The sequence below is a fragment of the Flavobacterium croceum DSM 17960 genome (assembly GCF_002917885.1).
Lineage (GTDB): Bacteria > Bacteroidota > Bacteroidia > Flavobacteriales > Flavobacteriaceae > Flavobacterium > Flavobacterium croceum.
Map to the genome: position 1 here is coordinate 1 of NZ_PQNY01000012.1, position 57,671 is coordinate 57,671.

At 32.6% G+C, this 57,671-nt stretch carries 59 protein-coding genes, 2 tRNA genes and 1 pseudogene; 34 read left to right on the forward strand and 28 right to left on the reverse strand.

What is annotated here, in order from left to right; genetic code table 11:
• A partial coding sequence (locus Q361_RS09630) for an IS3 family transposase (RefSeq protein ID WP_146047003.1) occupies window positions 1–528 on the forward strand: 528 nt, incomplete at its 5' end.
• 64 nt (window positions 529–592) lie between these two features.
• Here Q361_RS09630 and Q361_RS09635 read toward each other — a convergent pair.
• From Q361_RS09635 to Q361_RS09655, 5 genes are all read right to left on the reverse strand, one after another.
• On the reverse strand, window positions 593–1,354 hold the full coding sequence (locus Q361_RS09635; RefSeq protein WP_103726523.1) for a succinate dehydrogenase/fumarate reductase iron-sulfur subunit: 762 nt from the start codon (window positions 1,352–1,354) through the stop codon (window positions 593–595).
• Between the two features lie 47 nt (window positions 1,355–1,401).
• Entirely contained in the window at window positions 1,402–1,776 is a 375-nt protein-coding gene (locus tag Q361_RS09640) for a four helix bundle protein (protein ID WP_103726524.1), read from the reverse strand.
• A gap of 26 nt (window positions 1,777–1,802) precedes the next feature.
• Window positions 1,803–3,812, reverse strand: coding sequence for a fumarate reductase/succinate dehydrogenase flavoprotein subunit (locus Q361_RS09645; RefSeq protein ID WP_103726606.1), 2,010 nt, complete (start codon window positions 3,810–3,812; stop codon window positions 1,803–1,805).
• A gap of 16 nt (window positions 3,813–3,828) precedes the next feature.
• On the reverse strand, window positions 3,829–4,707 hold the full coding sequence (locus Q361_RS09650) for a succinate dehydrogenase cytochrome b subunit (RefSeq protein WP_103726525.1): 879 nt from the start codon (window positions 4,705–4,707) through the stop codon (window positions 3,829–3,831).
• A 201-nt stretch (window positions 4,708–4,908) separates the two neighbouring features.
• Window positions 4,909–5,778: a hypothetical protein gene (locus Q361_RS09655; RefSeq protein ID WP_103726526.1), complete on the reverse strand. Its 870-nt coding sequence runs from the start codon at window positions 5,776–5,778 to the stop codon at window positions 4,909–4,911.
• Window positions 5,779–5,933: 155 nt separating this feature from the next.
• On the opposite strand from Q361_RS09655, the gene Q361_RS09660 reads away from it, so the two are divergent.
• Both Q361_RS09660 and Q361_RS09665 read left to right on the forward strand, forming a co-directional pair.
• The gene (locus tag Q361_RS09660; protein WP_103726527.1) at window positions 5,934–6,521 is read left to right on the forward strand and encodes a Crp/Fnr family transcriptional regulator; all 588 of its coding nucleotides are present in this window, start codon (window positions 5,934–5,936) and stop codon (window positions 6,519–6,521) included.
• A 151-nt stretch (window positions 6,522–6,672) separates the two neighbouring features.
• Window positions 6,673–7,965, forward strand: a complete 1,293-nt coding sequence (locus tag Q361_RS09665; RefSeq protein WP_103726528.1) for an aminopeptidase P family protein — start codon at window positions 6,673–6,675, stop codon at window positions 7,963–7,965.
• An 80-nt stretch (window positions 7,966–8,045) separates the two neighbouring features.
• Here the strand turns inward: Q361_RS09665 and Q361_RS09670 are convergent, their stop codons facing one another.
• From Q361_RS09670 to Q361_RS09685, 4 genes are read right to left on the reverse strand one after another with little or no spacing between them, the layout of a single operon-like run.
• Entirely contained in the window at window positions 8,046–8,438 is a 393-nt protein-coding gene (locus tag Q361_RS09670) for a DUF1398 domain-containing protein (protein WP_103726529.1), read from the reverse strand.
• A 16-nt stretch (window positions 8,439–8,454) separates the two neighbouring features.
• Entirely contained in the window at window positions 8,455–9,501 is a 1,047-nt protein-coding gene (gene thiL / locus Q361_RS09675) for a thiamine-phosphate kinase (RefSeq protein WP_103726530.1), read from the reverse strand.
• A 25-nt stretch (window positions 9,502–9,526) separates the two neighbouring features.
• Window positions 9,527–11,131 carry a S41 family peptidase gene (locus Q361_RS09680; protein ID WP_103726531.1) on the reverse strand — a complete coding sequence of 535 codons (1,605 nt, stop codon included), beginning with the start codon at window positions 11,129–11,131 and terminating at the stop codon, window positions 9,527–9,529.
• Window positions 11,132–11,137: 6 nt separating this feature from the next.
• A complete protein-coding gene (locus Q361_RS09685) occupies window positions 11,138–11,566 on the reverse strand; it encodes a deoxycytidylate deaminase (RefSeq protein WP_103726532.1) in 429 nt (142 codons plus the stop codon).
• 322 nt (window positions 11,567–11,888) lie between these two features.
• On the opposite strand from Q361_RS09685, the gene tyrS reads away from it, so the two are divergent.
• Window positions 11,889–13,184: a tyrosine--tRNA ligase gene (gene tyrS / locus Q361_RS09690; protein WP_103726533.1), complete on the forward strand. Its 1,296-nt coding sequence runs from the start codon at window positions 11,889–11,891 to the stop codon at window positions 13,182–13,184.
• A 29-nt stretch (window positions 13,185–13,213) separates the two neighbouring features.
• On the opposite strand, the gene Q361_RS09695 is transcribed toward tyrS, so the two are convergent.
• From Q361_RS09695 to Q361_RS09715, 5 genes are all read right to left on the reverse strand, one after another.
• On the reverse strand, window positions 13,214–14,215 hold the full coding sequence (locus tag Q361_RS09695; RefSeq protein WP_103726534.1) for a LuxE/PaaK family acyltransferase: 1,002 nt from the start codon (window positions 14,213–14,215) through the stop codon (window positions 13,214–13,216).
• 88 nt (window positions 14,216–14,303) lie between these two features.
• Window positions 14,304–15,209 (reverse strand): T9SS type A sorting domain-containing protein, encoded by a 906-nt coding sequence (locus Q361_RS09700; RefSeq protein ID WP_103726535.1) that lies wholly within the window; start codon window positions 15,207–15,209, stop codon window positions 14,304–14,306.
• Window positions 15,210–15,304: 95 nt separating this feature from the next.
• Window positions 15,305–15,640, reverse strand: coding sequence for a T9SS type A sorting domain-containing protein (locus tag Q361_RS09705; RefSeq protein ID WP_103726536.1), 336 nt, complete (start codon window positions 15,638–15,640; stop codon window positions 15,305–15,307).
• A gap of 190 nt (window positions 15,641–15,830) precedes the next feature.
• Window positions 15,831–17,039 (reverse strand): hypothetical protein, encoded by a 1,209-nt coding sequence (locus Q361_RS09710; protein WP_103726537.1) that lies wholly within the window; start codon window positions 17,037–17,039, stop codon window positions 15,831–15,833.
• A gap of 245 nt (window positions 17,040–17,284) precedes the next feature.
• Window positions 17,285–20,071 carry a TonB-dependent receptor gene (locus tag Q361_RS09715; protein ID WP_103726538.1) on the reverse strand — a complete coding sequence of 929 codons (2,787 nt, stop codon included), beginning with the start codon at window positions 20,069–20,071 and terminating at the stop codon, window positions 17,285–17,287.
• A 192-nt stretch (window positions 20,072–20,263) separates the two neighbouring features.
• Here Q361_RS09715 and Q361_RS09720 point away from each other — a divergent pair, with 192 nt between their 5' ends.
• Window positions 20,264–20,947, forward strand: coding sequence for a response regulator transcription factor (locus Q361_RS09720; RefSeq protein ID WP_103726539.1), 684 nt, complete (start codon window positions 20,264–20,266; stop codon window positions 20,945–20,947).
• Between the two features lie 14 nt (window positions 20,948–20,961).
• Window positions 20,962–21,999 (forward strand): sensor histidine kinase, encoded by a 1,038-nt coding sequence (locus Q361_RS09725; RefSeq protein ID WP_103726540.1) that lies wholly within the window; start codon window positions 20,962–20,964, stop codon window positions 21,997–21,999.
• On the opposite strand, the gene Q361_RS09730 is transcribed toward Q361_RS09725, so the two are convergent.
• A complete protein-coding gene (locus Q361_RS09730; protein ID WP_103726541.1) occupies window positions 21,980–23,038 on the reverse strand; it encodes a glycosyltransferase in 1,059 nt (352 codons plus the stop codon). The genes Q361_RS09725 and Q361_RS09730 overlap by 20 nt on opposite strands.
• Before the next feature lie 63 nt (window positions 23,039–23,101).
• Here Q361_RS09730 and trmB point away from each other — a divergent pair, with 63 nt between their 5' ends.
• From trmB to Q361_RS09825, 18 genes are all read left to right on the forward strand, one after another.
• Window positions 23,102–23,776 (forward strand): tRNA (guanosine(46)-N7)-methyltransferase TrmB, encoded by a 675-nt coding sequence (trmB, locus tag Q361_RS09735; RefSeq protein ID WP_103726542.1) that lies wholly within the window; start codon window positions 23,102–23,104, stop codon window positions 23,774–23,776.
• A gap of 11 nt (window positions 23,777–23,787) precedes the next feature.
• Entirely contained in the window at window positions 23,788–24,402 is a 615-nt protein-coding gene (locus Q361_RS09740; protein WP_169929291.1) for a LysE family transporter, read from the forward strand.
• Window positions 24,403–24,405: 3 nt separating this feature from the next.
• Window positions 24,406–24,735, forward strand: a complete 330-nt coding sequence (locus tag Q361_RS09745; RefSeq protein ID WP_103726607.1) for an MGMT family protein — start codon at window positions 24,406–24,408, stop codon at window positions 24,733–24,735.
• 246 nt (window positions 24,736–24,981) lie between these two features.
• On the forward strand, window positions 24,982–25,566 hold the full coding sequence (locus tag Q361_RS09750) for a YceI family protein (RefSeq protein ID WP_103726544.1): 585 nt from the start codon (window positions 24,982–24,984) through the stop codon (window positions 25,564–25,566).
• A gap of 31 nt (window positions 25,567–25,597) precedes the next feature.
• A complete protein-coding gene (locus Q361_RS09755; RefSeq protein ID WP_103726608.1) occupies window positions 25,598–27,013 on the forward strand; it encodes a hypothetical protein in 1,416 nt (471 codons plus the stop codon).
• Window positions 27,014–27,081: 68 nt separating this feature from the next.
• Complete coding sequence (locus Q361_RS09760; RefSeq protein ID WP_103726545.1) at window positions 27,082–27,639, forward strand: YceI family protein; 558 nt, start codon at window positions 27,082–27,084, stop codon at window positions 27,637–27,639.
• Between the two features lie 194 nt (window positions 27,640–27,833).
• Window positions 27,834–28,970 carry an Mrp/NBP35 family ATP-binding protein gene (locus Q361_RS09765; RefSeq protein WP_103726546.1) on the forward strand — a complete coding sequence of 379 codons (1,137 nt, stop codon included), beginning with the start codon at window positions 27,834–27,836 and terminating at the stop codon, window positions 28,968–28,970.
• A 77-nt stretch (window positions 28,971–29,047) separates the two neighbouring features.
• Window positions 29,048–29,284, forward strand: coding sequence for a NifU family protein (locus tag Q361_RS09770; protein WP_103726609.1), 237 nt, complete (start codon window positions 29,048–29,050; stop codon window positions 29,282–29,284).
• A 202-nt stretch (window positions 29,285–29,486) separates the two neighbouring features.
• Complete coding sequence (locus Q361_RS09775) at window positions 29,487–30,539, forward strand: NAD(P)/FAD-dependent oxidoreductase (protein WP_103726547.1); 1,053 nt, start codon at window positions 29,487–29,489, stop codon at window positions 30,537–30,539.
• 18 nt (window positions 30,540–30,557) lie between these two features.
• A complete protein-coding gene (locus Q361_RS09780; protein WP_103726548.1) occupies window positions 30,558–30,770 on the forward strand; it encodes a hypothetical protein in 213 nt (70 codons plus the stop codon).
• Window positions 30,748–31,206 (forward strand): DUF6036 family nucleotidyltransferase, encoded by a 459-nt coding sequence (locus Q361_RS09785; protein WP_103726549.1) that lies wholly within the window; start codon window positions 30,748–30,750, stop codon window positions 31,204–31,206. Before Q361_RS09780 ends, Q361_RS09785 begins: the two co-directional genes overlap by 23 nt.
• Window positions 31,206–31,538 carry a 2Fe-2S iron-sulfur cluster-binding family protein gene (locus Q361_RS09790; RefSeq protein ID WP_103726550.1) on the forward strand — a complete coding sequence of 111 codons (333 nt, stop codon included), beginning with the start codon at window positions 31,206–31,208 and terminating at the stop codon, window positions 31,536–31,538. The genes Q361_RS09785 and Q361_RS09790 overlap by 1 nt, the downstream gene beginning before the upstream one ends.
• 94 nt (window positions 31,539–31,632) lie before the next feature.
• Window positions 31,633–31,995 carry an S-adenosylmethionine decarboxylase family protein gene (locus Q361_RS09795; RefSeq protein WP_103726610.1) on the forward strand — a complete coding sequence of 121 codons (363 nt, stop codon included), beginning with the start codon at window positions 31,633–31,635 and terminating at the stop codon, window positions 31,993–31,995.
• Window positions 31,996–32,000: 5 nt separating this feature from the next.
• Entirely contained in the window at window positions 32,001–33,203 is a 1,203-nt protein-coding gene (locus Q361_RS09800) for a DUF4178 domain-containing protein (protein ID WP_103726551.1), read from the forward strand.
• Between the two features lie 292 nt (window positions 33,204–33,495).
• Window positions 33,496–33,705, forward strand: coding sequence for a DUF350 domain-containing protein (locus Q361_RS09810; RefSeq protein ID WP_103726611.1), 210 nt, complete (start codon window positions 33,496–33,498; stop codon window positions 33,703–33,705).
• Window positions 33,698–35,215 (forward strand): polyamine aminopropyltransferase, encoded by a 1,518-nt coding sequence (locus Q361_RS09815; protein WP_103726553.1) that lies wholly within the window; start codon window positions 33,698–33,700, stop codon window positions 35,213–35,215. Before Q361_RS09810 ends, Q361_RS09815 begins: the two co-directional genes overlap by 8 nt.
• Complete coding sequence (locus Q361_RS09820) at window positions 35,193–36,806, forward strand: NAD(P)/FAD-dependent oxidoreductase (RefSeq protein ID WP_103726554.1); 1,614 nt, start codon at window positions 35,193–35,195, stop codon at window positions 36,804–36,806. The genes Q361_RS09815 and Q361_RS09820 overlap by 23 nt, the downstream gene beginning before the upstream one ends.
• A complete protein-coding gene (locus Q361_RS09825; protein WP_103726555.1) occupies window positions 36,803–37,816 on the forward strand; it encodes a hypothetical protein in 1,014 nt (337 codons plus the stop codon). The genes Q361_RS09820 and Q361_RS09825 overlap by 4 nt, the downstream gene beginning before the upstream one ends.
• Here Q361_RS09825 and Q361_RS09830 read toward each other — a convergent pair whose 3' ends face one another.
• From Q361_RS09830 to Q361_RS09850, 5 genes are all read right to left on the reverse strand, one after another.
• Window positions 37,817–38,716 (reverse strand): metallophosphoesterase, encoded by a 900-nt coding sequence (locus Q361_RS09830; protein ID WP_103726556.1) that lies wholly within the window; start codon window positions 38,714–38,716, stop codon window positions 37,817–37,819.
• A 194-nt stretch (window positions 38,717–38,910) separates the two neighbouring features.
• Entirely contained in the window at window positions 38,911–40,089 is a 1,179-nt protein-coding gene (locus Q361_RS09835) for an acyl-CoA dehydrogenase family protein (protein WP_103726557.1), read from the reverse strand.
• A gap of 198 nt (window positions 40,090–40,287) precedes the next feature.
• A complete protein-coding gene (locus tag Q361_RS09840; RefSeq protein ID WP_245874625.1) occupies window positions 40,288–40,950 on the reverse strand; it encodes a tRNA1(Val) (adenine(37)-N6)-methyltransferase in 663 nt (220 codons plus the stop codon).
• A gap of 119 nt (window positions 40,951–41,069) precedes the next feature.
• Complete coding sequence (rimM, locus tag Q361_RS09845; RefSeq protein WP_103726559.1) at window positions 41,070–41,594, reverse strand: ribosome maturation factor RimM; 525 nt, start codon at window positions 41,592–41,594, stop codon at window positions 41,070–41,072.
• 14 nt (window positions 41,595–41,608) lie between these two features.
• Window positions 41,609–42,172, reverse strand: coding sequence for a 30S ribosomal protein S16 (locus Q361_RS09850; protein ID WP_103726560.1), 564 nt, complete (start codon window positions 42,170–42,172; stop codon window positions 41,609–41,611).
• Between the two features lie 199 nt (window positions 42,173–42,371).
• On the opposite strand from Q361_RS09850, the gene Q361_RS09855 reads away from it, so the two are divergent.
• The 5 genes and pseudogenes from Q361_RS09855 (at window position 42,372) to Q361_RS09875 (ending at window position 49,475) form a co-directional block, all read left to right on the forward strand.
• On the forward strand, window positions 42,372–43,121 hold the full coding sequence (locus Q361_RS09855) for a DUF6252 family protein (protein ID WP_103726561.1): 750 nt from the start codon (window positions 42,372–42,374) through the stop codon (window positions 43,119–43,121).
• Between the two features lie 221 nt (window positions 43,122–43,342).
• Entirely contained in the window at window positions 43,343–47,833 is a 4,491-nt protein-coding gene (gene dnaE / locus Q361_RS09860) for a DNA polymerase III subunit alpha (protein WP_103726562.1), read from the forward strand.
• A gap of 121 nt (window positions 47,834–47,954) precedes the next feature.
• Window positions 47,955–48,275 (forward strand): annotated as a pseudogene (trxA, locus tag Q361_RS09865) (thioredoxin); the annotation flags it as partial.
• A 112-nt stretch (window positions 48,276–48,387) separates the two neighbouring features.
• Window positions 48,388–49,314, forward strand: coding sequence for a DUF58 domain-containing protein (locus Q361_RS09870; protein WP_103726564.1), 927 nt, complete (start codon window positions 48,388–48,390; stop codon window positions 49,312–49,314).
• Window positions 49,315–49,401: 87 nt separating this feature from the next.
• Window positions 49,402–49,475, forward strand: a tRNA-Asp gene (locus Q361_RS09875).
• A 208-nt stretch (window positions 49,476–49,683) separates the two neighbouring features.
• Here the strand turns inward: Q361_RS09875 and Q361_RS09880 are convergent.
• The 3 genes from Q361_RS09880 to Q361_RS09890 form a co-directional block, all read right to left on the reverse strand.
• The gene (locus Q361_RS09880; RefSeq protein WP_103726565.1) at window positions 49,684–50,028 is read right to left on the reverse strand and encodes a DUF4296 domain-containing protein; all 345 of its coding nucleotides are present in this window, start codon (window positions 50,026–50,028) and stop codon (window positions 49,684–49,686) included.
• 123 nt (window positions 50,029–50,151) lie between these two features.
• Entirely contained in the window at window positions 50,152–51,489 is a 1,338-nt protein-coding gene (locus Q361_RS09885; protein ID WP_103726566.1) for a dihydroorotase, read from the reverse strand.
• Window position 51,490: 1 nt separating this feature from the next.
• Window positions 51,491–52,216, reverse strand: coding sequence for a polyprenol monophosphomannose synthase (locus Q361_RS09890; RefSeq protein ID WP_103726567.1), 726 nt, complete (start codon window positions 52,214–52,216; stop codon window positions 51,491–51,493).
• A gap of 95 nt (window positions 52,217–52,311) precedes the next feature.
• On the opposite strand from Q361_RS09890, the gene Q361_RS09895 reads away from it, so the two are divergent.
• The 3 genes from Q361_RS09895 (at window position 52,312) to Q361_RS09905 (ending at window position 54,035) form a co-directional block, all read left to right on the forward strand.
• Window positions 52,312–52,977 (forward strand): DUF4271 domain-containing protein, encoded by a 666-nt coding sequence (locus Q361_RS09895; RefSeq protein WP_103726568.1) that lies wholly within the window; start codon window positions 52,312–52,314, stop codon window positions 52,975–52,977.
• 18 nt (window positions 52,978–52,995) lie between these two features.
• Complete coding sequence (locus Q361_RS09900; protein ID WP_103726612.1) at window positions 52,996–53,745, forward strand: uroporphyrinogen-III synthase; 750 nt, start codon at window positions 52,996–52,998, stop codon at window positions 53,743–53,745.
• A 74-nt stretch (window positions 53,746–53,819) separates the two neighbouring features.
• Complete coding sequence (locus Q361_RS09905) at window positions 53,820–54,035, forward strand: hypothetical protein (RefSeq protein WP_146047004.1); 216 nt, start codon at window positions 53,820–53,822, stop codon at window positions 54,033–54,035.
• A gap of 42 nt (window positions 54,036–54,077) precedes the next feature.
• Here Q361_RS09905 and Q361_RS09910 read toward each other — a convergent pair whose 3' ends face one another.
• Genes Q361_RS09910 through Q361_RS09920 form a run of 3 tightly spaced genes read right to left on the reverse strand, consistent with a single transcriptional unit; the run spans window position 54,078 to window position 55,511 of the window.
• On the reverse strand, window positions 54,078–54,695 hold the full coding sequence (locus Q361_RS09910; RefSeq protein ID WP_103726570.1) for an FAD-dependent oxidoreductase: 618 nt from the start codon (window positions 54,693–54,695) through the stop codon (window positions 54,078–54,080).
• A complete protein-coding gene (locus Q361_RS09915; RefSeq protein WP_103726571.1) occupies window positions 54,695–54,895 on the reverse strand; it encodes a hypothetical protein in 201 nt (66 codons plus the stop codon). Before Q361_RS09915 ends, Q361_RS09910 begins: the two co-directional genes overlap by 1 nt.
• A 37-nt stretch (window positions 54,896–54,932) precedes the next feature.
• Window positions 54,933–55,511 carry a MarC family protein gene (locus Q361_RS09920; protein ID WP_103726572.1) on the reverse strand — a complete coding sequence of 193 codons (579 nt, stop codon included), beginning with the start codon at window positions 55,509–55,511 and terminating at the stop codon, window positions 54,933–54,935.
• An 83-nt stretch (window positions 55,512–55,594) separates the two neighbouring features.
• Here Q361_RS09920 and Q361_RS09925 point away from each other — a divergent pair, with 83 nt between their 5' ends.
• Window positions 55,595–56,185 carry a DUF3109 family protein gene (locus Q361_RS09925; RefSeq protein WP_103726573.1) on the forward strand — a complete coding sequence of 197 codons (591 nt, stop codon included), beginning with the start codon at window positions 55,595–55,597 and terminating at the stop codon, window positions 56,183–56,185.
• An 18-nt stretch (window positions 56,186–56,203) separates the two neighbouring features.
• Here the strand turns inward: Q361_RS09925 and Q361_RS09930 are convergent.
• Window positions 56,204–56,277, reverse strand: a tRNA-Ala gene (locus Q361_RS09930).
• Window positions 56,278–56,362: 85 nt separating this feature from the next.
• On the opposite strand from Q361_RS09930, the gene Q361_RS09935 reads away from it, so the two are divergent.
• Window positions 56,363–57,055, forward strand: a complete 693-nt coding sequence (locus Q361_RS09935; RefSeq protein WP_103726574.1) for a porin family protein — start codon at window positions 56,363–56,365, stop codon at window positions 57,053–57,055.
• Here Q361_RS09935 and Q361_RS09940 read toward each other — a convergent pair.
• A complete protein-coding gene (locus Q361_RS09940; protein WP_103726575.1) occupies window positions 57,050–57,664 on the reverse strand; it encodes a hypothetical protein in 615 nt (204 codons plus the stop codon). The genes Q361_RS09935 and Q361_RS09940 overlap by 6 nt on opposite strands.
• Between the last annotated feature and the right edge of the window lie 7 nt (window positions 57,665–57,671).

Sequence of the window (57,671 nt, forward strand, 5' to 3'; positions counted from 1 at the left end):
TGGGTGTCAGACATTACTTATATCGGCAAAAGAGAAAAACCGTGTTATTTAAGTTTAATAACAGATGCTTATTCTAAAAAGATTGTTGGTTATAATGTATCGGATAATTTAAGTACTGAAAGTAGTTTAATTGCCTTGCGATTGGCTATAAAACAAAGGAAAAATAAAGATTTTGTATTAATACATCATTCTGATAGAGGGTTACAATATTGTGCTAATGAATATCAGAAACTATTAAGCAAAAATAGGATTAAACCAAGCATGACACAAAACTCTGATCCGTATGAAAACGCTGTAGCAGAAAGAATTAATGGTATTTTAAAACAAGAATTTTATATTGATAAATACCACAAGGACTTACCAATTATGAAACAAATTATAAAAGAAACCATTGAAATTTATAATGAGAAAAGACCGCATTTGTCAAACCAAATGCTTACTCCAAACCAAATGCACCAACAATGTGAAATTAAAATGAAAACCTATAAAACTAAAAACAGCATCAAAAACGTTTTTGATGCTGTTTAATTTATCTATTTTTGTCTTATTAATCTGTATCGGTTTTTTAGGACAGGTCATAAAAAGTAATTAATTACTTCATAGAAGCTTTTAAATATTCTCGATTCATACGAGCAATATTTTCAAGCGAAATTCCTTTTGGACATTCAATTTCGCAAGCTCCAGTGTTGGTACAGTTTCCAAAACCTTCTTCGTCCATCTGGCGAACCATATTAAGTACACGTTGTGTAGCCTCTACTTTTCCTTGAGGCAATAGTGCATATTGTGATACTTTTGCTCCAACAAACAACATAGCAGAGCCGTTTTTACAAGTAGCCACACACGCACCACAACCAATACAAGCAGCAGCTTCAAACGATTTGTCTGCATCTGTTTTTGGAATTGGAATAGCATTGGCATCCATGGTTCTACCCGATGTGTTTACCGATACGAAACCACCCGCTTGCTGAATACGATCAAAGGCAGATCTATCTACCACTAAATCTTTAATTACTGGAAATGCGCGACTTCTCCATGGCTCTACATAGATAGTATCACCGTCTTTAAACATACGCATGTGTAATTGACATGTTGTAATTCCGGTATCAGGGCCATGTGCACGTCCGTTAATGTACAACGAACACATACCGCAAATTCCTTCACGACAATCGTGATCAAAGGCTATAGGCTCTTTTCTTTCGCTTACTAGTTGTTCGTTCAATTGGTCTAACATTTCCAAAAACGAACTTGCTGTAGAAACATTATCTAGTTTGTATGTTTCTAATTGTCCTTTGGCTTTGGAGTCTTTTTGACGCCAAATTTTAAGGGTTATATTGATGTTTTTTGCTGCGCTCATAATCTTTATTTTTAGCCAAAAGCCACAAAGGCATTAGGCATTAGTGACTATTCTTTACTTTTTTCTAATTTATTTAAAAAGGAATTTATCATTTTGCTTTCTTCTGTAATTTGATTTATTAATTCAGAAAATAATTTTTCATCTTGAATAAAATCTAATTTTTTGGCAACTAATAATTGTGTTTCTAATTCACACAAAGAACCCCGAGCTATTTTTATAAATTGAATATAGTTTTGAGTTGATTGTCTACCATATCCTTCAGCTATATTTGAAGGAATTGATATTGAACTTCTTTTTATTTGACTTGATAAAGCATATAATTCATCTTTTGGAAAACTTGAAACTATTTTATAAGTTAATGCAACTATTTCAATTCCTTTTTCCCAAATTAATAAATCTTTATATGATTTTATCTCACTCATACTATTGCCTTTTGGCTTATGCCTAATTACTTATAGTTTCTAGCTGCAATTTTGATAAACTCATATTTCAATTCTTCTTTGTGAAGTTCTTCTTTACTGATGTCTCCGCCTTTGTATTCCCAGGCTCCAACAAAAGAGAAGTTTTCATCATCGCGAAGGGTTTCTCCTTCTGCATCTTGATACTCTTCACGGAAGTGTCCTCCACAAGATTCATTACGTTGTAAAGCATCCATTGCCATAAGTTGTCCTAATTCCATAAAATCGGCTACACGAAGTGCTTTTTCCAATTCTGGATTTAATTCGTTTGCACTTCCTGGTACAAATACGTCTTTATGAAATTCTTCTTTAAGTTTAGCAATTTCTTCTATAGCCTCTTTTAAGCCTTGTGCATTACGTCCCATACCTACTTTATTCCACATAATATGTCCTAAAGCTTTATGGAAATAATCTACAGATTTTGAACCATTGTTGTCTAAGAAAGTGTTAATTTGTTCTTTAACACGATTTTCAGCATCAATAAATTCTTGAGATTCTGTAGAGATTTTACCTGTACGAATATCATCGGCTAAATAATTAGAAACCGTGTAAGGTAGAACAAAATAGCCATCTGCTAATCCTTGCATTAATGCCGATGCTCCTAAGCGGTTTGCACCGTGATCAGAGAAATTAGCTTCACCCGCTACAAAACAACCTGGTATTGTAGATTGTAAGTTGTAATCAACCCAAACACCACCCATAGTATAGTGTACAGCAGGGTATATTTTCATTGGGGTTTCATACGGATTTTCGTCGGTAATTTTTTGATACATAGTAAACAAGTTACCGTATTTTTCTTCGAGCCAAGCTTTACCCAATTTGGTAATTTCTTCTGCGCTAGGATTGTGATTACCTTGTGCATAAGCGGCTTGTTTTCCTTTGTTTTGTATTTCTGTAGAAAAATCTAAATAAACACCTTCATTGGTTGCATTGGCTTCTATACCATAACCTGCATCACAACGTTCTTTGGCTGCACGTGAAGCTACGTCACGAGGTACCAAGTTTCCAAAAGCAGGATAACGTCTTTCTAAGTAATAATCTCTATCTTCTTCGGCAATTTGCGTTGGTTTTAGTTTACCAGCACGAATGGCTTCGGCATCTTCTTTTTTCTTAGGAACCCAAATACGGCCTGAGTTTCTTAAAGATTCAGACATCAATGTTAATTTTGATTGATTGGTTCCATGAACAGGAATACACGTTGGGTGAATTTGTACAAAACAAGGATTGGCAAACAATGCACCTTGTTTGTGTACTTTCCAAGAAGCTGTTACATTACTACCCATAGCGTTGGTAGATAAGAAATATACATTTCCATACCCTCCAGAAGCAATAATTACTGCGTGAGCAGAGTGTCTTTCTATTTCTCCTGTAATTAAATTACGAGCAATAATACCGCGCGCTTTTCCATCTACTTTTACTAAATCTAGCATTTCATGACGGTTAAACATTTGTACGCGTCCTAATCCTATTTGTCTTGATAAAGCAGAATAAGCTCCTAGTAATAATTGTTGTCCTGTTTGTCCAGCAGCATAAAAAGTTCTTTGTACTTGAGTTCCACCAAACGAACGATTGTCTAGCATACCGCCGTATTCACGAGCAAAAGGAACACCTTGAGCTACACATTGGTCAATGATGTTTCCAGAAACTTCGGCCAAACGATGCACGTTTGCCTCACGAGCACGATAATCGCCTCCTTTTATAGTATCATAAAATAAACGGTATACAGAGTCACCATCATTTTGATAATTTTTTGCAGCATTGATTCCACCTTGTGCCGCAATTGAGTGTGCACGACGTGGCGAATCTTGAAAACAAAAAGCTTTTACATTATAACCCATTTCGCCAAGCGAAGCAGCTGCAGATGCACCTGCCAAACCAGTTCCAACAACAATAATATCTATTTTAGGACGGTTATTGGGAGCAACAAGCTTTAAGTGATCTTTGTAATCGGTCCATTTTTTTGAAATATGACCTTCTGGTATTTTAGAATCTAACTTCATAATATAGTGATGTTGATTATTTTTTAAAATGTATAATGATTGGTATAATAGCAAACAATATTGGAACTACAATAGCAAATAGTTTTCCGAAACCTTTTATGGCTGGAGTAAACTTATTGTTAATTCCCAATGATTGAAATGCACTTTGAAAACCATGCCATAAGTGGAATGCTAACGCACCCATAGCAAGCACATATAGAATTGTTGCTAGAAGACCTGTTTTGGCATCTTTAAAGAAAGCTACAGTAATTTTGTGTAAGTCTTTTTGACCAATAAAAATAACTTCACCATCTTTTTTGTTTACAATAGTAACCACATCTTTTTTGTACAAGTCATATTGACCTTGCGATTGGGTTTTGATATCATTTAATATTTTATCTGATATCGAGCCTTTTTCATCTACATTGAACATAGGATTTGGAGAATCTTTTGTTCCTACGGCTAGTTTTTGTGCCATCATTCCGTTATTCATTTCTTTCACTACAAGAGGCATGTTTTTGTCAAAATGCATTTTTGCCCAAAAATTTACCATGTGTGTTACAATGAAAACCAAAATAATTGTTCCTAAAACCGCCATGTTTCTAGAAGCTAAACTACTAGAAGAACCATCTGTTTTTGCATACCCAACTGGTCTTGCTGCTTTATTTTGAATTGTAAGCATAATACCGTCAATGGCATGAAATAAAATGGAAACATACGTTAAGTAAGAAAGAATTTTTACCGCTGGATTTGTGGTCATAAACAATGCATAGTCGTTAAAATGCTTTGCATCGCTAAAAATCAATTGAAGATTTCCAGCCAAATGTCCTGCCAAAAACAAGCATAAAAATAAACCCGTAAGAGCCATCCAATATTTCTTTGCGATAGATGACTTTAAAAGTGCAGATTTTGCCATAATTTTTATTGATTGAATAGTTTTTTAAAAAAATCAAACAAAAATAAGGCATATTGCAAACAACTACAACCTTTTCGCTTTATTTATAATCAATAAAAATGATTAATTAAAGTGTTGTTTATCAGTAAAATGAATTTAAATTTTGAAATTAAAGCCTAAATCAACAATTAAATTTTGCTAAAATAGTATACAAATCGTTCTTTATTTTTTAAAAGTAGGATATAAGCCTCTTACACCCATATCTACAACTGTTTCCCCTATAGATGGTTCAAATTTTGAGTCGAAAGTTACTTCTTTCCATTCAAAACTTTTGTTTATAGAGAAAGAAGCATTTATTACAATATCTTCTGTTTCTTTGCCTGTAATGGTGAGTGGCGCAGGGAATTTCCCAGTTACAACACAAGAGTTTGAGGGTATAGGTGATGATGCAAATAACGGATTTGGAACAGTGGTTGCTCCTGCAAGTGTTTGTCCTTGTGAGGCATAGGGTTGTCCTTGCAAAGCAAAAGCCCAAAAACCTTGAGGTTTGTTTCCGTTTATATTAAAGATGTTGTTTTCTATAGAAAAATCGGTAATATAAGTATTAAAACCAACAAAACTTGCAACGGTTCCAGTGTACAATTCATTTTGATGTTTTACCGTTATATCGTAGTTTTGATACGCAATAGAAACGCGTAACCATTCAAAAGTTCCTTTGCCTAATGTTGCTAATGGAATTTCGAGAAACACTTCATTATTGCCAATAATTTTACATTTTGAAAAATCGATTGCAGTTTCGCCACCTAGTGTAGTTTCGGGCGCATAATATACTATTGTACCTCCAAAAAGTGGTGTATTGGCATTGGGTGTTAATTCTATATAATGCGAAGAAATCCCTCTAAAATTTGGAGTTTGAGTTGCATTTGTAGGAGGTATAGAAACTTGTTGTCCAAAATTATTAAGACGAACTTGATTAGGATCTAGCGTAAATTTTACAATTAAATTGGGTGGTGGTGGATTATCGTCACGATCGCTACAAGAAACCAATGTAGTTATTAATAATGTAAATACTATATAGACTAATTTGTTCATTTATTTTATTTAGATATCTGTACCACACAAAGTATATGGTTTACAATACAACGAAATTTTTTTTGCAAAAGTATAAAAATCTATAATTTATTTATGTTTTGACATTTGTTGTTTCCAGAAAAAGATATTTTTGTAGTGCAAGCAAGCTTTATTTTATGGAAAATGTAACCGTTTTTTCAGATTTTATTCAGCAGTATACAAGTTTAGAAATACCAATAGATGTTGCATTTAATAATCAAATACTACATGTTTTTAAGCCTTTATTTTTAAAAAAGAATCAATACCTTGTTAAAGAACAAGATGTTTGTCGATATTTTTGTTTTGTAGAAAGCGGAATATTACAACATAATATTTTGGTAAATGATGAAGAGATAACATCTTATCTCGCTCTTAAACAAACAGTAACATCGTCGTTGAGTAGTTTTTTGTGTGAAAAACCATCTAGAAAAAGTATTAAAGCACTTGTAGATACTAAATTATGGGTTGTAGATTTGATAAATTTTAAAGAACTATTACAAAATAACAGTACTTTTCGGCATTTTTATTACACTACTATTGAAAAGCAAATTTGTTTAATAGATGAGTATCGTATAGATTTACTCACACTTACTCCTGAAGAGCGTTATAGAAAACTATTGCAAACAGAACCCAAACTTTTGCAAGAAGTGCCTCTGCATTATTTAGCATCTTTTCTTGGTATTTCTTCAAGACACATGAGTCGTATTCGTAAAAATATTTTGTAGTATTTTTTACTATTTTATACATAATCTACTTTTTTTAATGGAGATACTGATATATTAAAAAATAAAATAACGCCATTTGGCTATATAAAGTACTCAATTATTCTTTAATTTTGTTTAAGAATAAAGCTATACAAAAACAAATAAGTAACATATGAAATACCATCAAATAGACCGTAATTTATTTATTAAAAATAGAGCAAAATTTACGGCGCAAATGAAACCAAATGCAGTAGCAGTATTTAACAGTAATGATATTTACCCAGTTTCTGCCGATAGTACATTGCCTTTTGCACAACATAGAGATATATTTTATTTAAGTGGAGTAGACCAAGAAGAAAGTATATTGCTACTTTTTCCAGATGCGCCTTATGAGCATTTGCGTGAAATATTATTTTTAAAAGAAACCAATGAGCATATCGCTATTTGGGAAGGAGAAAAACTTACAAAACAAAAAGCCTTTGAGGTTTCTGGTATTAAAACCGTAATTTGGTTACAAGATTTTCATAAAACCTTAAAGGAGATTATGACGTATGCCGATACTATATACATTAATACAAATGAACATTATAGAGCGGTAATTGAAACAGAAACACGTGAAGCTCGTTTTATAAAATGGTGGAAAGAAAATTATCCTGCTCATAAAGTAGAAAAATCAAATCCAATTTTACAAAAAATACGTTCTGTAAAAGAACCCGAAGAGTTAGCCCTAATTCAAGAAGCTTGTAACATTACCGAAAAAGGTTTTCGCAGAGTATTAAATTTTGTGAAACCCGGAGTTATGGAATATGAAATTGAAGCCGAATTTTCTCATGAGTTTTTGAGAAATCGTTCCAAAGGTTTTGCTTACACTCCTATTATAGCTTCGGGAAATAATGCCAATGTATTGCATTATATAGAAAACAACCAACAATGTAAACAAGGCGATTTAATATTGCTTGATGTAGGTGCAGAATATGCTAATTATTCGAGTGATATGACGCGTATGATTCCTGTATCTGGACGTTTTTCAGACAGACAAAAAGAAGTCTACAATGCTGTTTTACGTGTTAAAAATGAGGCTACAAATATGTTAGTACCAGGCACATTATGGAAAGAATATCACGTAGAAGTAGGTAAAATAATGACATCTGAACTTTTAGGTTTAGGGTTGCTAGATAAAGCCGATGTACAAAATGAAAATCCAGATTGGCCTGCCTACAAAAAATATTTTATGCATGGTACATCTCACCACATGGGGCTAGACACTCACGATTATGGTTTGTTGCATTTGCCTATGGAACCCAATATGGTTTTTACAGTAGAACCAGGAATATATATTCCAGAAGAAGGTTTTGGGATAAGAATTGAAGACGATGTAGTAATTCAACCAACAGGTGCGCCTTTCAATTTAATGAAAAACATACCTATTGAAGTAGAGGAGATTGAAACTATTATGAATTCTTAATTAGATAATCGATACAAGTTGAAATAGAAAAAACGGTTTGCTTAGGCGAACCGTTTTTTTAAACAACAAATTTTAAAAAATTATAACGAAGGTATTGTTTCTACAATCATTTCTTTTCCAGCCTTGTCGAAATAACTACAAGTCATTTTGTCCATTGCTACAATCCATTTCTCCACACCCGATTTTGCGCAGTCTTTTAGAAAAGTCATGTAATCGGTTTTCCCTTGTTGGTGCGATTTTAAATCGGCTTTAAATTGTTCGAGATTGCTTTGTTCGGCAATTGTTAGAGTTTCAAAAAAGCCTTCAGATGAGGTTTGAAAATTGTTTATGCCATAGTACACAGTATGATTGTCAAACACAAAGGTTTCAAAAGCAGTAACACCAAGGGCAATAATATCTTGTATGTATTTCGGAAAATCGGCACCACTTTTTACTTTGCTATGAGCATCTTTAATTTGTTGAACTGTAAACATATATAATAAGTGTTGGTTATTCTTCTAGAGCATTCCAACCTCTAGCTTTTAGCGGTATTTTTGTATGTGCTCGTGTTACCAAATGGCATCCGTTTTCTTTAGGTATTATATGTCCAATTACTGTAAAATTTGGATTGCCTTTTATTTTGTCAAAATCTTCTAAGTTTATTGTAAACAATAATTCGTAGTCTTCGCCACCATTTATAGCAAGAGTGGTACCGTCTATATTAAACTCTTCACACGTACTAATAAATTGCGGGTCTACAGGCAATTTTTCTTCATATAAATCGCAACCTACATTTGAGGCTTTACAAATATGTAATAATTCTGACGAAAGTCCATCAGAAATATCAATCATAGACGTTGGTTTTACCTCAAGTTTTTCTAATAATTCTTTAATGTCTGTTCTTGCTTCGGGTTTGAGTTGTCGTTCAACTAAGTAGGTATAAGGTTCTAAATCGGGTTGATTGTTTGGATTTACTAAAAAAACTTGTTTTTCTCTTTCTAGAACTTGTAACCCCATATATGCCGAACCAATATCGCCAGTAACTACAATTAAATCGTTGGGTTTTGCCCCATTTCTATACACTATGTCTTCTTCTTTTGCTGTTCCAATAGCTGTTATAGATAATATTAATCCTTTTTGAGAAGAAGTGGTATCGCCACCCACAACATCTACTTTAAAAGTTTTAGATGCTAATGTAATTCCGGCATACAATTCTTCTAATGCTTCTAGAGGAAATCTATTGGAAACCGCTATAGAAACTGTAATTTGTGTAGGCGTCGCATTCATGGCGCAAATATCAGAAACATTTACAGCAACAGCCTTGTAGCCTAAGTGTTTAAGAGGCATATATGCCAAATCAAAATGTACGCCTTCAATAAGTAAATCTGTAGAAATTACAGTTTTTTGAGTGCCAAAATCGAGAACTGCAGCATCATCACCTATGCCAAATTGCGTAGAAGGTTGGTTTATTTGAAAATGTTTAGTAAGATGTTCTATTAATTGAAATTCACCCAACTGACCTAAAGAGGTACGTTGAGGAGATTTGTCTTCTAGCATAACTTTGTGTTTAGTGGTGGCAAAGTTAAGGAATAGAAGTGTTTTTTGCAGATACAAATTTTAAATGTTTAAAAACGGCTTGTATCATCGCATCATTTTTTAATGTTAATTTATAGTAATAGGGTTCGCCATAAAGTTGTCTTACTATTTCTGCAATAATATATTGATTTACTAGTTGGGAATTGTTTTTTAGTGAAATATCAAGTCCGTTTTTTGATAGAAATTTTTCAAAATCAGGAACAAAATTTTCTTTTTCTATTTTGTTTAAAACATCTTTTGCAATAGATTTTTTCCATTGTTTTCTATGATTATCAATGTATCTAAACGCAAACTGACCTGTAATACCCGATTGGAGTAGGTAATATAAATTTTCTTTGGCATGTGATGTTTCCAAAGGTACAAAAATATCGGGTACAATACCACCGCCACCATATACCACACGCCCATTTTTGGTTTTAAATTTTAGAGAATCGGCAACTTTTATTTTGTCTTTTTCATAAAGTTCGCCACTGTTAAATCGGGTTTCAAATTCATTAAAATAGGCATCACTTTTACCTTTTGTATAGGGTTTTTGTATAGATCTTCCGCTTGGGGTGTAGTATCTTGCAATGGTAAGCCTTACGGCCGATCCGTCTTCAAAGTCCATTTCGCGTTGCACCAAACCTTTGCCAAAAGAGCGTCTGCCAACTACAATACCTCTGTCGTTATCTTGTATTGCTCCTGCTAAAACTTCGCTTGCAGAAGCCGAATTTTCATCGATAAGTATGTAAACTTTTCCGTTTTCAAAACCACCTTTATCTGTAGCGTAGGTTTTGTTTATAGTACCTTTTTTATTTTTGGTAAAAACGATTAGTTCTTTGCTTTTTAATAATTCGTCTGCTATTTCTATAGCTTTTTCAAGATATCCACCACCGTTGTTTCTTACATCTATTAGTAAACAAGATATGGGTTGTTGTAAGAGTTGATTTAATCCTTTTTTAAATTCGGTAGCTGTTGTTTCGGCAAAACGATTTATTTTTATATAGCCTACGTTATCAATTGTGGTAGCAATATCTACACTATTAATAGGGACTATATTTCGGATAATTTTGGTTTTAAATGTTTTGTTTTCCGATTTTCTATACACTGTGAGAACAACTTCTGAGTTGGCTTCGCCTTTTAGCATAGAAAACACTTTATCATCGGCTATTTTTTTGCCAAAAAGAGGTTTGTTGTTGGCGTATAGAAGTCTGTCGCCTGCTTGTATACCTGCTTTTTGTGCTGGGCCATTGGGTATGGGTTTGATTACAGCGATTGTATCATTCAATCGGTAAAAATTAATGCCAATTCCTACAAAATTACCTCGCATAGATTCTGCAATGGCTTTTTGTTCTTGTGCTGGAACATATACCGAGTGTGGGTCGAGTTCTGCTAGAATATTGGTTACAGTTTTATCTACAATAGAATCTGTTTGTACATTGTCTACATATTCTTTGTCTATAAAATCGATAAGTTTGTAAAGTTTTGTTTTTTGATTGTTTTTTAAAGAAAGACTTTTACTAGAAGCATTTGTTATAATACCGCCTATAAGTACTCCTAGAGCTATACAAGTAAATATAAGTATGGGCATAAAAACTTTAGAAAATTTCATATTCAATCAGTCAAAATTTTCTATTTGTATTACTTCTACACCAGCTCTTTTTAAAAAATCTATTCCAGACATATCGCTATATCCTTGTTGGAATACAACTCTTTTTATTCCCGATTGATGTATGAGTTTGCTGCATTCTTTACAAGGAGATAAGGTAATGTATAGCGTGGCATTGTCGCACGATTGAGTAGAACGGGCTACTTTAAGTATAGCATTGGCTTCGGCATGAAGAACATACCAATTGGTGAGTCCGTTATGGTCTTCACAACAGTTTTCAAATCCACTTGGTGTACCGTTGTAACCATCGGAAATTATCATGCGGTCTTTTACAATAATAGCGCCTACTTGTTTGCGTTTGCAATAGGATAGTTTACTCCATTCGGTTGCAATTCGTAAATAGGCTTTGTCGTATTTTTCTTGTTTTTCTTTGTTCATACTTTATAAAAGAGTAACAAACCTACATATTTTTTATTAGTTACATGTACATTATTATCATAAAAATGTTGTTACTATTTAAACGGTTTTTTCTCTAGCCCAGACTGTAGCGGTTACCCCGCAGCTCTACGGGTTTGTTTTTTGCAGTTTTTGTAGGGCGACCTTTGGAAGCCCCATACAAAAATGTGCAAAAACTGCCTGTAGAGCGAGGTGTAAAAGTGAAAGGCTGGAAATAGCTTTTGATGTATATTTTGAAATTTATAGGTTTTTGAGTTGAAAATCTTATAGAATTAAAGTTATATTTGCGCAAATTTAGTATAGCATGAAAAATTTGGTAGAAGAGTTGCAGTGGAGAGGCTTGGTTCATGATATGATGCCAGGTACTGAGGAGCAATTATGTAAAGAGATGACCACTACATATATTGGTTTTGATCCTACAAGCGATTCGCTTCATATAGGTAGTTTGGTGCCGATATTGCTTTTGGTTCATTTAAAAAACTTTGGACACAAACCTATTGCTTTGGTTGGTGGTGCTACAGGTATGATAGGTGATCCTTCGGGTAAAAGTGATGAGAGAAATTTGCTTGACGAAGCTACATTAGAAAAAAATGTTGCAGGTATTAAATCTGTTTTGTCTCGCTTTCTAGATTTTAATGCTACAGATGCTAATGCTCCTATTTTAGTGAATAACTATGATTGGATGAAAGAGTTTTCGTTTATAAATTTTGCTCGTGATGTAGGAAAACGTATTACCGTAAACTATATGATGGCAAAAGACTCTGTAAAAAAACGTTTGAGTGGCGAAAGTGGCTCAGGAATGAGTTTTACAGAGTTTACGTATCAATTAATTCAAGGATACGATTTTTATCATTTGCATAAATATTACAATTGTGTGTTGCAAATGGGAGGTAGCGACCAATGGGGGAATATTACAACTGGAACTGAGTTGGTGCGCAGAATGAATGATGAACACGCCAAAGCATTTGCTATGACTTGCCCATTAATAACCAAAGCAGATGGTTCTAAATTTGGAAAGAGCGAAGGCGGAAATATTTGGCTTACTGCCGATAAAACATCTGTATATAAGTTTTACCAATTTTGGCTTAACACTACAGATATTGATGCAGAAAAGTATATTAAAATTTTCACTTTTTTAGATAAAGAAACCATAGAGAGTTTGATTGCCACACACCACGAGGCACCACACATGAGAGTGTTACAAAAGCGATTGGCAGAAGAAGTTACGGTTTTGGTTCATGGAAAAGAAGAGTTTGAAAAAGCTGTATTTGCATCGGGTGCGTTTTTTAGTCCTACTATGGACGATTTAAAGCAACTTGACGAGAAAACTTTTATTGAGGTTTTTGATGGCGTACCAAGCGCAACTATTTCTAAACAAGATATTGCAGAAGGTTTGGATATGATTGCTGCTTTGTCTGCCAAAACAGGTTTTTTGGCTTCAAATAGTGATGCTCGAAGGGAGTTAAAGCAAAACGCAATATCGTTGAACAAACAAAAAGTAGGCGAAGAATACAAAATAACACCTACCGACTTGATTAACGATAAGTTTATTGTTCTCCAAAAAGGAAAAAAGAATTATTATTTACTTATAGTTTCTTAATACAAGCGATCTTTTGATCGCTTTTTTTATTACAAAACCATAAGATTGCATCCTCGAATATCGGAGTTGTCAAAACGACCAAGTACTTCAAAAGAATTTGAACTTAAAGTTTTACCTAAATCTTGTGTTGCAATAAAAGAGCATGAATTGATGTTGGCTAGGTCAATCACATTTATACCTCCTGTTTTACCCTGAGTAACATACGAAAGAGCATCTTCGGTATCTCGAACCATGATTTTCATCCAATTTGGGGTTTCAAAAATTCCATTGCCAAACGAATAAGCTTGCGATAAAAGTTCTGTCATACCATACTCAGAATGGATAGTTTGTACACCAAAACCAGTACATAGTATAGTGTGGAGCTCTTCTCGAATGAGTTCTTTACGTTGTCCTTTCATACCGCCTGTTTCCATAATGATAAGGTTACCGCCTAATTTTGACAGAGGAAAAGAGGTAGATTCTGCATATTCGATTAAATCAAGCAGCGCATAAGTAACACCAATTAAAATAACGTTTTGACCGTTGTGGTTTAATTTTTCGAGTTTTTGTAGTAATTCATCATGATTTCTAAGGTAAAAACCACTGTCATGATGGTTTGATTTTTCAATCAAATCGTTTACCATATAAATTAACGACGAACCTTTTCTGTCGAGATAGGAAGGTAGTAACGCTAAAACGGCATAATTTTCTATATCGCCGTAAAATTGAGCAAAAGCTCTATAGTAGCTTTCTTTATACCAATTTATATCGGTAACCAAGTGTTTGCTGGTTTGCATACCCGTTGTACCACTACTTGTAAAAATTTCTCGTACAGTGTTTGAACAAGAAACAACCTCGTGCGATTTGAAAAAAGCTATAGGTAAAAACGGAATTTGCTCAAGTGATTTTACTTGTTCTTTTTGGATATGTAGATAATTACAAAACTGCCGATATATACTATTGTTTTCATATTGATAGCGAAATACTTTTAGAGCTATTTTATGAAACTGTTTATCGCTTGAAATACTAAATATATCGTTGTATTGAAACACTTTTTTTGTGCAAAGATAAAATAAAAAGCACCAACTTTGGTTGGTGCTTTTTTCTATTCTGTCATGCTGAATTTAGTTCAGCATCTAATTACTGAATAACTAATTTTTTAGTAGCTGTTTTACCTTCTTCAGTAACTTTTACAATATAAGCACCGCTCGATAAGTTAGCTACATTTATAGGTTGAGAAGAAACGGTTTCGTTTACAACTACTTTACCCAACATGTCATAAACTACAACATTTTTATCGCTAGAACTGTCTGAAGTAACAAATAATAAGTTATTATTTGAATAAACTTGTAGGCCTGAAATTTCGTTTTGAGAAACAGATAAATTATTTGTGTTTCCTGTAACAACAACGTTGTCAATACTAAAATTTCCACCAGCAGCTTCAGCATCCCAAGCATAAAATCTAAATGTAACTGGAGTAGAAAGTCCCGTGAAAGTAGCTGGTAAAGTAATTGTGCTGCCTAATTGGTCTGCACTTGTTGCAGTTGCATCAAGAGTCCAAAAAAAGACGTTATTAGCATCTGTTGATAAATTTGAGTTTGCAGGATTTATCGAAGCAGGCAAGTTACTTGCATATCCATCTAAACTAGATCTTACAGCGTAATGTCTTACACCTGTACCCGATCTTCTCATTGCAAAGGTTATTTGAGTTAAATCAATAGTGTAATTAGCTTGAGGTGTAAGTGTTACTTGATAGTAAATGCCTAAGTCTATAGCGCCTGTAAAAGTTGCGTCATTTGCATTTGTAGCACCTACAGGCTGATTGGCAAAAGAAAACCTACCAGCTCCAGATGAATTAGTTGGAGCAGTAGTCCCATTTACAGCAGAGAAACTACCAAAAGTAACTCCTGTAGCTGTTGGTACAGCAGTTGGGTCGGTTGCTCCAGAAGTTTGAGTTACAGACGCAAAATCATACGTACCTGTAAAGGCTTGACCAAACGAAAAAGTAGCAATAAGTAATGATGCTAAAAAGTAAAGTTTTTTCATAAATTTTAAAAATTAAATTGCATACAAATATACGTACAAATTTTTGAAGTGCTATTTTTTTGTGTAAAAAAATAGTTAATTAACAATGTACGTAATTATTTTACTATCAGCTTTCTAGTGGCTGTAGCATCACCTTCTTTTACTTGTACAATGTAAACGCCAGGCGATAAAGAAGAAATATTCAATTCTCTTGATGTTAAGGTAGTTTGAAGAACTTTTTTTCCTAAAACATCGTAAATTGTAATTTCTTTATCATCAGAAGATTTAGAAGTAATATAAACACGATCTCCAGTAGTTGGGTTTGGATAAATACTTAACCCTTCTATAGCGTTGTCTTGCGCTTTAGAATTACCTTTAGATTCTTGTGCTACTGCATTTGCAGTTCCAAGTAAACCAAATAAAAGGGTTATATAAAAGTATTTTTTAATCATGTGTGATTGATATATATTACAAATATAAAACTATTTTTCAATAAACATGCCAAAGCATGAAAAATTTAGAAAAAATTTTAGAATTTATATCTGTTTTTATACAAATATCTTGTATGACAAAAGCGGTATAGAAAGAATTTCGTATACCGCTTTTTGAGTTTATATCTTTATTGTTATTCTAATAGATCAACTATAAGTTACCCAATAGGTTTACACCATTTACAGTAGCCCAAGCACCACTTGTTAATGTTGCTCCTGTTGCTGTAGTACTTGTAGTCCAGTTTGTAGTAGGATTAAAACTATTTGCAGAAAGAGTAAAAGTTGATACACCTGATATAAAGGTATTATCGCAGTTTGAAATTTTTAGGTTGTTTAATTTTATTTTTCCTCCTGCAATTTGATTGTTGTATGTGTTTAAATCTAATACTTGTAGTACACCACCATTGTAAGCTGTTGGAGTTGTTTGGTTTTTGTAACCGTCTATTACAATATTGCTGTAATCGCCATTTCCTTCTTTTTTAAATTGAATAGCATCGAGCTGAATTTCACTTTGAGATTCTGTGGTAGTACCAGCAGCTCTTTTTAAAGTGATGCCTACTACTTTAGGGCCAAAATTGTTGTTCACTCCTTTAGACTCTATTTCCATACCATAATTACCTACTCCTGTTTGGTAAGCATACCAGTTTGTGTTGTCTTGACCTCTCCAACCGTCTTGCCAATCAAAAGAATCGTCTTTATTACCATAAGAAACAAGGTTTTTACCACTTACAGTACCACCATAAAATTCAAATCCGTCGTCGTTACCCATATACGATACTAGATTTTCTAAAACAGTTCCGCTTCCTACTGAATAGAATGAAAATCCGTTATGCTCTTTACTATTTGTTGTAATTATTTGTCCTGCATACTCTACACGTACATATTTAAGTGTTCCGCCATTATGAGTAGCATTAGAACCTCCGTAAGTTAATGCTAATCCGTCTTCTGATGTTGCCGTTTGTGGCGCCGGATTGGTAGAAGAATTGACTATAGGTGCATCGCCATACATAATAATACCTGCCCAAGAACCTGGTATTTTAGATTTTTCTGTAAAAACAATAGGTGCATCAGCAGTTCCTACAGCTATTAATTTTCCTCCGTTTAAAATTACCAAACCGTTATCTCCTGTTGTTTTATCTGCAGTTATAGTACTTCCTGCTTCAATAGTAAGTGTTACTCCAGCAGCAACTTTTACCATACCTTTTAGGGTATAGTTACCGTATGGTAACGTTTTGTTTTCTGTTATTGTACCTGTAATTTCTCCTGTTGCAGGTGTTTTTGTAGTAGTTTCTTCATCGTTACTAGAGCAGCTTGTTAAAGCTAAAGTCATAGCAAAAAGACTTACAAATAATTTTTTCATTTTAATGTTTTTTTGTGTTGAATGATGTGCAAATCTAGCTTTGAAACTTTACAATAGGTTTACCTAAAAATTATCTTATTTTAAAGAAAAAATAAGGTTAATGTTAGTAAATCGTTACTATGTAAAGTAATACACGCGTTTTATTTTTAAGTACTCATATTCAAAAGGATATGGTTTTTAACCAAAAAAGTTTCACATCAAAACAATTTTGATGTGAAACTTTATTATTTACAACGAATACTGTTTTAAAAAGTATACGAAAGGTTTAACGAAAATCCAGTTCCTCTTTTGTAATCTTTTATTGTAAGGTCGTTTTCGTAAATAGTGATGTCATTTTCTTTACCCATTTCTATTTTATACAATGGATTTAAAATATTGTCTACACCCAATTTTAATTCCCATTTTTCAGAAAATTTATTACTCCAAATAAAATCCAATTTTCCAAAAGGCATCTCGTAGTAGTGGTCTAGTCCATTTGTACCAACGGCATAAATGCGTTTTCCATAAATATTGTAAACCAAAGTCATGGTGTTTTTCCAATTTTTGTTAAAGTCGGCTTCATATTTTAAGTCGGCATTTATAAGCCAAGGCGAAGCTCCTTGTAAGTTACGAGTAGTTTTGTTTTTTCTCACAATGGTCTCTACAGCATTATTTTCTTTATCTATTGTAGCTTGAGTAAGCATTAATGAGGTGTTAAATCCGACAGAAAAATTGCTTAACGACTCTGAAATGCGTTTCATTTGCAATAAAAACTCAAGTTCAGCACCATATAATACAGCCGATTTTGAGTTGTTGTAGGTAATTTGCAAACCACCACTACCTGCCGATTGCACAAACAAACGTTCGATAGGATTTTGTAGGTATTTTGAAAATAATGATACCGCAACCATTTCTTTATTGGTAGGAAAAAGTTCGTATTTTAAATCAAAATTATAGTTTTCGCTATTTTTTACATTCGGATTACCGTTTTCTATAGTAGCATCTGGATTTACAAATTCCAAAGGATAAGATTCCATAACTACAGGTCGGGTTATGGTTTTGGATGCTGCAAAACGCAAATTGGATTTATCATTAAGTTTGTATTTTGAATTTACTGTAGGTAACACATAAAATTTGTCTACTTTTTTTACAATAAATGGAGCATCAAAATCGCCTGGTTCTCTGTATCGAGTTTCTCTAGAAGATTGTTCCAATCGGCTACCAAAATTAACATCAGTTTTTGAACCAAGTTTTAACGCAAGGTCTACATAACCTGCATTTACAAATTCTTGTAGTTTGGCTTTGTAGCTTGCATTGGTACCTTCTCTATATGTAAAATTTAAGTTGTACAATTCAGATTGCAACGTAGCATCGGGAGCATTTACAGGAAAACTTACCGAATTACTCAACATATTTTGAGAAACCATAAATCTAAAAGACGATTCCATTTGGTTTAAATAGCCATTATATCCAACGGTAAGTTTGTGTGCTTTTGTAAGGTCGTCGCTTCCAAATTTCCAATTGTATTCTAGCAATCCAGATACATTATATTTACCATCAAAATCCATGTATTGACGTACAATACTATTTCCAGTATAATTTAGGTTAATGGTATTGTTGTCTAATGTGCCTCTAAACGATTTTCTATCGGGTAATGAAAAATTGGTTTTTGCATACGAAATACCAGCCTTTACTTGATGTTTTTCGTTGGATGTAAGTTTATAATTAAATAGTAATTGAGAGTTTAAAAACGAAGTTTCTTGCAATTGATTAAGTCTAATAAACGTGTTGTTTTGATTGGTTTGAGAGTTGGTATATCCTAATTGATCTTGAATTAAATTTTCGGTTGTTTTTAAGTAAAATGTATTAGAAACAAGTTGTGCTCTATTCGATTTGTAAACAATAGAACCCAATAAAGAGGCATTGGTGGTAAATTTATATTTGGTTGCCACCAAGTTGTTGTCGTAATTACCCTGATTGGTATTAAAAAAACGATCGAGGCCTTTTCTTACTTGATAAGAATTATCATAATTTACAGAAAATAAATACTGAATAGATTTTTTTGTGCCGAACGAATATTTATCAGAATGTAATATCGAAATACTAGAATTTAAAGGCGATTTTGTTTCTTTTGCATCAAATCCAGAACCAAAACTTTTTATAGATTCTTGAGATGTAAACTGATAGTTTGAAGGTTTTGTGCCTACTATTTTTGGTAAATCTCTATCATTGCCAGAAAAACCAAAAAAATCGGAAGTAGAACTAGCATCAGAAGAAATAATAAATTTTTGTAGATTGTTTTGTGTAGTAAAACCTGTTCCTATAGATAATTTTGTAGTAGGCTTGTTACTTGCAGTAGTTACAATGTTAAACGTTCCGCCTGCAAAATCACCATATAAATTGGAATTGAATGTTTTATAGGTTTCTAGTACACTCACAATATCGGTAGGGAACAAATCTAAAGCAATTATTTTTTTAAACGGATTGTTTGATGGAACAGCCAAATCATTAATAAGTAAGTTATTATACCTATCTTCTAAACCTCTTACAAACAAACCTCTACCATCTACTTTGGTAATACCTGTAATTTTGGTTAAACCTTCTTCTACATCGCTTACACCTTTTCTAGATAGCTCTTGTGCGCCAATACTTTGTTTAATTTCTACTGCTTTTTTTTGTTCGGTAAGCAAAGCTGTTTCTTTTTCTCTACTCGAAGCGGTTTTTTGGATAACCACTTCGTCTAAACTTTTACTAGAAGATTTTAAATAAATATTCTTTTCTTGTTTTTCATTCGAAGAAAAAATAATGGTTTCAGTACGTGTTTCATACCCCACGTAGCTAAAACTAACAGTGCATTTGTTTGCATTACTAGGTATAGAATAACTTCCGTTTGTATCTGTTAAAGTTGATTTTTTTTCCGATTTTATAGATACCGTAACCCCATGCAATGGTGTTTTACTTTCTGCGTCTAAAACCTTTCCAAACACCGTTGCTTTTTGAGCAAAAGCGATAAAAGAACATAAGGTTAATACTAGTAATAATTTGATTTTCATAGTTGTGTTGTTAAATTTGCGCAAAGAAAAGAGTGTAATGTAAAGTTGAGGTTAGCCCTAATTTAATTTTTGGTTCCTGTAATATTATCTAAAAGTTACTACATTAAATTACGGTTAAGTTGGTTTTAAATTGCGGATAGTTTTGCTATAAATAGTATCTTTACCACAATAAACACACAGCCATTTCTAGAAATGAAAAAAAAAGAAATAAAAATTTTATTGGTAGACGATGAACCAGATATTTTAGAAATAGTAGGGTTTAATTTATCGCAAGAAGGCTATAAAATCTACACAGCATCCAATGGTAGAGAAGCTATTGCAGTTGCCAAAAAAGAAAAACCGCATTTGATAATTTTGGACGTAATGATGTCCGAAATGGACGGTATGGAAGCCTGCGAAATTATTCGTAAAACACCCGAACTTTCTCAAACTATAGTTACATTTCTTACAGCTAGAAACGAAGATTATTCTCAAGTAGCAGGTTTTGATGCTGGTGCCGACGATTATATTGCAAAACCAATAAAACCTAAATTATTGGTAAGTAAAGTAAAAGCTCTTTTGCGTAGATTTCAAGAAAGTGTAGTGGTTTCAGAAAACATTAGTGTAGGCCCTATAGAGATTAATAGAGAAGAATATAAAATAATGGTAAGTGGCAAAGAAATAATTTTACCACGCAAAGAGTTTGAATTATTCTACCTATTGGCGTCAAAACCAGGTAAGGTTTTTAAAAGAGACGAAATATTAGACAAAGTATGGGGTAATGAAGTTATTGTAGGCGGAAGAACCATAGATGTTCATATAAGGAAACTTCGAGAAAAGATAGGAGAAGATTTTTTTAAAACAATAAAAGGCGTTGGCTATAAATTTGAGTTGTAAAACAGCTATATAAAGTGGTAAAGTTTAAAAAAACATATAAGTTTGCTGGAAAATCATCGTTTTACATAACTTTATTTACCACAGGATTACTCATTGTTTTAGAGTTTTTATTTGATAAAGTTTCTTTGCCTGTAACTTTGATTTTTGCTATTTCGGTAGCTGTTTTCTCTTTTTTTGTTATACAATATAGAGTAGAACACTTTATTTACAGAGGCGTTAAAAAAATCTACGACGACGTTTCTATTTTAGACTCCGCCAGTTTAAGATCTCAAGCTATTACTACAGATATGGCAACACTTACCAAAGAGGTTAAAAAATTTGCTTCAGATAAAAAACTCGAAATCGAAACACTCAAAGTACGCGAAGAATATAGACGCGAGTTTATGGGAAACGTTTCGCATGAATTGAAAACACCTTTGTTTACCGTGCAAGGCTATATAGATACACTTATAGATGGTGCTGTAAAAAATAAAGAACTCAGAACAAAATATTTAGAACGTGCCCAAAAAGGAGTCGAACGATTGGTTTATATTGTAGAAGACTTAGATATGATTTCTAGATTAGAAATGGGCGAATTAAATTTAGAATACAAAAAATTTGACATTATAAATCTTATTCAAAATGTATTTGATTTGCTTGAAATGCAAGCCGATAAGAAAAATATTATTTTAATGTTTGATAGAAAATACCGTAGTTCTATTTGTGTAAATGCCGATCAAGAAAAAATACAACAAGTGCTTACCAATCTTATTATGAATTCTATAAAGTACGGAAAAGAAAACGGTACTACAGAAATTACAATAGAAGACTTAGTAAAAGATAAAATTATTGTACGGGTTCGTGATAATGGCGAAGGCATAGAAAAGCAAAATATTTCTAGACTATTCGAACGGTTTTATAGAGTAGACAAAAGTGGTTCTCGTGATGAAGGCGGCTCTGGACTAGGGCTTTCTATAGTAAAACACATTATAGAGCGCCACAACGAAAAAATTTATGTAGAAAGCGAATTTGGCAAAGGTTCTGAGTTTTCGTTTACTTTAGAAAAATGCTAAACAATTCTTTCCAATTTGGCTCATAATCTACAGCAGGTAAACCTGTATAAAGCCAAACACTTTGCAAATCTTCGAGCTTAAAATCGTTTTGTTTTTTATAGGGTACTAATCCTTGTTTTTTTAACTTTCTTGCCAAATATTCTTGCTCAGGTTGCCCAGGTGTAGGTATAAAAAACGCTTTTTTGTGTAAATAGGCCAAGTCCATAATTGTTGTATACCCCGATCGAGATAAAACCATTTCACTTTCATTAAAAGCTTTTTCAAGCTCATCGGTTTTCATAAAATTGTAATACGTTACAGTGCCAATACTTTCAATGGTTTGTTGCGGTTCTATTTTTCCTTTTACAAAAAGTACCATTTCTGTAGTTTTTTGCAACTCATGTGTAATCTTTTCTTCCAGTAGAGTGCGCTGAGGTTCTGGCCCTGAAAGCAAGATCATAAAGTCGTATTTTTTTGGTAAATCGACTTTTTTAAATCGGCTTAAAGCACCAATGTATTTTATTTTTAATCGTGTGTTTTTCAAATGGCCGAGTTTTCCAGATAAGTTTGGAAAATTTTCAAAATCGGGTACCCAACAAATATCAAATTTTTGCAATAGCAATTGATTAATCATGCTCGATAATTTCGTAGTATTTCCAGAAAGAACATTTAATTGATGCGAAATACATACAGAGGGTATTTTTTTAGAATACACACCAAACCTATTGTCTGATATAATGCCTGAAATGTTATACTCTCGAATCCAATTTTTTACAATTTTTTTCTCTTTTACTACAGATTTAATGGTTTTTGGACTGTTTTGTAAAAGTTTCCATTTAAATCCGTTAGCTTTTTTTGAATAGCGTATGTTATACGAAGGAAGTTCTAAATGTGTTAAACTAGGAAACTCTTTTTTTAAGAGTTCTAGCGCAACACCATCAGATGCAATAATAGGGTTGAAACCCTCTTGTAATAAAGCGTTTATAATAGGTATACATCGAGTTGCATGACCTAAACCCCAATTGAGCGGAGCTACGAGTATGTTTTTTGTATTATTCATTTTTCAAAAATAAATATACAAGGTTAAGTTAAGATTTACTTACTTTTGTCAAAAAATTAAATTTTGGGAAGTAAGAATAAGCTAAAACGATTTAAAGAGAACGAAACTTTTAACAATGTAATCCAACCAACTCGAGAAGAAGTGGTTTCGGGAAGTTTTCCATACAAAGGGAAATGGAATTCAGATTTTTTTAAAAACAACAACCCAATAGTTGTAGAACTCGGTTGTGGCAAAGGCGAATATACTATTGGCTTAGCGCAAAGAAACCCTAATATTAATTACATAGGTATCGATGTAAAAGGAGCTCGTTTTTGGCGCGGAGCCAAAACTTCTCAAGAAGAAAACTTACACAATGTAGCTTTTATAAGAACTCAAATAGAACTTATTACCGATATTTTTGCTAAAAATGAATTGGACGAAATTTGGATAACGTTTCCAGATCCGCAAATAAAATACAAACGTACCAAGCACAGAATGACAAATTCTGATTTTTTGCAGTTGTATAAAAAAATACTCAAACCAAACGGAGTTGTAAACCTTAAAACAGATAGTGAGTTTATGCACGGCTATACATTGGGGTTGCTACATGGTGAAGGGCACGAAGTAATATATGCCAATCATAATGTGTATAAAAATGAAGGCGCACCTAGCGAAGTAATTGATATTCAAACTTTTTACGAAAAACAATATTTAGAAATAGATAAAGCCATTACTTACATTAAATTTAAAATTAAATAATGTATTGTATTTTGGTTTTCATATTAGCAACTATTTTTTCTGGAATTGGTGTTTTGCCACCAGGAATGCTGAATATGAATGCTGCCAATATAAGTGTACAACAAGGTATACCACAGGCTAAAAAGTTTGTATATGGCGTTTTGATAGCAACATTAGTTCAGGCATTTATTAGTTATTATTTTTCTAGTTTTATTAAGCAAAATCCATCTGTAAATCACGATTTAAAATTTGCAGGAAGTTTGATATTTTGTGTACTTACGCTTTTTTTCTTGTACAAAGGCATTCAAAATCGTTTTGCAGAAGAAGATGCACTTTTAAAACCCAAAAAAAGTAATCTTCCCCATTTTTCAAAAGGAATTCTACTTTCATCGCTCAATGTTTTGCCTATTCCTTATTTTTCATTTCTTAATTTATATTTCTCTTCTTTATTTCCTTACTATCAAAGTATTACAAACGGATTTTGTTTTGTATTAGGATGTGTTTTTGGCACAGCAATAGCGCTTTATTTGTATATTTATTTATTTAAAAAAGTACAAAACAAAGTAAGTTTTTTTATTAAAAACATCAATTTTGTTATTGCTATCATTACAGCCGTAGTAGCCTTTTTTACATTGTATAATTTATAAATGATGAGCAAGCCCGATGCAACTTTTTTCGATAAAGTGTATACTGTTGTAAAACAAATTCCTTTTGGTAAAGTAACTACCTATGGTGCTATTGCTAGAACAATAGGTTCTCCTCAATCTTCTAGAATGGTGGGTTGGGCCATGAATGCTTCACACACTCTTGCAGATGTTCCTGCTCATAGAGTGGTAAATAGAAACGGAATGCTTACAGGAAAGCATCATTTTGAAGGTACCAATCTTATGCAGCAACTATTAGAAAGCGAAGGAATAGAAGTTGTAGGCAATAAAATTGTAAACTTTGAGGCGCATTTGTGGTTGCCAAATATAAAATAAATCCAATTTTTTTCCCGAAAGATATTTTTTAGAAAACAAAATCATTATTTTTTGTAAGTAAAAACTTTCAAAAATTTAAAATCTCTTATATTTTTTTAAATCTAGTTGTGTAACATAGGTTACTAAATCGTTTTAGTAGGCTTTTATTAATAATATGACAATAAATATTTAAAAACTTTGATAAAAGTCGTGTTCAAGTGTCTTTATTCGTTAGAAATTTGTCATATAATTAAAAACCTTATTAAAATGAAAAGCTTAAAAACAGCCCAAAAACAAATATTTACCTTACTATTATTTGTGTTAGGGTTTTCGGTTACCTTTTCTCAAAACTCAAAATTGATTTCTGCAGAAAGTAAAATGACTGTTGATGGAACTTCCAATTTACACGACTGGACTATAACAGCAAAAACCATGTCTGGAAAAGCCGATTTTACTGTAGAAAATGGTGTTTTGAAAGATGTAAACAGTTTAGATTTTGCTGTAGATGTAGACCAATTGAAAAGTGGTAAAGATGGTATGGATGAAAATACCATGAAAGCCATGAATGCAAAAGTGTATAAAAACGTTACTTTCAAAATGACAAAGTTGGTAAAAATAATCAAAACTTCAGACGGATATACTGTAGATACACAAGGGACATTGTCTATGGCAGGTTCTTCAAAAACAATTAACCAAACATTTGCCGTAAAGCTTGTAGGTAAAAAAGTCGTGCTTTCTGGAAAACAAAAAATAGATATGACACTATATGGTATTAAACCACCAAAAGCACTTTTTGGAACAATTAAAACAGGAAAAGATGTTACTGTAGACTTTAAAGTAACATTTGATTAAAAATAACAAAACAATTTTATTTAATTTTATTATGAGAACTTTTATTAAAATCTCTACGCTAGCTTTAGCATTCGGACTTACAACCACAATGCAAGCTCAGGTAACCTTTGGAAACATGCAAAATATGATTTCTAGAGATAAAAACGGTATCAACCAATTTGATGTAAAAAAAGATAATGTAGAATACAAAGGATTAAGTGTTGATTTAGGTGCTGCATTTGCACTTCAGTTTCAAGCCTTAAATTCATTCAATGGACATGAAAATTTACCAGCACCTATAGCAAATTATAGACTTAACGGTTTAGAAAACCAAATTAATTTACCAACAGCAAACATGACGTTTGGTGCTCAATTAGCCGATGGTGTTCGTGTAAATTTAGATTTGTATCTAGCTGCGAGACACCACAACGAAACTTGGGTAAAAGGGGGATATTTGCAAATAGATAAATTAGATTTCATTAAAAAAGATTTCCTTGCTGGATTTATGAAATATGCTACCATCAAGATTGGTCAAATGGAGAACAATTATGGTGACGCCCACTTTAGAAGATCTGATAACGGTAGTGCATTGGTAAATCCGTTTATAGAAAGTAATATTATGGATTCTTTTACTACAGAGCCAGGTGTTGAAGTTTACTACAACAGAAGTGGTTTTGTAAGTATGCTAGGAGTTACAAATTCAAAATTAAATCAAAATGTTAATGAAATTGTTGCTTCTGCTCCAACAGCCTCTGCTCCAAACCCAAACACTACTGTTAGCCCAACGTTTTTAGCAAAATTTGGTTACGACAAACAAGTAGATAAAGATTTAAGAATACGTTTTACAGGGTCATTGTATCATTGTGCAAATACAAGTGGTAATTTATATTCTTCAGAAAGAGCAGGTAGCCGTTATTATTATGTAATGTCACACCAAACTTATACAGGAACTACAGGTCTAGTATACAATAATGCAACTCTAAATGCAGATGGAACTTCTACAGATGCTCTTGCTGGAAATGCTACAACCGGTAGATTCAATCCTGCATTTGGTAACTGGGCTCGTTCATATATGTTTAACCCATTTGTAAAATATAAAGGCTTGGAATTTTTTGGAACTTTTGAAATAGCAACAGGTGGTGATAAAAAAGGAGTTGATGAAAAACGTACTGTAAATCAATATACAGCAGACTTGTTATATAGATTTGGAGCTAGCGAAAACTTTTATCTAGGAGCAAGATATGGTACTGTTTCAGGAAAACTTGCAAATGCAGATACAGACTCTATCACTATAAATAGAATTGAAGCAAGTGCTGGATGGTTTATGACTAAAAATATATTAGCAAAATTAGCTTATATTAATCAAAACTATAAAAACTTTAAACAATTTGATGCAAAAGGAAATCCTAATGATTTATATCAGGGTAAATTCGATGGTTTAATGTTTGAAGCAGTAATTACATTCTAATAATATAACCAATCAATCAAATAAACCAAGAGGATTTTAGATTCTCTTGGTTTATTCCCAAAAGAAAAATGAGAAGTTTCAGTATAATTTTACTTGTTTTGTTTGTAAGTTTTGGGTTTACTAAGTTGAAAACTAAAGTAAAAATTTCACCAAAAAGCGAAGTGATTATTAAAGGAAAATCCAACGTGAACTCATTTCAATGCAAATACGATTCTAGTTTTTTAAACAATGAAATTGCTGTAACATCTTTTCAAAATAATAATAAAACCTCATTTGAAGGAGCCAAAATTGCCATTAAGAGTAAAGGTTTTGAGTGTGCTCCAAAAATGATAACCAAAGATTTAAAAACTACACTAAAAGCAACAGAATATCCTACTATAGACATTGAGTTGAATGAGTTAGTTATCAACAAAACCGATTATATAGCCAATATAACAGTACAAATAGCAGGAAAGTCTAAACAATATTCATTGCAAGTTGTTTTTAATCCAAAGAATTATAATGTAAGTGGGCAATTAAAAATCAATATCAAAGATTTTGATTTGAAACCACCAAAAAAAATGTTGGGATTAGTAGAAGTCAATGAAAATGTTGTTATTGATTTTAATTTATACCTACAATACTAAATAATTCAATTTTTTTCATTTGGTTTGGAAGAGCGAAATCTTACAGGAGATTTCGCTCTTTTTTTGCAGTATAAATGCTAAATATAACCAATAGAAACTACCTATTTTACTATAACAAAACTTTAAACCTCTAAGTTTTTAAACTCTTAAACTTCTTACTATCTTTGCAATTCATATTCAGTTTAAATAAAACAATGAAACTCGATAGAAAAGAAATACTCAAAGCGCTAGAAACCATTACGGTAGCTGGTGAAGGAAAAAATATGGTAGAAAGCGGTGCTGTAAAAAATGTAATTACTTTTGCAGACGAAGTGGTGGTAGAACTTACACTAAACACGCCTGCTTTACATATTAAAAAAAGAGCAGAAGTAGATATTATAAAAGCAATTCACGCACATGTTTACGAAAAAGCCAAAGTAAAAGTGAATATAAAAGTAGAAGCTCCCGAAAAAGCACAATCTAGCGTTATTAAAGGAAATGCTATTCCAGGAATTAACAATATTATTGCTGTAGCTTCTGGTAAAGGAGGTGTTGGAAAATCTACTACTACAGCCAATATTGCGGTTACTCTTGCCAAAATGGGCTTTAAAGTAGGAGTGCTCGATGCCGATATTTATGGGCCTAGTATGCCTATAATGTTCGATGTTGAGAATGAGAAACCTATTTCTGTAGAGGTAGATGGAAAATCAAAAATGAAACCCGTAGAAAGCTACGAAATAAAACTTTTATCAATAGGCTTTTTTACATCTCCAAGTCAGGCAGTAATTTGGCGCGGTCCTATGGCAGCAAAAGCGCTCAATCAGATGATTTTTGATGCAGCTTGGGGCGAATTGGATTTCTTACTCATCGATTTACCACCAGGTACTGGCGATATACACTTATCTATTATGCAATCGTTGCCTATTACAGGAGCAGTAGTAGTAAGTACACCACAAGCGGTAGCACTTGCCGATGCAAAAAAAGGAGTGGCTATGTTTTTAAGCGAAGCAATACAAGTCCCTGTTTTAGGAATTATAGAAAATATGGCGTATTTTACTCCAGAAGAATTGCCAAACAATAAATATTATATTTTTGGTAAAGAAGGTGCCAAAAACTTAGCAGAAGATTTACAAATACCATTTTTAGGCGAAGTGCCATTGGTACAAAGTATACGAGAAGCAGGCGATTATGGACGTCCAGCAGCACTACAAACCGCATCTGTTTTAGAAAAGGTATATGAAGAAGTTACCCGAAATGTGGTAAGCCAAGTCGTATTAAGAAATGAAAGTTTACCTCCCACAGAAGCTATAAAAATTACAACAATGGCAGGTTGTTCTGCCGTTAAAAAATAAGTAAATAATTAGATAATTTGTCAATGAGATAATTTGTTTTCAAATTGACATATTTCTAAATTGATACATTAATGAGTATGACACACGAAGAATTAACCCAAAATATTGAAAAGGCATTAGCAGAAATACGCCCATTTTTAAATTCTGATGGAGGAGATGTTCACTTAGTTGCTATAGAAGATGAAAAACATGTAAAGGTAAAATTTGAAGGTACTTGTACCCATTGTAGCGTAAACCAAATGACACTAAAAGCTGGTGTAGAAACTACCATAAAAAAATACGCTCCACAAATCGAAACCGTTATAAATATTTAGTTGAATAGTAGTTGTTGTTATAACAATAAATCTCCAAATTTATTCTTTAAGCGCACTGCAATTATTTCAAAAAATAAATAAAGAATACTATTTTATGTCTAATGTACGATTGTAACACAAGTAACATAAGCCATAAAAACTGATATTTATCATACTACTGAGCCTCATAAACCACCAAATTTGCAACACTAATTAATTAAACATGATAGAAACCGATATACTCATAATAGGAGCAGGCCCTACTGGGCTTTTTGCAGTTTTCGAAGCAGGATTATTACAATTAAAATGTCATATCATAGATGCTTTACCTCAACCAGGTGGCCAATTGGCAGAATTATATCCTAAAAAACCTATTTTTGATATACCTGGTTATCCAGAAGTTTTGGCAGGCGATTTGGTAAACAATTTAATGGAGCAAATAAAACAGTTTCAACCTGGTTTTACTTTGGCAGAAACAGCAGAAACTATAGATAAACTAGATGACGGAACGTTTATTGTTACAACCAACAAAGGCACAAAACATTACGCAAAAGCTGTAGCTATTGCAGGTGGTTTAGGCACATTTGAACCAAGAAAACCAGCCCTAGAAAATATTTCTTTTTACGAAGAAAAGGGCGTGGAATATTTTGTAAAAGATCCAGAATTGTTTAGAGATAAAGATATTGTAATTGCTGGTGGAGGCGATTCTGCTTTAGATTGGAGTATTTTTTTGTCAAATGTTGCTAAAACCGTTACTTTGGTACATAGAAGAAACGAATTTAGAGGAGCTTTAGATTCTGTAGAAAAAGTACAAGAATTAAAAAAACTAGGAAAAATAAACCTAATAACTCCAGCAGAAGTAGTAGCAATACAAGGTGTAGATCATGTAGAAAGCATTACTTTGGATAAAAATGGGGAGCAAGAAACAATAAAAACAGATTATTTTATACCACTTTTTGGGCTTACACCCAAACTAGGTGCTATTGCAAATTGGGGCTTAGAAATAGAGAAAAATGCCATAAAAGTAAATAATGCTTTAGATTACCAAACCAATATTGACGGAATTTATGCTATAGGTGATGTCAATATTTACCCAGGTAAATTAAAACTTATTTTATGCGGTTTTCATGAGGCAACACTTATGTGTCAAAGTGTGCACAATCGTATCAATCCAGGTAAAAAGTATGTGTTGAAATACACTACAGTTTCTGGAGTAGATGGTTTTGATGGCACTAGAAAAGAAGCTGAAAAAGCAGTTGTAAAATCGATAGATTAAATTTTTTATATTTGTAATATGGAAAGTATAAAATTGGATAGAAGTGTTACGAGTAAATCTTCATTTCAAGAAGCTGACGATCATGTAACTTTTTACAAAGATAAAACACCTCTTGAGCGTTTAAATTATGCTTGCGATATTATAAATTCTATTTTTGATTCAAGTCCAGAAAAAAAAGTAGATAGAACAGTTTTTTCTTCAAGAAAACATGCCCAACTTATTCAATATTGATTTTTTAGAATTTTTACAACTTTTAGATAAACATGAAGTTGATTATTTATTAGTAGGAGGGTATGCTGTAATTCTCCATGGCTATGGAAGAAGTACAGGAGATATGGATTTGTGGATAAATAAAACTACCCAAAATTATAATAAATTAAAGTTGGTTTATCAAGATTTTGGAGTTCCTGTTTTTTCAATTGATGATTTTGAAAGCGAAAAAATTGATGTTTGGAGTATTGGAATAGAACCAAGAAAGATTGAAATATTGACTAAAGTAAGTGGTTTAAGTTTTAATGAGGCATTCAAAAATCGTTTATTCTTAAATCTAGAAAACTTTAAAGTTCCCTATATCGATTTTGAAGATTTAATTAAAAATAAATTAACTTCTGGAAGATTTAAAGATTTAGCAGATATTGAACAATTAAAAAAATTGAAAGAAAACTAATGCTACAAGACGTAACAGTTTATATTACAGATAGAAACGGAGTTCGACACGAAGTACAAGCTCCTACAGATATGAATATGAATATTATGGAACTCATTCGTGCTTATGAACTCGCCGAAGAAGGAACCGTAGGAGTTTGTGGCGGAATGGCCATGTGCGCATCTTGTCAATGCTACGTATTAAATGATGTTATTTCATTAGAAAGAAACCCAGATGAAGAAGCCATGCTTTGGGAAGCCTATCATGTTAAAGATAATTCTCGATTAGGATGTCAAATACCTATTACCGAAGATATTAATGGTTTAGAAATAGAAATAGCTCCAGAACAATAAAAAAGATAGAATTAATTTTAGCTTTTTTTGTAACAAAATTTTAACACTTGCGTATAATCAAAATATCCTACTATAATAATTGGGTTTTATTTTGATGCATCACAACACGTATTCTCCAGGACTTCACAAATTAGTTACTCTTCAAGTAAATAATTTAGAAAAACTTACCAATAGTTTAGCCTTTATCAATTTTTCAAATCAAATAATTGTAGAAAATGGTTTAGAAAAAGTAGGCGAGATTACACATAATTTTGAGAATAATAGTTTCACTATTGCTTTTTGTTTAAAAGAATCACACATTTGTATACATACTTGGCCCGAGTTTAAACAACTCACTCTCGACGTATATTTATGTAATTATTTACAAGATAATTCTGCAAAAGTTAAAGTTATAACTGAAAAGTTTATAGAATATTTCCAAGCAGTTGTTTTAAAAGAATTTGAAATCAATAGGTAAAAGCTATGGAAATTACTTGTACTAAATGTTCTACAACAACAAAGCTAGATCTTAGTTTTGAGGCTAGTTATTTTGCTTGTCCAAATTGTAAAACAATCTATTTTAAAGCTAGAAACGATGAGTTTGCTTTTAAGACTTCATGTAGCGAAAAAACATACCTTTATGCCTTTTCTGTTGGCCAAAAAGCTACTTTTAATAATAAAGAGTATAAGGTAACAGGCGTGTTAATAAAAAAATACAAAAATGTTTTAAGATGGGCAGAGTATATTTTACAAAATTATGAAGGATCGTTTTTGTACCTTTCAGAGTCAGATGGTAATTTTATTTTGTTGGAAGAAATTGAGTATGAAAAAAAAGTAGGAAACCATCCTTTGGTCATAGAACATGAAAACCTGAGTTTTGATCAGTATGATTATTCTTATCCTAATTTAAGCTACGCTTCAGGTTTTTTTGATTTTAATATTTTAGAGCGAATAGAACTTATAGAGTATATAAATCCTCCTTATATTTTATCATTTGAAAAATTTGAAAAAACACAAATAGCATATTATGGTAAACATATTTCTAGAAGCGCTGTAAAAAAAGCATTCAAAACATCTTCAATACCTTCAAAATCAGGAATAGGAGTGGTGCAAGTTTTTCCAATAAATGTTAGAAATTTAGCCATAATATTTTGCACAGTAGCAATACTCATACTCTTTTCTCAATTATACATAAACAAAGACAGAAAATCTCAAGAAGTATTAAATACTTCGGTTCCGTTTAACGGATTTGTTTCTAAAGATTTTGTGAGTCCTTCATTTGAATTAAAAGGAGGTTCGGCACCCTTACAAATTAATGTTTCTTCCAATGTAGATAATTCTTGGGCAAATGTTCAAGTAGCATTGGTAAACGAAATTACCAACGAAGAAATTTATGCTTCTAAAGATATAGAATATTACCACGGATATACTGAGGGAGAAAATTGGACAGAAGGGAGTACTACAGAAAACTTCAATATTTGTGGTGTTTCAGCGGGTAAATATCATGTAACCGTTGTTCCAACCAAAGCACCAGAAGATACTTCAAATAGCTTTGTAACCATTAAAGCTACGTGGAATGAACCTTCGTTGAGGAATTTTTTTATGACAATAATTTTTATGGCAGTATTTGTAATACTAGTATATTATTGGTCTAAGTATTTTGAATATAAAAGATGGGAGGAATAATTTATGAGAAATAGTATACATTTTATTAAAGAAAATTATTTGGCTATATTATTAGGTTTGTTCTTCTACGGAGTTTTTTTGTACTATACTATAGAAGGCAATAGGTTGTGCGATTGCGAATCGACAGAGAATTATAAACCAACAACTTCTAGCCATAGTAGCGTAAATCGTTTTTATCACAAATAAAAAGTATAGTATATAATCGTCATTTACAATAAGATTGCACAAGCAAGCCACTGTAATTAGAAACACGATTATAAGCTATGTTATAATAAAAATAAATTTTAAACACATGGATACAAATCAAATGATTATCAACTCTTTATTGTTTTCTGCACTTGGAATTGTAATACTTTTTGCAGCTTATTTTATTATTGAAAAAATAACTCCCGAAAACACTTGGAAAAAAATAACTCAAGAAAACAATATAGCTGTTGCTATAGTTTTTGGAGCCTTAATTATTGGAATTTCAATGATTATTAGCGCAGCAATTCATGGGTAAAAATAGAGTTAAGTTTGAATTTTTATTACTTTTTGCCGTTTTTACTATCGCTACTTGTGGTTTAGTTTATGAGTTGGTGGCAGGTACTTTGGCAAGTTATTTATTGGGCGATTCGGTAAAACAATTCTCATTTATTATTGGAGTCTATCTTTTTTCTATGGGAGTTGGTTCATACTTTTCGAAGTTTATCACCAAAAATTTACTCAATACTTTTGTAGAAATTGAAATTTTAGTAGGTCTAATTGGCGGATTGAGTTCTGTTGTACTTTTTTTATTGTTTGAAACCGATTTTGCATTTCAATTTATTCTTTACTCTTTAGTTTTTGTAACTGGGTGTTTAGTAGGTCTTGAAATACCATTGTTAATGAATATTTTAAAAGACAAAGTAGAATTTAAAGATCTAGTTTCAAATGTGTTTACCTTTGACTATATTGGTGCTTTACTAGCATCAATTTTGTTTCCCTTACTGTTAGTTCCAAAGCTTGGCATTATGGGTACATCATTATTCTTCGGAATGATAAATGTATCAATAGCCATCGCTCTATGCTATTTTTTAAAATTAGAATTAAAAAAAGTTATAGTACTGCGAGCAAAAGCTATAGTCTCTTTTTTGATACTATTTACAGCTTTTATTTTTTCTGAAAATATACTCTCTTTTTCAGAAGGAAAACTATATGGAGAAAATATTATTTATACCCACTCAACGCCTTATCAACGAATTGTTTTAACACACAACAAAAACGATTACCGCTTGTATTTAAACAACAACCTCCAGTTTAGTTCTCTAGATGAATACCGCTATCACGAGGCACTTGTGCATCCTGCTATGTCTATGGCAACAAAAGTTAGTAATATTTTAGTACTAGGTGGAGGCGATGGTTTGGCAGTTCGAGAAATATTAAAATACAAACAGGTACAAAAAATTACAGTTGTAGACCTAGATGAAGGAATGACAAAGTTGTTTAAAACTAATCAAGTTTTAGTAAACTTTAATAAAAATTCTTTAAACAATTCAAAAGTTACTGTATATAATAAAGACGCATATATTTGGACAAAAGCGTGTAAAGAAAAGTTTGATGTAGTTATTATAGACTTTCCAGATCCATCAAATTACAGTTTAGGAAAATTATATTCGTTAAACTTTTACAAAACCGTTCAAAACTTACTGCATACTGATGCGGTAGTAGTAATACAAACCACTTCGCCCTATTTTGCTCCAAAATCATTTTGGTGTATTAATAAAACCGTCATGAATGTTTTACCTCAAATAGATGCTTATCATGCTTATGTTCCTTCATTTGGAGAATGGGGCTTCACTATAGCAATCAATGGATTTGGAACTCATTTTAACAAAGTTAATAGAAAGGCTGATGGATTGCGGTTTTACAATTATCAATTTGAAAAATACAATTACTTTAACAAAGATATGATTGCTAAAGATATTGAAATTAATAGGCTAGATAATCAAATTTTAGTACGTTATTTTGATGAAGAGTGGGGGAAATTATAACAGTTCAAGAAGGAATTTTTTTAAAATTTTAGGCTCAACCGTACTGATTGTTCCTTTTCTAGATGCTTGTAAAGAAAAAGTTGTTACTTTTTTAATTCGTTTATCGGGAACCAACCATATTTTGGGTCATAAACTTCGAGTTAAAAATTTTCCAAAACCTTCAAAACAAATTCAAATACCTTATTTAATTGTTGGCGGAGGTATTACAGGTTTATCTGCAGCTAGACAATTTGTTAAAAAAGGCATCTCCGATTTTTTATTGGTAGAACTAGAAAATCATTTGGGCGGAAATTCTTCAAATAGTCAAAATAAGTATTCTAAATATCCTCTCGGAGCACATTATTTGCCTTTACCAAACCTTGAAGATAAAGAATTATTAAAATTTCTGGAAGAAGAAAATATTATTCTAGGTTATGATGAAAAAGGATTTCCAAATTTTGATGAGTTGCAACTTACTTTTGCTCCAGATGAGCGTTTGTTTTATAAAAATAATTGGCAAGAAGGTATTGTTCCTCGAGAAGGAAATTCTACAGCAGAAAACATCGAGTTAAATCGGTTTTTTAAGATGATGGAAGAGTTTAGATCTAAAAAAGATGCTACAGGACTATATTGGTTTATGATTCCGATGCAACTAAGCTCCAAAGAACCAGAGCTTAAAGAATTGGATAACCTTACAATGAAAGAGTGGTTGCAAAAACAAAACTTTACATCAAAACCTCTATATACGTATGTAGATTATTGCTGTAGAGACGACTTTGGTTTGGGTATTGAGTTTGTTTCGGCTTACGCAGGCATACATTATTTTGCCGCAAGAAAACAAAATAGTAGCCCCGAAAAAACAGAAACCGTATTAACTTGGCCCGAAGGCAATGCAAGACTAGCACATCATTTAAAAAAATATTCCACAGAAAAAACATTGAAAAATCATTTGGTTTATGAAGTAAAAATCAAAAATGATAAAGCTGTGGCTTTGGTTTTTGATGATAAAACAAAAACTTCTATCGAGATTATTGCCGATAAAATTATTATGGCAACGCCACAATTTGTAAATCAATATTTAGTTGAAGATAGAAAACAATTTACCAAAAACTTTCATTATGCTCCATGGCTTTTGGCAACATTGGTGGTTTCCGATTTAACTGATAATTCCAGCTTTCCATTGAGTTGGGATAATGTAGCACATGGTTCAAAAGGATTAGGATATATTTATAATCAACACCAATCTTTGCAGCAAGTTCAAGATAAAAAAGTAATCACTTATTACTATAGTTTTTCATCTTCCGATTGCGGAAAAAGCAGAAGAGAAATCTATAAAAAACCAAAAGAATATTGGAAAAATTTAGTAATTAATGATTTAAAAATTTCGCATCCAAACATAGAAGAAGTAACAGAAAGTATTGATATTCATATTTTAGGACATGGAATGATAAGTCCAAAAACAGGTTTTTTATTTAGTGAGAGCAAACATAAAGCATCAAAATCTATTGCTGACAAAATATTTTTTGCTCATAGTGATTTGTCAGGAATTTCAATTTTTGAAGAAGCGTTTCATCAAGGAATTAATGTAGTAAACAAAGTTATTTTATCATGATACAACCTTGGATACATAAAGCAAAAACAGATATCTTTTTTATACTAATGCCACCATTTTTTGTGCTAGCAATTGTATTTCTGTTTCAAAAACAATTAGCAAAAATAGAACAAGATTATTCTTTTTATACGTGGTTGCTATTGATTGTTTTTGTAGATGTGGCACATGTTTATGCAACATTATTTAAAACTTACTTTGTGAAATCAGAATTTATTAGCAGAAAAAAATTATACATTGGATTGCCCGTTTTTTGTTTTCTTTTAGGCTTTGTGTTGTTTCTTTTTGGTAGTAAAGTGTTTTGGTCTTCATTGGCCTATGTAGCTGTTTTTCATTTTATTAGACAACAGTATGGTTTTATGCGTTTGTATGCAAGAACTGAAGACAAAAGCTATGCGTGGATTGACAAGTTCGTTATTTATACAGCTACTTTGTATCCAATGCTATATTGGTTTTTATCTCCAAAAAAAGAATTTAACTGGTTTGTTGAAAATGAATTTTTTACATATCCAATTCCGTTTTTACTTTATATTCTTACTTGGATTTACTTTATTATAGTGTTTTTCTATGTGGTAAGAACAATGTATTTATTGTTGAAATATAGATTTTTTAACATTCCAAAAAACGCAGTAATTGTTGGAACATTTTTATCATGGTATTTTGGCATTGTGTATTTTAATAACGATTTGATATTTACGTTACTCAATGTTGTATCGCATGGTATTCCTTATATAGCGTTAATTTATGTAACAGAAATAGAGAAGAAAACCAATGAAGATTTAGGTTGTCTAAACAAGTTTAAACATTACAAAGGGTTGTTGTTTTTTTTAATTTTTTTATTTCTTGTAGCTTCTTTTGAGGAATTTACATGGGATATTTTGGTTTGGCAAGAACAGTTTTCAAAACCAAAGTTTAATGTTTCGGCATGGCAATTTATTTTAGTGCCTTTGCTTACAGTACCTCAATTTACACATTATTTATTAGATGGTTTTATTTGGAAAAACAAAAAGTAATCAACCGCAATAATCGCTCAATTTACGAGGCACTTCAATATATTCTTTTACAATTTGTAGCGTACCATCATCTTTAGTATCAATAAACCATTTCACTAAGGCAATAGTTCCTTCTGCAATTTCTATTCCCGTAATACTTCTAGGATGTACACAACTCCCGTCGTTAAAGTAGTTTATAGCATTTTCGGTCGGACTAGGAAAATGTGGGCGGTGTGTATGACCAACAATTGTAATAATGTTTTTGTTGTTTACAATCCACTGTTTTATTCTACGTTCTACTTTTATTTGCTCTAGGTAGTTTTTCGCAGGGCTTGTAGGGTCTTTTATACCCCAAACTTGCAACGGTTTCCACAACACACGAACTAAAAATTTATTGAGCTTCCAGCCTACATAATTCATAAAATCAGCTTGATGCCCATGAGTTAAAAATAGTTCTTGTCCTGTTTCGGCGTGTTGTAAAACAATACCTTCATAAAATTGTAAATGGGGCATTAAAGGAAGTTTTTTACCTTCTGTATTGTCAAAATATTCCGAAAAATTTTTCTTAACAATGTTTGGATTACGGTAAACCATATCATGATTGCCCCAAATCATGTGAAGTTTGTTTTGTAAATAAAATTTTTGAAGTAGTAAAAACACATTTTTATTAGATTCAAAAATGTCTTTAAAAAATAAGTTTTCCCACAACTCATCTCCATCGCCCAATTCGATATACTGAAAACCATTTTGCAGGTATTGTTTCAACGCATGAAAATAAATATTTCGGTTGTTTGCAAAATCATCGGCAAAACTACCATCACCTCTATGACAATCACTAAACAAAATAAATTTATCTTGATTGTTAAACGAGATTCTTTTGGCTTGTTGGTAGGCTCTTGTAAGTCGAGTTTGCGAAGACATATTGGTTTACTAGTAAAAAAGTGATGTTGTTTGTAGCGCCAAAAATACACAGAAAAAATCAATTGTAGTATACCATTGTACAACAGTTGGTGTGCTATGAAAACTAAAGTTTAAAGAGGTTGATTTTTGCTCACAAAAAAAGAGCTCCAAAATAGGAGCTCTTAAATATGTGTAAAATATTTATATTTCTGCTCTTACTTAAAAGCAGGCATACCTGTAATATCGGCACCCGTAATCAACAAATGAATATCGTGTGTTCCTTCATAAGTAATTACAGATTCTAAGTTCATACTATGGCGCATAATAGAATATTCACCTGTAATACCCATTCCGCCAAGCATTTGTCTAGCTTCTCGAGCTATGTTTATAGCCATATCAACATTGTTTCTTTTCGCCATCGAAATTTGAGCTGTTGTAGCTTTTCCTTCATTTCTTAAAACACCCAAACGCCAAGTTAATAATTGCGCTTTGGTAATTTCGGTTATCATTTCGGCCAATTTTTTCTGTTGCAATTGTGTAGCAGCAATAGGTTTGTCAAATTGTACACGCTCTTTGGCATAACGCAAAGCAGTATCATAACAATCCATAGCAGCACCAATAGCACCCCAAGCAATTCCATAACGAGCAGAATCTAAACACATCATAGGAGCACCTAAACCAGATTTTCCAGGTAATAAATTTTCTTTTGGAACCTTTACATTATCAAAAATTAACTCGCCAGTTGCCGAAGCACGTAAAGACCATTTGTTGTGTGTTTCAGGCGTAGAAAAACCTTCCATGCCACGTTCTACAATAAGTCCGTGAATTCTTCCTTCTTCATTTTTTGCCCAAACAACGGCAATATCTGCAAAAGGAGCATTAGATATCCACATTTTGGCGCCATTTAATAAATAGTGGTCGCCCATATCTTTAAAATTGGTTACTAAACCACTTGGGTTCGACCCATAGTCAGGCTCTGTGAGTCCAAAACAACCCATAAATTCACCTGTAGCTAGTTTTGGTAAATATTTCATGCGTTGCTCTTCGGTTCCAAATTTCCAAATAGGGTACATAACCAAAGACGATTGAACTGATGATGTTGAACGCACACCCGAATCGCCTCTTTCAATTTCTTGCATAATCAATCCGTACGAAATTTGGTCTAAACCAGCACCACCATATTCTTCTGGAATATAAGGTCCAAAACCACCTATTTCACCCAAACCTTTAATTATTTGTTTTGGAAATTCGGCACGTTGCGCATAATCTTCTATAATAGGAGAAACTTCACGTTTTACCCATGCACGAGCAGCATCGCGTACTAATTTGTGCTCTTCTGTTAATAAATCGTCTAGCAAATAATAATCAGGAGCTTGAAATAAATCTGGTTTCATATCTTCTTAAAAAATGATTAGTAATTAATGATTTGGTAATGAGTTCAAAAAAACACACAATTACGAAATCGTTTGCAAAATTACAGAAACATTTTTAAGAAATAAGCGAACAGGTATTTATTTTTATGGAGCTTTTTCCAGCTTTCGCCTTTATCTCTCCATTTCATTACGAGGATATCGGCTCTATCTGGGCTAGGGTTACATTTTTATATAAAAATCTTTAGTAAGACTAATATATGCATCAGTATATTGATGCCTTGAGGTTTCAATAACTAATTCATCGGCTGATAAAGTGCTTAATTCGTATCGTTTAAAAGCCAATAAACTTCTTTTAATTTCTGTAGTTGGAGTGCCTTTTACACGAGTAATTTTTACAGGATAAAGCTCTACTTGAGCACACAAATCAATAAACTTTTCTTCTTCTTTATACGGAATTATTACTGCAAAAATCCCGTTTTCTGAAAGTAACAAATCGGCAGCATCGATTAAGTCTTCAAAAGGCAAAGCATCTTGAAATCGAGCTATATCACGTTGGGTATTATCTGTTTTAAAATCTTCAGAATAAAAAGGCGGATTAGAAATAATTATGTCGTACTCATCTTCGGGTTCATCTACAAATTCGTCCAATCCAGCATGAAAGCAAAACAAACGGTCGCTCCAAGGCGAAGTTTCAAAATTTTCTACACACTGTTCGTAGGCCTCTTCATCAATTTCAAGAGCATCAATTTGCTCGGCATTGCTGCGTTGCGCTATCATTAACGAAAGTATTCCGGTACCAGCACCAATATCCAAAACCGAATACGGATTATTTTCAAGAGGACACCATGCACCAAGCAATACAGCATCGGTGCCAATTTTCATAGCACATTGGTCTTGTTGAACCGTAAATTGTTTGAATTTAAACACAGTAAATATTGAATAAAGAGTAACGAATATCGATTTTAGAACCTAGCGAATTTTAGATGCCACCAAAATAGTGTTTAAAGATACATTTCAACCAAACCTTCAGGTAAATTCATGATAACTTTTTTGTTTTCTCTATCAATTTTAACCAAAAATTGGTCAATCATGGGTACAAGTATTTCAATGGTACCGTTTACCACTTCAAAAAGAGGTTGTGCAGAAGAATCGTTTATAGAAGTAATTTTTCCAAAAACGCCCAAGCGCTGATCTTCTATGTCAAAACCTATTACTTCGTGATAATAAAATTTATTACCTTCTAATTTTGGTAAAGCCGATAAAGGTAAGTACACAGCAGATCCAATAATTTCATCGGCTTGTTGCTCTGTATCTACATCTTCAAATTTAACTTTTAAGAAGTCGTTTTTGTGTAATGAAGAGTTTTCAATAAAAAATGGAACCAAATTTTTGCCAAACTCGACAAAAATTGATTCCATTTCTTCGTAAATTTCAGGTTCGTCTGTATCCAAATAGATAAGAACTTCACCTTTGAAACTAAATTTTTTAGCGATTTTGCCAAGATAGAAACAGTCTTCTTTACGCATTACCGCAATATTTATTAAGCTTCTGTAGTTTCGTTGTTTTCTTCTGTAGCTGGAGCTTCTTCGGCAACAGTTTCAGTTTCTTCGGCAGCTACTTCTTCTGTAGTAGCTTCAGCTTCAGCAGCTTTTAAAGCTTCAGCAGCAGCTTTTGCACGATTTTCATTTACTTCTTTTTCTGCTTGTAAAGCTTTAGCTTTTGCATCGTCTTTAGCTTTAGCTAATCCGTCTTTTTTAGCACTTACTTTGTTTGATTTTTCTTCCATCCAAGTTGCTAATTTAGCATCTGCTTGCTCTTGAGTTAAAGCACCTTTGCGTACGCCTCCGTCTAGGTGGTGTTTCAATAAAGCACCTTTGTAAGACAAAATAGCACGAGCAGTATCTGTAGGTTGTGCACCATTGTGTAACCATTGTACCGCTTTGTCTAGGTTTAAATCAATAATTGCCGGATTGGCTGTTGGATTGTAAGTTCCTAGTTTTTCTAAAAATTTACCATCTCTTTTTGAACGAGCATCTGCCGCTACAATCCAGTAAAAAGGTTTTCCTTTTTTACCGTGTCTTTGTAATCTAATTTTTACTGACATAATCTATTTGATTAATTTTGAGGTTCTCGACCTCGGTTATTTTAAGGGTGCAAATATATAAAAGTTTTTGTTTGAAACCATTGTATTGTTAAATTTTATCTTTTTTTTAGTTTTACTTTAAATATTATTAGGTCAATAAACTAAAAAAACTATTTTTGTAGTTGTTTTACAACGTATTTTATTAAAAACATAAATATAAATGAAAAAGTTACTTTTCTTTGTTTTGGCGGTGTCTGTTTTTTCTTCTTGTGGTGAAGATGTAGAATTTAATAATCCTACAATACAGGCGTACAAAAACGATGTTCTTTTTAGAGGAGTGAATATACAAGCCTACCAATCGGCTGCAACGGGCAGAATACGAATGGTGGCTACTACACAAAGCGAACAGTTGGAGCTTAAAATAGGCGATCCTGCTCTAGGCACTTATTATTTGGGTACCACCAATACAAATAACAAAGCAACTTATACGTCGAGTTTAAACGATATAAATGTTACATATGCTACAGTTCCAGTACAAGGTTCTGTTTCAAAGGTTGATTCGGCAATAGTAACAGGCGGATCAGGATACACTTCAGATTGTACATTAATAAATGGGCAATGGGTTTGTGGTACATCTCACACTACTACAGGTGGCTCAGGAGTTGGTCTTACAGTTTCATTAATTACAACAAATGGAGTAGTAACTTCTGCCAAAGTAGCTTCGCCAGGTAACAATTATTATCCAGGAGATGTTATTACTGTTAATGGCGGTACTACCGATGCTAAATTAAAAGTTCTTAATACTCAAGACAGTAACGGAGAGATTGTTTTAAGTTCAACAAAAGATGGATATTTAAGCGGAACTTTTAAGTTTAATGCAGTTAAATTGATTGGGCCTCAAACAGAAGATGCTGTTATCAACTTTCAGCATGGTACTTTTTACAATGTGCCAGTGGTTCCAGAGCCTTAATAGAAAAAACATTCAAATATAACCAAAGCCTCAGTACACATACTGAGGCTTTGGTTTTTTATAGTACTATTGTTAATAACTATAATTGAAATTTAGTACTATAAAATGTATTTTTGAAGCAACATAAAAGTTGAGTTTTAAACCTCAAAATGATTATGGTTTGTCTAAGTATATTAGCTCAAACAAAATCAAATTAGAACTTTTTTACTAGCATTTTTATTATGTATTTAATTTTTGATACCGAAACCACAGGGTTGCCACGTAGTTGGGCAGCACCAATAACCGATACAGACAATTGGCCTCGTTGTGTACAAATAGCCTGGCAATTGCACGACGATATGGGAAAACTATTGGAGCATCAAGACTATTTGGTTTTTCCAGAAGGGTATAATATTCCTTATGATGCCGAGAGAATACATGGAATTTCTACCGAGTTGGCTCAGCAAAAAGGTGTTGCTTTGCATGATGTTTTGTTAAAATTTAATGAAGCATTATCAAAAACTAAATATATTGTTGGTCAAAATGTAGGTTTTGATGTCAATATTATGGGCTGTGAGTTCCATAGAATGGGTATAGAAACCCAACTTTCAAAGCTTCCTATATTAGATACCTGTACCGAAACTACAGCCGAATTATTAAAATTGCCTGGAGGTAGAGGTGGAAAATTTAAACTACCTACACTTACAGAACTTCATCAATATCTTTTTGGAGAGCCTTTTGCAGAGGCGCATAATGCTACTGCCGACGTAGAAGCAACGACCAAATGTTTTTTAGAACTTATAAAAAGAGAGGTTTTTACCAAAGAAGAACTTCATGCAACAGAAGAATATTATGTCGATTTTCGCAGAAATAATCCAGAAACAATTCCGCTTATAGGGTTAAAACATACCAATTTAAAACAAGCGTCAGATGAAATAAGAAAGCAATTAGAAACCGATGTCAGTACAAAATCTTCCAAAGAACTTGAAGAAAACACCAAGGCACTCGCCGATGTTTCGTTTGCACATTTACATAATCACACACAGTTTTCGGTACTACAATCTACTATTTCTGTAAAAGATTTGGTTAGCGCAGCCGTAAAACACAAAATGCCAGCGGTAGCCATGACAGATACAGCCAATATGATGGGTGCATTTCATTTTGTTCGCGATGTTTTGGCACATAATAAGTCTGCAAAAAGTAAAAATGATCAAGCTTTAGAAAATGGAGAGCAACCCACAGAACCAATTCTAAAACCCATTGTAGGTTGTGAATTTAATATTTGCGAAAACCATACAGATAAATCGAAGAAAGACAATGGTTACCAAGTAGTGTTTTTGGCAAAAAATAAAAAAGGCTATCACAATTTGGCAAAAATGGCTTCTATTGCGTATACCAATGGCTTTTATTATGTGCCTAGAATCGACAAGGATATTGTTGAAAAATATAAATCTGATATTATTGTACTTACTGGAGGTTTGTATGGTGAAGTGCCTAGTAAATTACTCAATATTGGAGAAAAACAAGCAGAAGAAGCACTGCTTTGGTGGAAAAATTTATTTGCCGATGATTTATATATTGAGCTTTTGCGTCATAATCAAGAAGATGAAAATAGAGTAAATACAACATTAATTGATTTCTCTAAAAAACATAACATTAAACTTGTTGCTGCCAACAATGTGTTTTATATTAATAAAGAAGATGCCAATGCTCACGATATTTTATTGTGTGTTCGCGATGGAGAAAAACAGTCTACACCAATAGGGCGAGGGCGAGGCTATAGATTTGGGTTGCCAAATCAAGAGTACTATTTCAAATCTACCGATGAGATGAAAGTACTTTTTAATGATATACCACAAGCGATTACCAATATTGCTGAAGTAGTAGATAAAATAGAAGTTTATGATTTGTCTAGAGATGTTTTATTACCAAAATTTGATATTCCCTCGGAGTTTCAAATACCAGAAGATTTGAAAGATGGTGGTAAACGCGGAGAGAATGCCTACCTTAAACATCTAACCTACGAAGGTGCAAAAATACGTTATGGAGAACTAACAACAGAAATACAAGAACGATTAGATTTTGAATTAAAAACCATACAAAACACAGGTTACCCAGGTTATTTCTTAATTGTACAAGATTTTATCGCGGCAGCCCGTAAAATGGGTGTTTCTGTAGGGCCTGGTAGGGGTTCTGCAGCGGGTTCGGTAGTTGCTTATTGCCTTTGGATTACCAATATCGATCCTATGAAATACGATTTGCTATTTGAGCGTTTTTTAAACCCAGATAGGGTTTCAATGCCCGATATTGATATTGATTTTGATGATGAGGGGCGAAGCAAAGTAATGGATTATGTTATTGATAAATATGGATCAAACCAAGTAGCACAAATTATTACCTATGGTACTATGGCAGCCAAATCATCGGTGCGAGATACGGCTCGTGTACTCGATTTACCTTTGTTTGAAGCCGATAAAATTGCCAAATTGATACCTAATAACCTCAATTTAGCAAAAATATTTTCTTTAGAATTAGATAAATTAAAAGCAGCAGTTCGATCGGAAGAGTTTGATAAAGTGAAAGAACTAATCGAGCTTGCTCAAGCCGAAAATTTAGCTTCAGAAACTATCAATCAAGCAAAAATATTAGAAGGAAATCTTCGTAATACGGGTATTCACGCCTGCGGAGTTATTATTACACCCAGCGACATTACCGATTATGTGCCAGTAGCTACAGCCAAAGATTCAGATTTGTATGTAACCCAGTTTGATAACTCGGTAGTAGAAAGCGCAGGGCTACTCAAAATGGATTTCTTAGGTTTAAAAACTTTAACGTTAATAAAAGATACCGTAAAACTCGTTAAATACCGCACAGGCATAGAGCTTGATCCAGATGCTTTCCCAATAGATGATACCAAAACATACGAATTATTTCAGCGTGGAGAAACAGTAGGGATTTTTCAGTACGAGTCACCAGGTATGCAAAAGTATTTGCGTGATTTAAAACCGACTGTTTTTGGCGATTTAATTGCCATGAATGCTCTATACAGACCAGGACCTTTAGAATATATTCCATCATTTGTTCGTAGAAAAAATGGAGAAGAACCCATTACCTACGATTTAGATGCTTGTGCCGAATATTTACAAGAAACCTACGGAATTACAGTGTATCAAGAACAAGTAATGTTACTTTCGCAAAAATTGGCTGGTTTTTCCAAAGGTGATGCCGATGTATTGCGTAAGGCAATGGGTAAAAAGCAGAAAGATGTTTTGGATAAAATGAAATCCAAATTTATTGACCAAGCGGTTGCCAATGGACACGATGCCGAAAAGTTAGATAAAATTTGGAAAGACTGGGAAGCATTTGCTAGTTATGCGTTCAACAAATCACATTCTACTTGCTACGCTTGGGTTGCTTATCAAACAGCATATCTAAAAGCTCATTATCCTGCAGAATATATGGCAGCAGTACTTTCAAACAATATGAACGATATAAAATCGGTATCATTTTTTATGGAAGAGTGTAAGCGTATGGGACTAACCGTTCTTGGACCTGATGTAAACGAATCGTATTATAAATTTACAGTAAACGAAAATTACGCCATTCGTTTTGGAATGGGAGCCATAAAAGGAGTAGGGCAAGGTGCTGTAGATACTATTGTAGATCATAGAAAATCAGGAAAGTATAAATCTATTTTCGATTTAGCAAAACGCATCGACTTGCGTGCCGCAAACAAAAAAGCTTTCGAAAATTTAGCATTGGCAGGAGGTTTTGACTGTTTTGCAGACACTCATCGCGCACAATATTTTTATACCGATGGCGATAATAGCACTTTTTTGGAAAAAGCAATACGTTTTGGTTCAAAATTCCAAGAAAACGAAAATTCATCGCAAGTATCGTTGTTTGGAGATGCTAGCGAAGTGCAGATAGCCGAACCGCAAATTCCACCTTGCGAAACGTGGAGTACTATGGAAAAATTGGCTCGAGAACGCGATGTAGTAGGTATTTATATTTCGGGGCATCCGCTTGACGATTATAAATTTGAAATGAAATATTTTTGCAATGTAAAACTAGAAGCTTTAAAATATTTAGAGCCTTACATAAATAAATCACTCACATTTGCAGGCATTGTAACCAATGTGCAATACCGCACAGGCAAAAGCGGAAAAGATTGGGCTATGTTTACTTTGGAAGGCTATGATGAAAGTCATGAATTTAGAATTTTTGACGAAGAATATTTAAAATTCAGGCATTTTATTACTAATAATCAGTTTGTTTATTTTAAAGTAAATGTAAAAGAAGGCTGGGTAAATAGAGAAACAGGTAAAAAATCTGATCCAAGAATTCAATTTACCGATGTAAAACTTTTGCCCGATGTACTTCCTTCTTTTGCCAAAAAATTGATTATTCAAATGGAAATAAAAGAGTTGCAAAAAAATATGATAGAGCAATTAAATAATCTTTTTAAAAAACACCAAGGCGACAAACAAATTGCATTTGAAGTAATGGAAATAGAAAAAATAAAAAAAAACATTACCAACGAAGAGTTAATAAAAGAAGAAACCGATGCAGAAGTAGACGATGTTTCAACCGATTTGGCAGAACCAACTATCGAAGAAGAAATAAAGGTTGTTACATTTATGAATTTGCCAAGTCGAAAAGTAAAAATAAATATAAATAAAGAACTATTAGTAGAATTAGAAAAAATGCAAATGAGTTTCAAACTCAATTAAACTATTGATTATTGTAATAAAAAAATAGTTAAAAATAATGCAAGTTACATTTTGATACTAAAATGTTTCTGTAATTTTACAACCTGAAACTTGAAACAATTTCAAACTTTTAAATAAAAAATATATGGCTTTAGCAATAACAGACGCTACTTTTGAAGAAGTAGTTTTAAAATCAGATAAACCTGTAGTAGTAGATTTTTGGGCAGCTTGGTGTGGCCCGTGTAGAATGGTTGGTCCAGTAATAGAGGAAATCGCTTCAGAATATGAAGGAAAAGCAGTAGTAGGAAAAGTTGATGTAGATGCAAACCAAGAATTTGCTGCCAAGTTTGGTATTAGAAACATTCCTACTGTATTGGTGTTTCAAAATGGAGAAGTAGTAGGTCGTCAAGTAGGAGTTGCTCCTAAAAAAACCTATACCGATGCTATTGATGCATTGTTGTAAATAATTTTAATATTTAAGATATATAGGGTTCGGCAAAAGCTGAGCCTTTTTTATTTGTTAAAATAATTTTTAAATTGAATTCATTTTCAAAATTTCAAATTATATTTGAAACATGAAGATAGAATCTCAAAAAGAACTTATTTCGGGTTTTCAACACTTAGAATTATTAGCAAATCAAGTCGTTGAAGGCTTTATTTCGGGCATGCACAAGTCTCCTTTTCATGGGTTTTCTGCCGAATTTGCGGAGCATAAAGTATATAACAAAGGCGAAAGCACGAAACACATAGATTGGAAACTTTATGCAAAAACAGATAGACTTTACACTAAAAAATTTGAAGAAGAAACCAATTTAAGATGCCATCTTATTATCGATAATTCTTCATCGATGCACTATCCAAAGTTAAATTCCAATCAGCTTTTTTATCAAAGCAAAATAGGGTTTTCAGTATTGGCATCGGCAGTATTAATGAATTTATTAAAAAAACAACGCGACGCAGTAGGTTTAAGCATTTATTCTGATAAATACGAGTATTATGCTCCAGAAAAAGGTAGTGATAGGCATCATAGAATGTTGCTCAATCAGCTCGAAAACACACTTACTGCATCGGTTTCAAATAAAAGTACAGACACTGTAACTTATTTACATCAAATAGCCGAAAAAATGCACCGCAGGTCTATGATTGTGCTTTTTACAGATATGTTTCAATATGCAGATTCGGATAAATTATTTAACGCACTACAACATTTAAAACACGATAAACATAAAGTAATTGTTTTTCATGTAATTGATGAGGAAACAGAGCTTAAATTTGATTTTGATGCAACACCTCGAAAATTTATAGATTTGGAAACGGGAGAAATGATAAACCTTTTTGCAGATCAAGTTAAGCAAGATTATTTCAAAACGGCTCAAAATTATTTTAAAGAAATCGCTTTAGTGTGTGCGCAAAATAAAATTAAATATGTACCTGTAAATGTTGGCGCAAATTTTGAAAAAATATTAACCACATACCTTGCTGAAAAACAAATGTTTGGATAATTTTGATAAAAAAGTTTAAAAAAAACCACTAAAAGTACTTGTGTAAATAAAAAAGTGTTGTATATTTGCAACCGCAATTAAGGCGAAGGTTTGGTAGTTCAGTTGGTTAGAATACATGCCTGTCACGCATGGGGTCGCGGGTTCGAGTCCCGTCCAGACCGCTAAATTGGGAAAATTAATAAAAGCGTTCCGTATTTCGGAGCGCTTTTTTGCCCAAAAAAGCAAATGAAATGTTTTGGAAAACAACAGCAAAACATTCAAAATAGTTGTGTTGTTTCGTTCCGAGAAATCGGAACAAAAGGTTTAGTAGTTAGACCAATGAAAAGCTTTTCGCCTCTTGGCGAATAGCTTTTTTATTTTACAACTTTTTTATTTTTTTGTAGGAGTACTTTTTTGCTGAATTTCTTCTTGAATTCTATCCAATACAGACTGATTCATTTTTTGATATTCTTTAATATCAGACGCATAGTATTTGTCGTTATTCGCAAATGTTAAACTATCTATATTGTATTTGTTTTTGAGTAATTCTACTGGAGTAGGATAGGGAATATTGTTTGGGTTTTGCGATTTAATCGCTTCTAGTACAGCCATATCATACATAATTTCAATCATTTTTTGCTTTTCAATGAAATGATTAGGTTTTGGAACGGCTTTTTCTTTGCAGGCAAAAACAAAAAGTAGGGTAATTATTAAAATCAATTTATTTGCTTTCATATATAGGTATTTATTGCTTTGATGTAATGTAGTAAACGTTGTTAATTTTATTTCTCAGTCGCAAAATACATACTTCAAATTGTGTCTGCTAATTACAATTAATTAAAAGAAATTACTATCTATTTATCGGTTAAAAGTTAGTCTTTTTCCAGCTTTTACTTCGTTGAAGACACCTTGGTTGTAAACCAAACTGCCATTTACAAATGTATGGGTTATTTTACATTGAAATAATTCATTTTCAAAAGGAGACCATCCGCATTTGTATAAAATATTTTCTTGTTGTACTTGCCACGGACTATTCAAATTAAACAAAACAATATCGGCAAAATAGCCTTCTTTTATAAAACCTCTTTTTTCTATTTTGAATATTTTAGCTGGATTATGGCACATTTTTTCAACAATTTTTTCTAGAGATATTTTACTTTTTTTATAATTTTCAAGCATGGCTACTAGCGCATGTTGCACAAGTGGGCCGCCCGAAGGGGCTTGTAGGTATTTATTTTGTTTTTCTTCTTTAGTATGCGGAGCATGATCGGTAGCAATTACATCTATTTTATCTGACAAAAGAGCTTGCCAAAGAGCTTCTCTGTCTTGTTCGGTTTTAACAGCAGGATTCCATTTTATAAAATTCCCTTTGTTTATATAGTCTTGGTCGGTAAACCATAAATGATGTATACATACTTCGGCTGTAATTTGTTTTTCTTCTACTGGTATAGTGTTGGTAAAAAGTTCTAATTCTTTTGCAGTCGAGATATGAAAAATATGCAATCTAGCACCTGTTTTTTTTGCTAATGCTACAGCTTTTGAAGAAGAGATATAGCACGCTTCTGCACTACGTATAGCACTGTGGCAAGTTACAGGAATGTCTTCGCCGTAAATAGATTTATAGTGAGCTAAATTATTTTTTATAGTCGTTTCATCTTCGCAATGTACAGCAATAAGTGTTTTTACATTAGAGAATATTTTTTCTAAAGTATCTGGATTATCGACCAACATATTCCCTGTAGACGATCCTAAAAAAAGCTTAATGCCAGCCACATTTTTTACATCTGTTTTTAACAACTCATCGAGGTTGTCATTAGTGCCTCCCATCATAAAAGAATAATTGGCATAAGACGTTTGTGCTGCTATTTGATACTTTTGTTCGAGCAACTCTTGCGTTGTAGCATTGGGTACTGTATTGGGTTGTTCTATAAAAGAAGTAATACCTCCGGCAACAGCCGCTTTACTTTCGGTTTCTATAGTAGCTTTGTGTGTGAGTCCAGGTTCTCTAAAATGTACTTGATCGTCTATAACACCAGGCATTGCGTACAAGCCTTCTGCATTTATAACAATAGCGTTTTTTGGAATAGGGATATTCACATCTATTTTTGTGATATAATCATTTTCAATCAATATATCACTAACGATAATTTTGTTTTCGTTAATAACAGATGCGTTTTTTATAATATACAAACCCATGTTACAGTTTATTGAATAGTTTTCTTATTCTTAGTGAGATCACGCCAAAAACAGCTTCTTTAATAATAGCTCCACTCATTTTAGACTGTCCTTTGGTTCTATCGGTAAAAATGACAGGGACTTCCTTAATGTTAAAGTTTTTGCAAAAGGCTCTATACTTCATTTCTATTTGAAAAGCATAACCTATAAATTTTATCTTATCTAAGTTTATGGCTTCTAAAACCGATTTTCTATAACAAATAAAACCAGCAGTAGCATCCATAATTTTCATGCCCGTAATAAGCCTTACATATACCGAGGCAAAATAAGAAAGCAGCACTCTATTAAGGGGCCAATTTACCACATTTACACCTGTAACATACCGTGAACCTATAGCCAAATCTGCGGTATCCAAATGGCAAGCATCGTATAGTTTTTCTAAGTCGTGTGGATTATGAGAAAAATCGGCATCCATTTCGTAAATGTATTCATACTGATGTTGTAATGCCCATTTAAATCCATGCACATAAGCTGTTCCTAGTCCTGATTTTTTTTGACGAATTTCCAAAAACAAATTTTCAGGAAATTCTTCTTGAAGTTGTTTTACTTTATCGGCGGTTTTATCGGGAGAATTATCATCTACAATAAGAATATGAAAACGTTTTTGTAAAGAAAAAACAGCTCTTATAATGCTTTCTATATTTTCTATCTCGTTGTAAGTAGGAATGATAACTAAACCGCAATTCATTTGAAAAAATTTTTACAAAAGTACATTTTTTAAAACTTTTTCTTCTTAAATATATTGTAATAAGTGTAAAGAAATAATTTATACTTTTGCCTATCATGAAAAATCTCGATTTGCATTTACGTTCTATAGAAAACAAAGATTGGGCAACTTTGCTCTTTTTGTTGTGTTTTGCAGTTGTAGTTATCGCAAAAACTTTTTTTGACTCAAGGTTTCATGATTATATGCGGTTATTGTTTTCAAATAAGTACATAAAAATTTACAAAGATTCGAGCCACATGCTGAGCATTTTTAATGTGCTGCTGTTTTTTGTAAACTTGGTTTCGTTGTCTTTTTTTATTCAAATTACGTTGGAGCATTTTGGTTATGGAAATCGGCACGATTGGGTTTTATTTATACGAATATTTACTTTATTGGCTGTGTTTATTCTGTCTAAATATTTATTTGAAAAAATTATTGCCGTTGTGTTTAACATCGAAGAAGTTTTGGAACAGTTTAGTGCGGCAAAAGTGAGCTATAGAACCTATCTTGGGTTGCTACTATTGCCTTTTGTACTTGTTATCTATTTTAATGATTTTGAGATAAATTCGTTAATATTAACGCTTATTGCCATAATATTGATAATTAATGCAGTAACATATTTACTTTCGTTAAGAAATTATCAAAAATTCGTGGCGGGTTATATGTTTTATTTTATTTTGTATCTTTGCGCACTTGAAATAACGCCCTATTATTTCATATATTATTTGGTTACAAAAAAATAGTGCATTAGAATGTCAAATTTGAAAGTTAAAACAATTTTGGTGTCACAGCCAGAGCCAAAGGTAGAAAATTCGCCCTATCACGAAATTCAGCAAAAGCATAAAGTGAAGATAGATTTTAGACCTTTTATTCATGTAGAAGGTGTAAGTGCCAAAGATATTAGGGCTCAAAAAATAGACCTAAGTCATTATAATGCAATTATTCTTACGAGTAAAAATTCTGTAGATCACTTTTTTAGAGTAGCAGAAGAAATGCGCTATAAAGTTCCAGAAGATTTGCGGTATTTTTGTCAATCAGAGGCAGTTGCATATTATTTACAAAAATATGTAGTGTATAGAAAACGCAAAATTTATGTTGGGCAAAAGGATTTTGCCGATATGACTTCTTTATTTAAAAAGTATAAAGACGAAAAATACTTATTACCTGCTTCAGATCAGCTAAATGCAGATGTGCCTCAAACACTAAACAGTTTAAAACTTGATTGGACACAAGGTATTTTTTATAAAACAGTAATGAGTGATTTGTCTGATTTGGCAGATGTTTACTATGATATTTTAGCATTTTTTAGTCCTACGGGTATAAAATCGTTGTTTAAAAACTTTCCAGATTTTCAACAAAATAATACAAGAATCGCTGTATTTGGTAGCACTACACAAAAAGAAGCCCTAGAAAACGGATTGAGAGTAGATATTATGGCTCCTTCTCCAGAAGCGCCATCGATGACAATGGCTTTAGAAAAATATCTTGCAGAGGTAAACAAAGCAAAATAGTTAAATATCGTATAGAAATAGTATAAAAAAACTTCCGTTATGTAGCGGAAGTTTTTTTTATGTTTTTAAAAATTTTGAATGCCCATATAAATAAAATAAAGCCAGCAAAATATACCCATTCATCTATAGGCGTTCCTGGAGGTACAGGAGAAGCTGGAGGTGGAGGGTTTGGCGCAGCAAAAGTAAAACTGCAAACCAATAAAAGTATAATCAACGATAATAATTTCATGCTACTTTTTTTCATTTGCGGTAAAAGTATAAAAAAAATCACATATTATAAAACAAAATAGATGATTGTACGATTTTATCGTTTATCTTTTACAAATTAGGTTTTAAAAGGCTTCTTTTTTAATGCTATCGTGCGATTGTGTAGGAATTCCGTTATTAATAGCTGTTAAAATATCTGTAGCTACTGCGGCACCACTTCCTGCGGCTATAGATAATTGACTTCTACACCCAGCTAGAGTTCCTGCTACATAAATGCCTTCGGTTACTTTGTTGTCGTCATTAATGAGTTGTATACGCTGTTTTTCGGGATTTGTTTTTTTATGAGGAATTACATAGTCCATTAACCCTTCAATAGCAAACATATTAGAATTCCCTGTGGCGACAACGATATTTTTAGCAGTATACGTGTTTTTGTTGGTAAATACCTCAATTCCAAAAGGTTGCTTTACTATTTTAAGCACTTTTTCATCTTCAATAACAGCTACTTCTGGATAATATGTTGTTAATTGCTTTAAACTGTTTTCAAGCAAATCTTTTCCTAAAGTTCCAGCAGGTATGCCATACGCATTATAAAAAATAGCTTCTTGCAATGCAGATGATTTTTGATGTGCAATAACACCAATTTTTTTATCTGCCATAAAAGGTTTTTTGAGTGCAGAACCCAGTATTAAGGCGCACGAAATACCAGAAACGCCTCCACCTATTATAAGCACTTCAAACATTAGTTGTTTTTTGATTGTTCTACAACTTTTTTAGATAATCTAAATATAAGTAAAATTAACACAGCACAAATAGATGCTGCTGCACCAATAATAGCAACCAAACTATTTCCTTCTGTAGGATTCTTAAAATCAATAAGAGTAATGTTAAATACAATTAATGCAATGGCAAGAACCAATAATATTGTTGTAAAAATTTTCATTGTAAAATATTATACTACAAATTTATTAATATAAATGTTAAATGAACAACCCTTTAACATTTGCAGCAAATAATTTAACAGCAATTGCGAGTAATACTACCCCAAATGTTTTTCGTACCACACCCAAACCATTTTCGCCCAATAGTTTTTCTATTTTTGAAGACGATTTTAAAACAGCATAAACCACAATAATATTGCCTAGAATAGCCAAAACGATATTAATAGTAGCGTATTGAGAGCGCAAAGATAGCAAAGTGGTCATTGTACCTGCTCCAGCAATAAGCGGAAAAGCCAACGGAACAATAGATGCCGATTTTGCTTCTTGCTCTCTATACAATCGTATGCCTAAAATCATTTCTAAAGCTAAGAAAAATAAAACAAAAGACCCTGCAACTGCAAAAGAATGTACATCAATACCAATAAGCTTTAATAACTCTTTACCTATAAATAAAAAGGTAATCATGATAACCCCCGATACTATAGCTGCTTTTTCAGATTCTATATGTCCGAATTTGCTTCTTAAATCTACAATCACAGGTATAGAACCAATAATGTCAATTACAGCAAAAAGTACCATACCTACCGTAATTATTTCTTTTAAATCTAGTCCAAACATCATTTTTTTTGCAAAAATAATTAAATATAATGAGCTATTATTACTAAAAATTCTACTCTATCTTTGCATCAAATAAAAATGATATGTTTCAATTAGGAAAAACAATAGTATCTGAAGATATATTAGAAAAAGAATTTGTTTGTAATTTATCAGCATGCCACGGCGCTTGTTGTATAGATGGCGATGCAGGAGCTCCTTTAAGTAAAGAAGAAACCAAGATTTTGGAAGAAATTTACCCCAAAGTTAAACCCTATTTGCGTAAAGAAGGTCAAGATATTATTGAAGAAAAAGGAACATGGGTTGTAGGAACCGAACAAGATCTTGAAACACCTCTTATAGACGATAAAGATTGTGCTTACGTAATATTTGACGGAAAAACAGCCTTGTGTGGTATAGAACAAGCTTACAATGAAGGGGTTATAGATTGGAAAAAACCCGTTTCATGTCATTTATATCCTATACGAGTAAAAGATTTTACAGAATTTGCCGCTGTTAATTACGACCGTTGGGATATTTGTTCAGATGCTTGTACGTTGGGCAAAGAGTTGCAAGTTCCTGTGTATAAATTTGTAAAAGAAGCACTTGTGCGCAGATTTGGGGAAAATTGGTATTTGGAACTTGAAAAAGTGGCTAACGAATTAGAAGCCGAACGAAAAAATAAAAGCCGCAAGTAAAAATACTAACGGCTTTTGTGGAGAAGATGGGGCTCGAACCCACGACCTCTTGACTGCCAGTCAAGCACTCTAGCCAACTGAGCTACATCCCCAAAACAGGAAAGCAAATATAGAAATTTATTGCTATATAAAACAAGATTGCCCAAAAATAACTACTTTTATTAAAAAATATTCATTATGTCTACAGGAAAATTTCTGTTTTTATTTTTTGTTTTTTCTATTTCTTGTTTGGCTCAAAACGATTCACTAAGCACCAAAGTAGATTCGCTTTATCGTGAAGATCAATTTTATTTTACACTTACTTACAATAATTTGCAAAAAACACCTTCAGGATTAACCCAAAATAATTTATCGCCAGGGCTTGCTGTTGGATTTTTACGAGATATGCCTGTAAATAACAATAGAACATATAGTGTGGCTCTTGGTGCAGGTTATGCTTACAATAAATGCAACATGAATTTATACATATCAAACGCTTCCAATGGAGGTTATCAATATGAAGTTTTATCAAAAAATATTTATTACGACAAGAGCAATTATAGTTTTCATGCAGTAGAAATACCTTTGGAATTACGTTGGCGAAATTCCGATTTTGTATCGCATCGTTTTTGGAGAATATATACAGGTTTTAAAATGAGTTATATACTATCGAGTACATATACTTTTGTAAATGATGCTCAAAATATATCGCTTAAAAACAATCCAGATGTTAATAAATTTCAATACGGTTGTTACATAGCAGCAGGGTGGAACACATGGAATATTTATGCTTATTATGGGTTTTCGCCTATGTTTAAAAATGTACAAATACAGCAAAAAAACCTCGATATGAATACTATAAATATAGGTTTGCAGTTTTATATTTTATAGCCAAAAATACATCAACATTAATTGCGGAAGCAAACCACAAAAATAGCCTATTATAAGTTCTTTATTGGTGTGAGCATGTAGTGCTAGTCTAGAAGAAGCTACTAATCCGGTACAAAAAAAGACAAGCGCAATGCTATAAAAGTTATTTTGTTGTGTGGTTATTGAAATGCATATCATAAAAATACTTAATGCACTCATACCCATCATGTGTATACTTGCTTTTATTTTAAAAAAGATAAGTACAAAAACTACGAGAGCACTTAAAATTCCTCCTAAAAAATAAAAATACAATTCAGGAAATAAATCTAGCGTAATTGTTTTTTGAAGCAATACCGATGTTAAAGCCATTTGCATAAGTAAAGGCATTTTACGTTGGTTTACATCAGAAACCATAAGGCTATCAACTCTTCCGTATAGTTTGAGCAATTGTAAAAAAGCCATAGGCAGTAAACAAGTAATAATAACTACTTGAAAAATAAGTAGTTTTCCTTGTTGTTGCGCTGCATAATTTTCGCTGTAAAAAATATACCAAAGCGTGCCGAAAAACGCCGTAAATATTGGGTGAAACAAGTATGAAAAAAACGGAAGTATCTTTTTTGAAAACCACATTATTTAT

What these genes read in the sequence shown, in the direction of transcription:
- Q361_RS09920 (WP_103726572.1), bottom strand. Translation starts at nt 55,511, where the DNA reads ATGTTTGGACTAGATTTAAAAGAAATAATTACGGTAGGTATGGTACTT.
- Q361_RS09730 (WP_103726541.1), bottom strand. Translation starts at nt 23,038, where the DNA reads ATGAATAATACAAAAAACATACTCGTAGCTCCGCTCAATTGGGGTTTA.
- Q361_RS09635 (WP_103726523.1), bottom strand. Translation starts at nt 1,354, where the DNA reads ATGAGCGCAGCAAAAAACATCAATATAACCCTTAAAATTTGGCGTCAA.
- thiL (WP_103726530.1), bottom strand. Translation starts at nt 9,501, where the DNA reads ATGCTAGAAGACAAATCTCCTCAACGTACCTCTTTAGGTCAGTTGGGT.
- Q361_RS09710 (WP_103726537.1), bottom strand. Translation starts at nt 17,039, where the DNA reads ATGAAAAAATTATTTGTAAGTCTTTTTGCTATGACTTTAGCTTTAACA.
- Q361_RS09785 (WP_103726549.1), top strand. Translation starts at nt 30,748, where the DNA reads ATGCCCAACTTATTCAATATTGATTTTTTAGAATTTTTACAACTTTTA.
- Q361_RS09910 (WP_103726570.1), bottom strand. Translation starts at nt 54,695, where the DNA reads ATGTTTGAAGTGCTTATAATAGGTGGAGGCGTTTCTGGTATTTCGTGC.
- Q361_RS09680 (WP_103726531.1), bottom strand. Translation starts at nt 11,131, where the DNA reads ATGAAATTTTCTAAAGTTTTTATGCCCATACTTATATTTACTTGTATA.
- Q361_RS09940 (WP_103726575.1), bottom strand. Translation starts at nt 57,664, where the DNA reads ATGTGGTTTTCAAAAAAGATACTTCCGTTTTTTTCATACTTGTTTCAC.
- Q361_RS09745 (WP_103726607.1), top strand. Translation starts at nt 24,406, where the DNA reads ATGAGCAAGCCCGATGCAACTTTTTTCGATAAAGTGTATACTGTTGTA.
- Q361_RS09775 (WP_103726547.1), top strand. Translation starts at nt 29,487, where the DNA reads ATGATAGAAACCGATATACTCATAATAGGAGCAGGCCCTACTGGGCTT.
- Q361_RS09795 (WP_103726610.1), top strand. Translation starts at nt 31,633, where the DNA reads ATGCATCACAACACGTATTCTCCAGGACTTCACAAATTAGTTACTCTT.
- Q361_RS09670 (WP_103726529.1), bottom strand. Translation starts at nt 8,438, where the DNA reads ATGTTTACAGTTCAACAAATTAAAGATGCTCATAGCAAAGTAAAAAGT.
- Q361_RS09925 (WP_103726573.1), top strand. Translation starts at nt 55,595, where the DNA reads ATGTTTCAATTAGGAAAAACAATAGTATCTGAAGATATATTAGAAAAA.
- Q361_RS09895 (WP_103726568.1), top strand. Translation starts at nt 52,312, where the DNA reads ATGAAAAATCTCGATTTGCATTTACGTTCTATAGAAAACAAAGATTGG.
- rimM (WP_103726559.1), bottom strand. Translation starts at nt 41,594, where the DNA reads ATGCGTAAAGAAGACTGTTTCTATCTTGGCAAAATCGCTAAAAAATTT.
- Q361_RS09660 (WP_103726527.1), top strand. Translation starts at nt 5,934, where the DNA reads ATGGAAAATGTAACCGTTTTTTCAGATTTTATTCAGCAGTATACAAGT.
- Q361_RS09765 (WP_103726546.1), top strand. Translation starts at nt 27,834, where the DNA reads ATGAAACTCGATAGAAAAGAAATACTCAAAGCGCTAGAAACCATTACG.
- Q361_RS09700 (WP_103726535.1), bottom strand. Translation starts at nt 15,209, where the DNA reads ATGAAAAAACTTTACTTTTTAGCATCATTACTTATTGCTACTTTTTCG.
- Q361_RS09685 (WP_103726532.1), bottom strand. Translation starts at nt 11,566, where the DNA reads ATGAACAAAGAAAAACAAGAAAAATACGACAAAGCCTATTTACGAATT.
- Q361_RS09800 (WP_103726551.1), top strand. Translation starts at nt 32,001, where the DNA reads ATGGAAATTACTTGTACTAAATGTTCTACAACAACAAAGCTAGATCTT.
- Q361_RS09870 (WP_103726564.1), top strand. Translation starts at nt 48,388, where the DNA reads ATGAAGATAGAATCTCAAAAAGAACTTATTTCGGGTTTTCAACACTTA.
- Q361_RS09855 (WP_103726561.1), top strand. Translation starts at nt 42,372, where the DNA reads ATGAAAAAGTTACTTTTCTTTGTTTTGGCGGTGTCTGTTTTTTCTTCT.
- Q361_RS09755 (WP_103726608.1), top strand. Translation starts at nt 25,598, where the DNA reads ATGAGAACTTTTATTAAAATCTCTACGCTAGCTTTAGCATTCGGACTT.
- Q361_RS09715 (WP_103726538.1), bottom strand. Translation starts at nt 20,071, where the DNA reads ATGAAAATCAAATTATTACTAGTATTAACCTTATGTTCTTTTATCGCT.
- Q361_RS09640 (WP_103726524.1), bottom strand. Translation starts at nt 1,776, where the DNA reads ATGAGTGAGATAAAATCATATAAAGATTTATTAATTTGGGAAAAAGGA.
- Q361_RS09850 (WP_103726560.1), bottom strand. Translation starts at nt 42,172, where the DNA reads ATGTCAGTAAAAATTAGATTACAAAGACACGGTAAAAAAGGAAAACCT.
- Q361_RS09810 (WP_103726611.1), top strand. Translation starts at nt 33,496, where the DNA reads ATGGATACAAATCAAATGATTATCAACTCTTTATTGTTTTCTGCACTT.
- tyrS (WP_103726533.1), top strand. Translation starts at nt 11,889, where the DNA reads ATGAAAAATTTGGTAGAAGAGTTGCAGTGGAGAGGCTTGGTTCATGAT.
- Q361_RS09830 (WP_103726556.1), bottom strand. Translation starts at nt 38,716, where the DNA reads ATGTCTTCGCAAACTCGACTTACAAGAGCCTACCAACAAGCCAAAAGA.
- Q361_RS09760 (WP_103726545.1), top strand. Translation starts at nt 27,082, where the DNA reads ATGAGAAGTTTCAGTATAATTTTACTTGTTTTGTTTGTAAGTTTTGGG.
- Q361_RS09915 (WP_103726571.1), bottom strand. Translation starts at nt 54,895, where the DNA reads ATGAAAATTTTTACAACAATATTATTGGTTCTTGCCATTGCATTAATT.
- Q361_RS09835 (WP_103726557.1), bottom strand. Translation starts at nt 40,089, where the DNA reads ATGAAACCAGATTTATTTCAAGCTCCTGATTATTATTTGCTAGACGAT.
- Q361_RS09720 (WP_103726539.1), top strand. Translation starts at nt 20,264, where the DNA reads ATGAAAAAAAAAGAAATAAAAATTTTATTGGTAGACGATGAACCAGAT.
- Q361_RS09645 (WP_103726606.1), bottom strand. Translation starts at nt 3,812, where the DNA reads ATGAAGTTAGATTCTAAAATACCAGAAGGTCATATTTCAAAAAAATGG.
- Q361_RS09770 (WP_103726609.1), top strand. Translation starts at nt 29,048, where the DNA reads ATGACACACGAAGAATTAACCCAAAATATTGAAAAGGCATTAGCAGAA.
- Q361_RS09840 (WP_245874625.1), bottom strand. Translation starts at nt 40,950, where the DNA reads ATGAAAATTGGCACCGATGCTGTATTGCTTGGTGCATGGTGTCCTCTT.
- Q361_RS09705 (WP_103726536.1), bottom strand. Translation starts at nt 15,640, where the DNA reads ATGATTAAAAAATACTTTTATATAACCCTTTTATTTGGTTTACTTGGA.
- Q361_RS09815 (WP_103726553.1), top strand. Translation starts at nt 33,698, where the DNA reads ATGGGTAAAAATAGAGTTAAGTTTGAATTTTTATTACTTTTTGCCGTT.
- Q361_RS09890 (WP_103726567.1), bottom strand. Translation starts at nt 52,216, where the DNA reads ATGAATTGCGGTTTAGTTATCATTCCTACTTACAACGAGATAGAAAAT.
- Q361_RS09935 (WP_103726574.1), top strand. Translation starts at nt 56,363, where the DNA reads ATGTCTACAGGAAAATTTCTGTTTTTATTTTTTGTTTTTTCTATTTCT.
- Q361_RS09665 (WP_103726528.1), top strand. Translation starts at nt 6,673, where the DNA reads ATGAAATACCATCAAATAGACCGTAATTTATTTATTAAAAATAGAGCA.
- Q361_RS09655 (WP_103726526.1), bottom strand. Translation starts at nt 5,778, where the DNA reads ATGAACAAATTAGTCTATATAGTATTTACATTATTAATAACTACATTG.
- dnaE (WP_103726562.1), top strand. Translation starts at nt 43,343, where the DNA reads ATGTATTTAATTTTTGATACCGAAACCACAGGGTTGCCACGTAGTTGG.
- Q361_RS09790 (WP_103726550.1), top strand. Translation starts at nt 31,206, where the DNA reads ATGCTACAAGACGTAACAGTTTATATTACAGATAGAAACGGAGTTCGA.
- Q361_RS09885 (WP_103726566.1), bottom strand. Translation starts at nt 51,489, where the DNA reads ATGGGTTTGTATATTATAAAAAACGCATCTGTTATTAACGAAAACAAA.
- Q361_RS09650 (WP_103726525.1), bottom strand. Translation starts at nt 4,707, where the DNA reads ATGGCAAAATCTGCACTTTTAAAGTCATCTATCGCAAAGAAATATTGG.
- Q361_RS09880 (WP_103726565.1), bottom strand. Translation starts at nt 50,028, where the DNA reads ATGAAAGCAAATAAATTGATTTTAATAATTACCCTACTTTTTGTTTTT.
- Q361_RS09780 (WP_103726548.1), top strand. Translation starts at nt 30,558, where the DNA reads ATGGAAAGTATAAAATTGGATAGAAGTGTTACGAGTAAATCTTCATTT.
- Q361_RS09750 (WP_103726544.1), top strand. Translation starts at nt 24,982, where the DNA reads ATGAAAAGCTTAAAAACAGCCCAAAAACAAATATTTACCTTACTATTA.
- Q361_RS09825 (WP_103726555.1), top strand. Translation starts at nt 36,803, where the DNA reads ATGATACAACCTTGGATACATAAAGCAAAAACAGATATCTTTTTTATA.
- Q361_RS09820 (WP_103726554.1), top strand. Translation starts at nt 35,193, where the DNA reads ATGAAGAGTGGGGGAAATTATAACAGTTCAAGAAGGAATTTTTTTAAA.